Here is a 57,671-nt window from a genome sequence, read left to right as displayed (position 1 = left end):
TACCCGCAACGGGTCGGGTCCTCGGCAGCACGACGGGCGGACAGCCTCTCGAGGAAGGGAAGACATGGCGATCGGTGTCGGCCTCCGGATCGGGCGAGTCGTGTCCACGGCGGTCATCGCATCCAACGAACCCGGCACTCCCGACCCTGTCGTCCTCGCCCGCGACACCGTCCTGCACGTCGACCACGACGGCACCACGTCGCTCGGCAGCGTGGCGCACGGAGACGAAGCACGCACGATCGCGGGGTTCCTCACCCGGGTCGGCGACGCCTCGGGCATCACCGCGAGCGACGGTCGCATGTACCGCGCCGAGGACGCGATGGCCACCGCCATCCACTGCCTGTTGCGGGAGTGCCACCCGTTGCCGACCTTCGGCGGCATGGACCGGGACAGCGATCCCGGCTACGCCGCCACCTACCCGTCGCACTGGGATCCGGACACCATCGCGACCTTGCGTGCCGCCCTGGACTACGCGGATCTGCGGCACGTGGATCTCGTGTCCGACGCGCAGGCGGCCGCCGCCTGGTACGCCTCCGAGATCTCCGAGACCCCAGGCCAACTCGTGGGGGTCTTCCATCTCGACGACGGCGGTTCGACCGTCACCCTCGTACGCTCGGGCGTGCCCGCCGGCAAGGCCTACCGCACTCCCGCTCAGGGCGCTCCGTCCCCGGCGGCCCAACTCGCCACGGCCCTCGGATCGTTCGGCTGGATACCGGACAATCTCGAGGCCGTCGTCGTCATGGGCGACGGTCTCGTCGCACGCGATCGCACCCACATCCAGGAGATCGCGAACAGCCTCGCCACGAAGCTCACGGTGCGCAGCCTCGTCGGGCCGGGCCCGGAACAGACGGCGGCGCTCGGCGCCGCGATCCTCGCGGCCGGATTCACGCCGGCACGCGAGACCACCAAGACCCGGATCGGACTTCCACCCTCCTACGACGAAACCGACGTGCTCACCGGCGGTTTCGCTCGGCTGCGCGAACTCGAGGAGAGACGTCTCGGGGCCGAGAGCACCGCCGAGAACCGCGGAGCAGCGAGGAAGGAGGCCGCGCCCGTTCCGGTACTCACCACGGGCACCGCGGACGAGAACACCGGCAACACGAGAACGGTCGTCATCGGGGTGGTCGCCGTTCTCGTGCTGATCGCGATCCTCGCCGGTATGCTGCTCTGATCGATCTCCTGTCTCCGATCGACCCTGCTCAGTCCGTCGGGGTGCGGTCGGGAGCCGGAACCGCAGCGAGCGCGGCGGCGTCCTCGTCCCCGAAACGATCCTCGAGCACGGCGGGAGCGAAATCGAGATCGATCTCCTCCAGCGGGCGTCCGCGCGCGGATTCTATTGCACCGAGCCGTCTCTGTGCCCGGTCGGCCGCATAGGAGATGAACTCGTCGTTGTCGAGACCGTAGGGCTGTTCGTCGAACTGCTCGTTCTGCCACTGGATCATGCCGGTCGCGAGGGGAAGCAACTCCTCCATCCGCTGCAACACGACGTTCCAGTTCGAGTCGTCCGCTGCCACATGCCGTCGGCAGGTGAAGGTCCCCCACGCCATGTGCCGGCGCTCGTCGGAGCCGATCCGCCGGATGATCTCCTGCATGCCCGGCAGGATCCCGTACTTGGTGCACACCTTCTGCCACGCGTAGTAGCCCGTCAGCGCGAGACTGCCCTCGATGACGTGGTTGTAGGTGACACTCGCGCGGACCTGATTGGCCGGGGACGGATCTCGATCGAGCACGCGCAGGCTGTGCGGCAGCTCCTCGTAGAACAGCCGCCGGTAGTAGGGATTCTCGGCAACGAACGGGTGCAGGTCGGACGTCAGTCCCACGGTGTCCATCCAGCGACGGAACACCTGCACGTGCTTGGCCTCCTCGTAGCAGAACTGGGTCAGGTACATCTCGTCACCCAACCGGCCCTCCGCTTCCATGGCGCGGAGGAACGGAAGGATGTCCTGCGTGACGGCCTCCTCGCCGGCGACGAACAACGCGACCAGATAGGTCGAACTGCGGCGTTGTTCCGAGTTGAGCGACGCCCAGTCCTCGGCGTCGTGGGAGAAGTCGATGTCCATCGGATCCCAGTGCGCTGCGTTGCCCTTCGCGAAGAGCCGGAGCGGGAAGGCGTCCCAGTTCAGGCCGCCTTCCCGCAGCGACGCGAAACCCTGACGTATCTGTGTAATCTCGGTCACACCCTCGAGGCTAGACCTCGATTCCACATACGTCGCGGTCTTGTCTCAGACACCCAGCAAGGTGTCGCCGGGATACCCCTCCGGACCGAATCCCGGAGGGACGAGAAAGACCGCCGACCCGATCGGCGTGATCCACGGATTCAGCGCGTCGTGCTCGGCGAGGCGCTGCTGCACCGGGACGAACTGACGGTCCACATCCACCTGATAGGCGGCGAACAACAGACCGGCGCCGTCCTGATCGTCGTAGTTGTAGCCGCGTCGCAGGAACTGCTCGTCGCCGGTGCGGGGACGTGCCCGCGCGACGTGCGATTCCGGTGGGATCACCGGGATACCGAACCGGTCGGTGGCCTCGAAATCGGCGTCGTCGTGTTCCTCCGAACCCGTCAGCGGAGCGCCGTTCGACAGTCGCCGGCCGAGCGCGAGTTCGCGAGCCGGACGGTCCAGCTCGTCCCACGTGTCGAGTTCCATGCGGATCCGGCGCAGCACGAGCGAGGTGCCACCGGCCATCCACGGCGGGTCGCCGGGATTCCACACCTGCCGGTCGAAGTCCGGGCTGCGCGGGACGGGATTGACGGTGCCGTCGACCTGTCCCATGAGGTTGCGCATCGTCGTCCCGTCGGGCCGCGTACCGGCCGCACGCCGGAATCCGCGCTGGATCCACCGGACCGTCGCCAGCGATCGCACGCTCCTGGTGAGTGTGCGCACCGCGTGGGAGACGGTCACCGGGTCGTCTGCGCAGACCTGCACCAGCAGGTCACCGCCGGACCATCGCTCCTCGAGCCGGTCGATCGGGAAGGCCGGCAGCGGCTTCAGCCACGCCGGTCGCCGGTCGGTCAGGCCCGCGGCGGCGAAGACCGCGGGACCGTAGCCGACCGTGACCGTCAGACGGGCCGGGTCGACGGCGAGTTCGGGCTCGGTGTCGCCCAGCGCCGGCGTCCCGGTGGTGAGTCGCCGCGAATCCTCGGCCCACACCCGCATGATCCCGACGAGCCCGTCACGATCGACACCGTCGGCGAGGTCCAGTGCCACGAACGACACGAACGACTGCGCGGGGGTGTCGATACCCGCCTGATGGGCGCCGTGGATCTCGACGGTCTGCGAGCCCCTCGGTTCGGGCGCACGGGACGCGACCGCTGTGCCACCGCCGACCGCACCGAGTCCGGCCGCACCCAGCGCGGCGACACCACCACCGAGCAGGGTGCGTCGAGTGAACCTAGCCATCGTGGGCTGCCCCGTCGTGGGACGGCACGTACTCCTCCTGCGCCCCGGCGAAGTCGCGGACCTGGGCCGTGAACTCCTCGCTCGATCCGTCCGCGAACTCGAGTGTGAAGGTCACCGTGCTCCCGGGTCGCAGAGGCTCCACGAGGTCCATGAGCATGAGGTGGTCGCCGCCGGGCGCGAGGCTGTGCACGGTGTCCGCGGGGATGACGAGCCCGTCCCCCATCTCCTGCATCACCATCGAGGCGCCGCCGGACGACACCATCTCGTGCAGTTCCGTGGTGGCGGATGCAGGACTGGACGCGCCGACGATGTGCACGTCACTGCTGCCGGTGTTCTCGATCTCGGCGAAGGCGCCGGTCATCCCGGTGTCGGATGCCTTGACCCAGGCCTCGGACACGACGACGGCCTCGGCCGAGTCGGTGGTGCCGGTGTCGGAACCGCAGGCGGCGGCGAGCAGGGACGTTGCGGCGATCGCAGTGCCGAACATGGTCTTCTTCATGATTCTCCGTAAGTGTCGGTGCCTCTGCGGGCACACGGAACGAGCGGTCGCCGGCGGCGGCGACCGAGAAGGTTGACCTAGCGGAGAACAACGGGAGGTGCGCGGCTGCCGGTTCCGCCGACGAGTAGTACGCCGGGACCGATATCGGGGCGGTGGATCGTCGGGACAGGTTCGGCGACGGCCACGGGCAGCGTGCGGTACGTCTCGGGAACGATCCGGCGCAGCGCTGCGAGTGCTGCTTCGCAGCCCTTCTCGGCGCCCCGTACCAGTACTGCGGCGAGGAGGACGGCAACCGCGTGGGCGGACATCATTCCGGATCCCGGTGTGTGCAGGTGACCGTCGTGGAGTCCCAGCACGAGGTGGCCGGCGACCTGCCCGAGGACGAGGACGAGCGGCACCGGAAGCCTGGTTTCGCCGGTGAGGACTCCGATGGCGAAGGCAAGCCCGAGGAGGAACACCAGGGCGTCCTGGTGGGGAATCGCTCCGCCGGCGAAGGCGTGCGCGGCGATGCTCAGTGCGGCCGAGATTCCGCTCACGAAGACCGCGCGCATGCGCATCACGGTGTTCACCTCGGCCATGAAGTCAGAATACTTCCCTCACCTGCGATTACTACCCCATGTAGTAACCATCACCAAATATAACGACAGCGCGTCGGTAAGATATCGACGTGCCGTCGAGAAGATTGGGCACATATCCGGTCCAGCCCACGAAGGACTCCGCATGTTTCTTGCCATGCGCGAACTATGGTTCGCGCGCACCCGCTTCCTGTTGATGGGCGCCGTCGTCGCGCTCATCTCGATCCTCATGGTGATCCTGTCCGGTCTGTCGTCCGGTCTCGTCGTCGACGGCGTCTCCGCACTGCAGCGCACACCGGTGCAGGCATTCGCCTTCGCCGAAGGAACCAAGGCCGACTCCGCATTCTCCCGATCCGTGGTCACGGAGGACCAGGCCGATGCCTGGCGTGCCCGCCCGGACGTCGCTCGGGCCGAACTGTTCGGCAACACCATCGTCAACGCGAAGACCGAGAGCGGGGTCCCCGTGGACCTCACACTCTTCGGCATCCGGCCGGGCTCGTTCCTCGAACCCTCGGTCGCCGAGGGGGCACCGCTCGGTGGTGACACCGATGTCGTCCTCAGCGACAGCGCCCGCGCCACCGGCGTCGAACTCGGCGACACGATCGTCGTCGATCGTCTCGGTACCCGGTTGGACGTCGTCGGGTTCACCTCCGACAAGCGCACCTTCGGTCACGTCGACGTCGCCTACCTTCCCCTGAGCACCTGGCAGGAGATCCACGCCGGTGTCCGGCTCGGTGAACAGGTCCCTCCGAGCGCGTACACCGAAGCCAGTGTGGTCGCGATCGAGGGTGTGGACGGAGCACTGCCCGATCTCACCGCGGGTGACGCAGCGGCCGGTACGACAGCGAAGATCCTGGAGGAATCGTTCGATTCCTCCCCCGGCTACAGCGCCGAGATGATGACGATGTCGATGATCACCGCCTTCCTCTACGCGATCTCAGCCCTCGTCGTAGGAGCGTTCTTCACGATCTGGACCGTGCAGCGCAGCCGTGAGATCGCCGTCCTCCGCGCCATGGGCGCCTCCACCGGATTCCTCCTGCGCGACGCCCTCCTGCAGGCCGTGATCGTGCTCGTCGGCTCGGTCGCCTTCGGTGTGCTCGTCGGTCTCGGACTCGGGTCGGGCCTCGAGGGCAGCGGCATGCCGTTCGTCCTCGAATCCGGCCCCGTCGCTCGAGGTGCCGTTCTGCTCGTCGTCCTCGGTCTGCTCGGCGCCGCCCTCGCCGTGGTCCGCATCGTCCGTGTCGATCCGCTCGCTGCCCTGGGAGAGAACAGATGACCGTCACCACCTCCACCGGCCTCGCACTGTCCGACGTCTGCCTGTCCTTCGGCGACGGCGACAGCACGGTCCACGCCCTCGATCACGTCGACCTGGGCGTCGAGCCGGGTGAACTGGTCGCCGTCGTCGGGCCGTCCGGTGCCGGCAAATCGAGTCTGCTGGCGGTCGCCGGTGGCCTCGGCCGACCCACTTCCGGCACCGTGAGTGTCGACGGTATCGAGGTGACCGCACTCGACCCGCGGGCGACCGCGAAGCTGCGCCGAGAGCGGGTCGGGTTCGTATTCCAGTCCGGCAATCTCCTCCCCGCCCTGACCGCACGCGATCAACTGCTCCTCGTCGAGAAGATCGCCGGACGCCCCGGACGGAACCCTGACGAGCTGCTCGCCTCGGTGGGTATGGAGCACCGCGCCCAGCGGCGACCCGGGCAGCTCTCGGGCGGTGAGCGTCAACGTGTCGGCATCGCGCGGGCCCTGATGGCCGAACCGTCGTTGTTGCTCGTCGACGAACCCACCGCCGCCCTCGATCGGAAACGCAGCCACGAGGTCGTCGAACTGCTGGCACGGGAAACCCACACCAGTGGAGTGGCTACGATCATGGTCACCCACGACCACGAAATCCTGCGGCACTGCGACCGCGTGCTCGAAATGGTCGACGGAAGACTTCGACCACACGACTGAACGGTCGACAGCCGAACGAGGAGGGCCGGCGGTGCCGAAGATTTCCGCAGCGACGGTCGCGGAGCACCGCGCAGCGCAGCGCCGTGCCCTCCTCGACGCGGCGCTCGAACTCCTCGCCGAGAAACCGGAACAGGCACCCTCGCTCGGCGATGTGGCGCGTCGTGCGGGTCTGGCCCGGTCGAGCGTCTACAACTACTTCGATTCGCGCGACGACCTGCTGCACGCGGTCGTCGTCGACATGTTCCCGCGCTGGAACACACGCGTGGTCGAGGCGATGGAGAAGGTGTCCGATCCGACGGAGCGGGTGCTGACGTACATCGACGTCAATCTGCAGCTGGTCGCCGAAGGAGAGCACGCGATCGTCGGTGCTCTCGCCGCTTTCACCCCTCAGGCGTTCAGTGACGAGAGCATGCACGCCATGCATCAGGACCTCGTCCTCCCCCTCGTCGAGTCGCTGCGGGCCCTCGGAGTCGCGGATCCCGAACTCGATGCCGAGCTCGTCACCGCGCTCGTGCACAAGGGAACGGAATTGATCGAGGCCGGTCGCGGGCTCGACGACGTACGTGCCTCGATCCGAAGAATCCTCACCACCGCCCTGTCCTGATGTTTCACGTGAAACGACGCACCGATTAGGGACTCTTCACGATCCTCTCGGGATCGGAAGTTCCCTCAACGGATCACCGCCGTCGATGAACAGTCGCGCATCCGGGCGCGTCGCCGCCGCGATGCGTGCCAGAGCTGCCCTACCGGCTTCGGGGTGCCGTCCGTCGAGGGCGCCGACCCTGATTGCGAAGACGAGGTCGAACGGCTCCTCGTCCACGCCCGGGACGAAGTCCTCGACGGCGACACAGCGCGCCCTCAACCGGCCCGCAGCGATCAGATCTCCGGACGACGAGGTCAGCCGGTCGATCGCCACCGGGGACCGGTCGAGAGCGAGAATGTGTCCGGTGGTCAACCGTTCGGCGACCGCACGCGCTGCGGCCCCGGGCCCACAGCCGATCTCCAGCACCCTCAGGTGCGGCTCCAGAGGCAGGGCCGCGACGATCTCGGCGAGTCGCGGAGAGAGGCGAGGCGTCACCCTTCGAGTGTGGGATGTAGGCACACCAGCCGGGGCAGCAACAGAGAAAGGGCGCTTCCGGAATCCCGGAAACGCCCTCTACCTGAATATTTTCTTGTGGAGCCTAGGAGATTCGAACTCCTGACATCTGCCTTGCAAAGGCAGCGCTCTACCAACTGAGCTAAGGCCCCGTCCGCCGCTTCAGCGACTGGGAACCGCGTGCCATTCGTCTTCGCTCCGAAGCATGCGAGCAATTCCGAGAACGATCAGGAACCCGGTTCCCACGAGTGCGAGAACCTTCATTCCGATCACCCTTCCGGCACGGGAGTGGGCCTAGGAGGACTTGAACCTCCGACCTCTTCGTTATCAGCGAAGCGCTCTAACCGCCTGAGCTATAGGCCCTCGAACCGAGATGGAACACTACCCCACCGAAGCCGCCAGAAACAAATCGCCTCGGCGGGGCAGCGTTCCCGCAGGTCAATCCGGGTCGGCGAGGGTCGCCTGAACACCCCCGACGAGATCGGTGCAGAGGTTGTAGATGAACGCACCGAGAGTCGCGAGAGCCGTCAGCAACACCGTGTTGGCGATGCCGATGATCGTCGCGTAGCCGAACACCTGGCCGGCCGAAACGAGCGCACCACTACCGGAGTCGGAGACGATGTCGGTGAACGCACTGTTGAGGCGTTCCCACACCCCCATACCGGCCAGCACGCCGTAGAGCAGGCCCACCGCGATCATCCACACGAAGAACAGCGACACCGAGATCACCGACGAGATCTTCAGCATCGACCACGGGTCGATACGGCGGATCTGGACGGTGGCTCGCAGCGGTCCCGTGGCAGGGATCGCCGTGGGAACCGCAGTCGTGGCTGCAGCCGCGCTCACCTGAGGGGTCTCCCCCGTGCTCGGCGAACCGGACGACGGATGCTTCACGGCGGACAGATCGGGCAGATCCTTGGCGAGATCCTTGCGCTCGATGTGCCGGGTCGGACCGTCGATGACCGCGGACTTCGCCTTCGCCGCAGCGGCACGGTCCGCTTTCGCCGCAGCGACCCGGTCGGCCGCCGCCCGAGCGGCATCTCCGGAACCGGCGGGGCGAGCCCCTCCGGCGGCCTTGGGAGCGGCCGTACCCGTCACGACGGGACGCGTCGACGGATTCGCACCTCCGGGCGCAGCACCCTTACCCGCGGACGCAGCGGGACGCTGAGGCGATCCGCCCTGTTTGGAGAGACCGGGGCCGACACCGGGAACGTTCGTCTGCGGAGCGTTCTGCTGGGCACCCGACTGCGCCGAGGCCGTTCCCCGCTGCCAGGGAGGGGTCGGGCCGCCGGAGCGAGGCGACTGACCTGTGCGCCCCTGACCGTCGGCCACGGATGCACCACCGGACTTCGGCGCGTCCCCCTGGACCGGTTTCTCCGGGGTCGCCTTCGCCGGTGCCTCGGCGGCCTTCTGCGCGGGTGCCGTATCTGCCGGGGAATCGTCGCGACGCGGCTGCTCCGGCGCCCCCGCTGTCGGACCGGACGAGTCCTGCGCCGGTGCCCCGGCCGCCTGGGACGGCCGGTTCTCCGGCGCCGGTTTCTGCTCCGGTGCCGTGCCCTGCTGCTGACCCGATTTCTCGGGTGTCACCTCATTCTGTGTACGGTCCTCCGGCTTCCGACCGGGTTGCCCGCGATCGGCCCCGTTCGGTCCCTGGGGAGTGCTCACTTACGACTCCTTAGCTCCGGCTGCGTCGGCTTCGTCCGGCTCGTCGGCGTTGCGTGCGATCGCGAGCAATGTATCGCCCTCGGCCAGATTCATGAGCCGCACGCCCTTGGTCTGACGGCCTGCCTTGCGCACCTGCTTCGCCGCAGTGCGGATGACACCGCCGCTCGAGGTGATGGCGTACAACTCGTCGTCGTCCTCGACGATGCGTGCGCCGACAAGGGTGCCACGTTTCCGGTCGTACTGGATCGTCAGGACGCCCTTACCACCGCGACCCTGCACCGGGTAGTCCTCCATGGCGGTGCGCTTCGCGTAACCACCGGACGTTGCGACCAGCAGATAGGTGCCTTCCTTGACGACATTGAGCGAGAGCAGCCTGTCGTCGCCGTTGAAACGCATGCCCTGCACACCGGAGGTCGCGCGGCCCATCGGACGCAGTGCCTCGTCGGTGGCCGAGAAGCGGATGGACTGGCCCTGCTCCGACACGAGCAGCAGGTCGTCGTCGGCGGAGCACAGTACGGCGCCCACCATTTCGTCGTCGCCGCGCAGATTGATCGCGACGATGCCGCCCGAGCGGTTGGAGTCGAAGTCCGACAGGCGCGACTTCTTCACCAGACCGTTGCGGGTCGCGAGCACCAGGTAGGGGGCGTCCTCATAGGTCTTGAGACGGATGACGCCCTGGATGCGCTCGTCGGGCTGGAAGGCCAGCAGGTTCGCGACGTGCTGACCACGCGCAGTGCGGTTCGCCTCGGGCAGCTCGTACGCCTTCGCCCGGTAGACGCGGCCCTTCGTCGTGAAGAACAGCAGCCAGTCGTGCGTGGACGTCACGAAGAAGTGCTTGACGATGTCGTCCTGCTTGAGCTCGGCTCCCTTGACGCCCTTACCGCCACGCTTCTGCGAGCGGTACAGGTCGGTGCGCGTGCGCTTGGCGTAGCCGGTCTCGGTGATGGTGACGACGACGTCCTCGCGTGCGATGAGGTCCTCGTCGTTGACGTCGCCGTCGGCCGCGACCAGCCGAGTGCGACGATCGTCGCCGTACTTGTCGACGATCTCCTTCAGCTCGTCGCGGACGATCGCGCGCTGCCGCTCGGGCTTGTCGAGAATGTCCTTGTAGTCCTCGATCTCGCGCTCGATCTCGGCGAGGTCGTCGATGATCTTCTGCCGTTCGAGAGCGGCGAGGCGACGGAGCTGCATCGCAAGGATCGCGTCGGCCTGGATCTCGTCGACCGTGAGCAGGTCGATCAGGCCGGCACGCGCGATGTCGACGGTCTGCGACGCACGGATGAGCGCGATGACCTGGTCGAGCGCGTCGAGCGCCTTGACCAGGCCGCGCAGGATGTGGGCGCGTTCCTCGGCCTTGCGCAGCAGGTAGCGCGTGCGCCGGACGATGACTTCGACCTGGTGGTTGACGTACAACCGGATCATCTGGTCGAGGCGCAGCGTGCGGGGCACCCCGTCGACGATCGACAGCATGTTGCAGCCGAAGCTGGTCTGCAGCTGCGTGTGCTTGTACAGGTTGTTGAGGACGACCTTTGCGACGGCGTCGCGGCGCACCGTGACGACGATGCGCATTCCCACGCGGTCCGACGACTCGTCGTGGATGTCGGAGATGCCGGCGATCTTGCCGTCCCTGACCTGCTCGGCGATCGAGGTGATCAGGTTGTCCGGGTTGACCATGTACGGCAGCTCGGTGATCACGATGGTGTTGCGACCCTTGGCGTCCTCTTCGATCTCGACGACGCCGCGCATCTTCACCGAGCCGCGACCGGTCGTGTACGCATCGTGGATGCCCTGGGTGCCGGTGATGAGGCCGGCCGTCGGGAAGTCCGGTCCCTTGATCCGCTCCATCACAGCGGCGAGAGTGGTCTCCTCGTCGGCCTCGAAGTTCTCGAGCGCCCAGTAGATGGCCTCGGCGACTTCGCGAAGGTTGTGCGGAGGAATGTTGGTGGCCATACCCACCGCGATGCCACCCGAACCGTTGATCAACAGGTTGGGGATACGGCTGGGGAGAACCGTCGGTTCCTGCGTGCGGCCGTCGTAGTTGGGCTGGAAATCGACCGTCTCGTGGTCGATCTCGCGCAGCATCTCCATCGCGAGCGGCGTGAGCCGGCATTCGGTGTACCGCATGGCGGCCGCGCCGTCGTTGCCGCGGGAACCGAAGTTGCCCTGGCCGTCGACGAGCGGATAGCGCATCGACCACGGCTGGGCCAGACGCACCAGCGTGTCGTAGATCGACGAGTCGCCGTGCGGGTGATAGTTGCCCATGGTCTCGGCGACCGCGCGTGCCGACTTCACGTACCCACGGTCGGGGCGGAAGCCGTTGTCGAACATCGCGTAGAGCACGCGACGATGCACCGGTTTGAGGCCGTCACGCACGTCGGGCAGAGCACGGCCGACGATCACGCTCATCGCGTAATCGATGTAGCTGCTCTGCATCTCCTGCTGGATGTCGACGGGCTCGATGCGGTCGTGCCCCGGCCCCTCGGGAGGCAACGTGGTGTCGGTCATGAGCTCCTTCTTCTACTCGGCTCGCACGCCCCGGCTCCGGCCTTCGGCCGGACGGACGTCTCGCAACCACACGAGTCTATAGGTGCAGGTCAGCTGGTGCCGCGAAGGACAGGCACTTCACATGCCGAGATCTGTCCGGAACGGGGCTCTCACATGTGGGATCCGGTCACGGGGTCGCGGTCGACCTGCCGTTCCACCTCTGCCGCCCACTGCTCGAGCCGGGCGTCGCGCACGGCGTCCTCCGGGTCGGAGGCGAGCAGCAGCGCGGTGATCGGCACGGCCAGGACGATGATGCCGAGAACGAACGCGGGGAAGAGCAGCGACAACACGGTCATGCCTTCCGGCGCGGGCAGGCTCGGGTCGAGGGTGACCCGCACCCCCGCCATACCGGTGTAGTGCAACGCCACGACCGCGCATCCCATGACGACCGCGGCGACGATGCGGATCTCGAGCCGCCGCGCCCGGCGCGCGAGTGCGAGGGCAACCGTGGAGGCGACGACACCGATGATCACCGACGCGATCACGTAGCCCGTCTCGTGTTCGATCGTGCCCCGGATGCGGATGGCGAACATGCCGCTGTAGTGCATCATGCTCACCGCGGCGCCCATCAGCAGACCGCCGACGAGCAGACGCACCGATTCCGCCACCTGGCGCTTGCTGACGGCGTGCACGTCGGCGATCCTCAACCCCACGAGAGTCGCGACGACGGCGAGAACGACCGAGAAGACGGTCGGTGCCAGCTCGTACCGGATGGCTGTGCCCGGCACGGAGAAACCCATCATGCCGATGAAGTGCATGAGCCAGATACCCACGCCACCGATGGACAGCGACGCCATGAGGAGCCACCAGTTGCCGCTGCGCCGGGGCTCGTCGAGCGACCGTCGAACGCAGGACAACCCGACGAACGACCCTATTACCGCAGTGGCATAGGACAGGAAGAATACCCACATCCCCATGGAGAAGTGGTGTACGTCGTGTGACACGTGGGCCCTCACAGTGGCACGCTGTCACCACCGCGCTCGGAGGGCGCGCGCCACGACCTACCCGATGCGAGCTGCACCCCGACTGTCCAGCAGCGTAAGAGACCTTATCGCACTGTGGGCGTTCACATCACATCACCGTTCCACACGTCGTTCGTCGGGACCGGACATAACATCGGAGCGGTCCTCGCCCAGCCAGCTCGCCATTTCTCGTTCCTGCTCGAGGTCCTGGGTGCTCGCCGACGCCATCAGAGCGACGACCGGGACAGCGAGCAGCGCGACGCCGATGATGAATCCGGGGAACAGCAGAGTCATGATGGTCATCCCCTCCGGGTTCGGAGCGGACGGATCGACGGTCACCGCGATCCCGGCCATTCCCGTGTAGTGCAACGCCACGACAGCGCATCCCATGACCGCAGCGGCCGGGATCCGTACGGCGGGCCGTTCCGCGACCCGCGACAACCACAGCGCCACGACCGACGCGACGACACCGATGGCCACGGACGCTGCGACGTACAACCGTCCCTGCTCGAGTTCGCCCTGGACCCGCACCGCGGCCATGCCGCTGTAGTGCATGCCGGCGACGGCGAACCCCATGATCACTCCGCCGATGAGAATCCGCACGTCGGACGGCATCGCGCGGAGCCACTGCACGTCGGTGTCGACGATCCGTAAGCCGAACAGGGTGGCTGCGACGGCGAGCGCGACCGACAGCAGCGTCAGTCCGAGGTCGTAACGGATGGTGGAACCGGGTACGTCGAATCCCATCATCCCGATGAAGTGCATCAACCAGATCCCGACACCCCCGATGGACAGGGCTGCCATGAGCGTCCATCGGGTTCGGGCGACCGATGTCCACGCATTCGCGGCTTTGCGCGCGCAGGACAGACCGGCATAACATCCGACCGCGGAAGTGATGTAGGCGAGGGCGAAAACCCATACACCCATGGAAAAATGGTGAACCTCGTGCGACATGTTGCCCCCAGGAGAGCGGCACGCACGACGCATCGGTTCGTGTCGTGCCGAGTAGACCGACAGCGCCCCCCGACGCTATCCAGCAGCGTACTCCCCTTTTCCGGTTTCAACCAGATGTGCTGGGTGACAATATATTCGGAAAATCTTCAGAAGGTCCGTCCGTCGACCGACTCCACCGGTCCTTCCGCAGCCCACCGCTCGGACTCCGCTTCCAGTTCCGCCGCAACCCGATCCGGCGCCTGAAGCACCAGCACGATGGGTACGGCCAGCAACAACAGACCACCGACGAAGAGCGGGAAGAGAATCGAGAAGACCTCGATCCCACCCGAGACCACCACCGCGGGATCGATCTTCACACGCACCGACGCGGCGGCGAGAAAGTGCACGGCGATCACGGCAGCACCGGCCAGCGCGCTACTGAGCAGACGTTTGGGCCACGTGTCCGCGGTCTTCACCTGCGCCAGGAAACCCACGGCGGTCACGACCGCCAGCACCACCGCCGCGACGACCCAGACGGGATCGAACGTCAGTGAACCCCGGATCCGCACCGCGGCGAGGACTGTGAACGGCACGGCTGCCAGGCCGGCGCCCAGCACCAGAGCCCCCATGACCGTGCGGCCGAGGGTGGCAGGGCTGTCGCCGGAAATCGCGACGAGCAGAGCCACGTACACCGACACCATCGCGACGAGTATCGAGAACACGATGGTGACGGTGTCGTACCGCACCACGCTGTCGTCGACGTTGAAGCCCGCCATGGGCAGGAAGACGGCGAGCCAGACACCCACACCGCCGCTCACCAGCGCCGCGAGAATCATCCAGTACGAACGCAATCGATCACTGGAGGTGGTTCGTACGCGCCGAGCACCGGTGCCCCCGACGAACACCCCGATCGCCGAGGTCAGATAAGCGAGGACCGTAACCCACGACCCCATCGTGAAGAGTTCGAGGCCCTCCCCCATTACTGGGTCACCGGCTGGTGCAACTTGCGCAGGGCATATTCGGTGACGGTGACCAGCGCCTGCTTCGCCGATTCCCGTGCTCGGGCGTCGATGGAGACGATCGGCACATCAGCCGAGATCGCCATCGCCTGCCGGATGTCCTCGAGCGGGTACCGGGGAGCATCGTCGAATTCGTTGATGGCGACGATGAACGGGAGATTGCGCGCCTCGAAGAAGTCGACGGCGGCGAAGCTCTCGTCCAGGCGACGCGTATCGATCAGCACGATGGCACCGATGGCGCCGCGGATGAGGTCGTCCCACATGAACCAGAAGCGATGCTGTCCGGGGGTGCCGAACAGGTAGAGGACGAGGTCGTCGGCCAGACTGATACGACCGAAGTCCATGGCGACCGTAGTAGTGGCCTTCTGCGGTGTCGCAGAGAGGTTGTCGACGCCGTCGCTGGCGTTCGTCACGAGCGCCTCGGTGCGAAGCGGCACGATTTCCGACACCGCCCCGACCAGAGTCGTCTTACCGACGCCGAAGCCTCCGGCAATGACGATCTTGGTCGAGGTCACGCGCTTCGTGGCGTTAGAGTTCGCGAAGTCCACTGAGGACCCTTTCAATCAGCTCACGACGCTCCGCGTCGCTCGAATCGTCTTTCAGCGTGGCCAGGATCTGTACGTGTCCGGCTTCGACGAGATCGGCGACGAGCACGCGTGCCACGCCGATCGGCAACCCCACGCGCGCGGCGATCTCCGCGACGGAGGGTGATTCCTTGCACAGCTCCAGGATCGTGGCGTTGATGTTGTCCAGATCCCGAGACCGATCGTCGGTACCCGGAATGGCCTGGATGAGCGCCTCCAACGCCAATTCGACCGCAGGACTCGTACGTCCCGAAGTCAGGGAGTAGGGCCGGACCAGACTGGGCTGATCCGGCACCGACTCCGGCTTCCGCGATTCCATGGCCACCTCGACGTCAGGACCCTAGACCGACCCGCGGAGTGGCTTCGACCGAAGCACCCACTCGATCGACCAAGAGCGCCATCTCGTAACCGACCTGTCCGATGTCGCACTCGGAGGCCGTCAGAGCCGCAAGGTGGGAGCCGTCGCCGACACTCATCAGCAACAGGTAGCCGTGCTGCATCTCCACGACGGACTGCAGCACACCTCCCCCGTCGAACAGCTGCGACACACCGTTGGACAGACTCGCCAGGCCCGAGGTCACCGCAGCGAGCTGCTCGGCACGATCCACCGGGAGGTGGGCGCTGGCGGCCATGAGAAGGCCGTCGGCGGACACGAGTACGGCATGCGAGACACCCGGGACTTCGCGCGCGAAGTTGGAAACCAACCAGTCCAATGGACGAGCTGCGTCGGATCCATGATCAATATTCATCGAACTCCCTGTTCGTCGTTCTCGCGATTGCTGGTATTCGCCGAGGCGCGTCCGTCGCGGACACCCTGCTGATGGCGGCTCAAGTTGGCCCGGATGGCTTCCGGGTCTCGACGTCGAATGGTCCTCGGCAGTTCACCCGTTGCCGGCGCCCGTACGGCACCCGGCACCAGGCGTTCGCCGGGGGCACGCCGCGGAAGACCCGCGGTGGTGTGCTCCTCCACGGGGGCTTCCGAAGCACGCTGAGCTGCTTCCCAACCCGCGTCCGCGGCGGAGTGCCATTCCCGCTTCCTGCGATCCTCCGGAAGGCTCGTCGGGTCGACGAGCCAATCCGACATCATCGTGGTGAAGATCGGAGTGTTGGCCGGCTGCGGACGGGCCGACGCCAGGTCGGACCGTGGCTGGAAGAACGACGCCGTCTTCGCCGAGTTGGTCCGGTAGCGGTGCCGGGCCGCCTGCTGCGCGTCGCTGCGGTGCGACACGGAACCACCGTCGGCGATACTGGGCCCGGACGCCCCTGCGGCCGAATCGAATCCGGAACCGTTGGTGGCCGCAGCGGGTCGCTGCGGAAGCCCCGGAGTGCTGCCCGGCTGACGGCGCGGCAGACCGGGCGCGCTTCCCGGACGCCGCTGCGGAAGACCCTGGAAGAGTTCCGACTGACGACGGCCCGCATCCGGGGCCGGCGCGCGCTGTGGCAGGTCGGAACGGCTCGGTGTCTCCGTCCGATCCGCGGATTCGCCACCCGCGAGCGGACCCGCCATCGGCTGCTGCGGCCGGTTCTGCGGAACCGAGGGGGACGATCCGGAAGCCCGTCCCGGAAGCCCGGGAGTCGCGCCCGGACGACGCTGCGGAAGACCGGGGGAAGCGGGGCGCTGCTGCGGGGCGGGCGCACGATGTGCCGAGTCCTGCTGCGGCTCGCGGACCGGCAGGGACTGCTGCGAGTCCCATGCCTGCGACTGATCCTGCCGGCTGTCGCGTGCGGGCGCGGAATTCGTCGGCGACAGACCCGGCGTGGCACCGGGGCGACGCTGCGGAAGACCCGAAAGTCCTTCACGACGAGCGGGATCGGCGTCGGGCCGTGGAGTGGAACCGTTGTGTCCCTCACCGTTGCGGCCGTCGGTCGAGTGCCCGTTGGTCTCCTCCGGTCCGCGGCGAGGACCGCGCGGGGGCAGGGACGACGCGAACGCTGCTGCGGCATCCGGTTCGATCCGGCGCGGCTGCGGTGACCTGGGCGGAGTCGGCAGACCCGGAGTCCCACCCGGCTGACGAGTGGGCAGACCCGGAGTTCCGCCGGGGCGACGTTGCGGAAGACCCGACGGCCCGATCTCGCGCGAGGCCGACGGTGTCCGGTCGTCGGGCGAGGGTGCTCGAGAGTCGCGCAGCGAGGGTGCCGGAAGTGACGACGGAGGCGGGGTGAACTCGTTCCGTCCCGATTCGCGTTGCAACTCGTCCCGGCGCTCGTCCTGGTAGGACGGCGCCGTGTCCCGCGCAGCGGAAGGGGTTTCGTCGACATCGCTCGCGTAACTGTCGTTCGCGTAGCCGGCTTTCGCGTACGCGTCGTCGGACTCGCCGGCCCGGACATCGTCGTTCGCGGCCTCGGGAAGACCCTGCCGTGCGACGGGCGCCGAGATCGCCTGCGGTGCCGAGTACTCCTCCGGCTCCAGTTCGAGAGGGGGCTGAGGACCGGTGTGCGACAACGCAAGCGGGGACACCAGCAGCACGTCCGGGATGTGGACGCTCGCGGTGATACCCGGGTTGCGTGCGGTGTCGAAGGTCGGGCGCAGACGCACGGTGAGACCGTGCCGCTCGGCGAGTCGCGACACCACGAACAGACCCATGTGGCGTGCGGTGTCCGGACCGACCTCGCCGCCCTTGGCGAGACGCTGGTTGATGACCTCGAGTTCGTCGGCCGGGATACCGATACCGCGGTCGGCGATCTCGACGAGCAGACCGCCGTCGACGGCACGCGCGAAGCTGAAGGTGACGTTGCTGTCGGGCGGTGACGCACGCAACGAGTTGTCGACCAGCTCGGCCAGGAGGTGCACGATGTCGGTCGCGACCGCGCCACTGAGAGCACCGTCGGGCGTCGAGCCGATCTGCACGCGCTGGTAATCCTCGACCTCCGACATCGCGGCGCGCAGGATGTCGCCGAGCTGAACGGGCGCGGAGTGACCGCGACGCATGCGCGTACCGGAGAGAATCAGCAGGTTGTCGCCGTTACGACGCATACGCGCGGCGAGGTGGTCGAGACGGAACAGGCTCTCGAGTCGAGCGGGGTCCTTCTCCTCGTACTCGAGTCGTTCGATGAGACCGAGTTGCTGCTCCACGAGCGACTTCGACCGACGCGCGAGCGTCTCGAACATGTCGCTGATCTGCAGACGCAGGTGGGCCTGCTCGCCGGCGAGGCGCAGAGCCTGCCCGTGCATGTCGTCGACCGCGCGAGCGAGCTGCCCGATCTCCTCGGTGGTGTGCACCGGGACGCGGGTGAACTCGATGTCCTCGATGTTGTCGCCGACCTTGATTCGGTCGATCGCCTCGGGAAGCTCCTGCCGCGCCACCTTCAGGGTGCCGTAGCGCAGACGACGGATCGGTCCGACGAGCGAACGCGACACGAGCAGTGCGAGCACGAGTGCCGCGAGCAGGGCCGCGAGCACGATCGCGGTATCGCGGAGCGCGGCCGAGCGGGTTTGCGCCGCGCGTTCCTGAATGGTGGTGCTGACCTGGTTCGACGCTTCTTCGATGATGGTGCCGTAGATGTCGACACTGTTGAGCAACGACGCGCGGAGGTTGAGGATCGGGAGCGGATCCGAGCCGGCCGCGTCGACCATGTCGGCACGCTCCTGGACGCCGGCACGGAGTTCGGCGATCTGAGCATCGGCCATCGGGTAGGAGCGGGCGAGCAGATCGAGCATCGCGAGTTCGGCGCCGGACGCCGACACCAGGGCGGTGCCGGGCTGAGTGGGGTCGCCGAGGAGCTGGAGCAGACCGAGTACCTGACCGAAGAGGTAGCGCTGGGAGTACCACGCGTTGATCAGCTGGTCGCCGTAGCCGAGGATCTCGCGATCGTCGACCTCGCCGAGGATGGCCTCGACGATACGGTTGAGGCTGTCGCGCACCTCGCTCGTGACGGCACCGATCTCTTGGATCGGCACCGGACCGGCCTGCATCTTCGTGTAGAGCGACTGGGCCGTGGCGGCGGTGCGGCTGAGGTCGGCGGTCACCGCGGGATCGAGTTCGGGGTTCTCCGTGACCGAGGCGATCGTGCCGAAAGCGTCACCGAGAGCCGCCATTTCCTCGGGGGTCGCCGTTCCGGCCGCGGCACCCGCGGTGGCGGTGGCGAACGCCGTCGAGAAATCCACGATGTCCGGCACGGCTGCGACCTGATCGGCTGCGGACGAGAAGTGGACGGCGTTGCTGAGCTCGTTCTCGACCCGAAGACCACCGAGGACCATTGCCACGGTCACGGGGACAGCGAGAACGGCGGTGACCTTCCTGCGAAGACCCCACCCCTCGATGTTCCACCACCGCTGCTGGGGCGGCGACTTGTCACTCATGGATCACAGCTCTCCTTCCACCCCGTCCGCGCCGGGCGACGAACACCAGTCGGCACTGCACTCCGATGAGCGCGTTTTCGATCGAGTGCAGTCGAACGAGACGTTTCGGGTGAGGGCACCATATCGGGACATACAGCGGATACGGAAGAGTGAGTTCTTCCCGTACCCCCGCGCTGCCCCGGCCCCCTCGTCGGCAGCCACACGTACAGATGGCCGATAGGAGTGTACTCACGAGTAACGAAGAAGGCTAACGGCCCTTCCCACTTCCGGGCGCACGACATGCGAATCCCCGCCGTGATGTACGACACAGCGGGGATTCGCATGCAGTTCTCCGGCGCTGCCGGCCGTGATCAGACGTCGAGGAAGCGGACATCCTTCGCGTTACGGGTGATGAAGCTCCGTCGTGCCGCGACGTCCTCGCCCATGAGGACGCTGAACAACTCGTCGGCCGCGGCGGCGTCGTCGAGGGTCACCTGACGCAGGACGCGGACGCTCGGATCCATCGTGGTCTCCCACAGTTCCTTGGCGTTCATCTCACCGAGACCCTTGTAACGCTGGATACCGTCGTCCTTGTTGATCTTCTTGCCCGCGGCGAGACCCGCCTCGAGCAGGGCGTCGCGCTCACGGTCCGAGTACGCGAACTCCGGCTCGCTGCGCTGCCACTTGAGCTTGTACAGCGGCGGCTGCGCCAGGAAGACGTGACCTTCCTCGACCAGCGGGCGCATGAAACGGAACAGCAGCGTGAGCAACAGCGTCGCGATGTGCTGACCGTCGACGTCGGCGTCGGCCATCAGGACGATCTTGTGATAGCGCAGCTTCGCGATGTCGAACTCTTCGTGGATGCCGGTACCGAACGCCGTGATGATCGACTGGACCTCGGCGTTCTTGAGCACCTTGTCGATACGGGCCTTCTCGACGTTGATGATCTTGCCGCGCAACGGAAGGATCGCCTGGTACATCGAGTCGCGACCCGACTTGGCGGACCCCCCTGCGGAGTCGCCCTCCACGATGTAGATCTCGCACTTGCTCGGATCCTTCGACCGGCAGTCGGCCAGCTTGCCGGGCAGACCACCGATGTCCGTCGCGCTCTTGCGGCGGACGAGCTCGCGGGCCTTTCGGGCGGCGACACGTGCGTGCGCCGACGACACGGCCTTGGTGACGATCGTCTTCGCGTCGGCCGGATTGGCCTCGAACCAGTGCGAGATGTGCTCGTTGCACGCCTTCTGCACGAACGACTTCACCTCGGTGTTGCCGAGCTTGGTCTTGGTCTGGCCCTCGAACTGCGGCTCGGCGACCTTGACGGAGATGATCGCTGCCAGGCCCTCGCGGATGTCGTCGCCCGTGAGGTTGGGGTCCTTCTCCTTGAGGAGCTTCTTGTCCTTCGCGTAGCGGTTGACGACGGTGGTCAGCGCCGCGCGGAAGCCTTCCTCGTGCGTGCCGCCCTCGTGGGTGTTGATGGTGTTGGCGAAAGTGTGGACGGACTCGGAGTAACCCGAGTTCCACTGCATCGCGACCTCGAGTTCGTGGCCGGTGCCCTTGGCCGTGAACCCGACGACCGAGTTGTGGATGGGCGTCTTCGTGCGATTGATGTGCCGCACGTAGTCCTCGAGACCACCGGGGTAGTGGTACGTGCGGACCTTGACCTTGTGGACCTCGGGTTCGGCGGCCTCGACGGCCTGGTCCTCCGCAGTCTTGGGGGCGTCCGCGGTGTCGGGGACGTCTTCCTCGGTGACCTCTTCGGGTGCGACCCGCTCGTCGGTGAGGGTGATGGTCAATCCCTTGTTGAGGAACGCCATCTCCTGCAGGCGACGCGCGACGGTCTCGAAGTTGAACGTCGTGGTCTCGAAGATCTCGGGGTCGGGCCAGAACCGGACGGTGGTACCCGTGCGCTTGGTGGCCTCTCCTCTGACCAGCTCGCCCGGCTTCGAGGCGGTGTACGTCTGCTCCCAGTGGTACCCGTCGTTGTCGATCTCGACCTCGAGGATTGTGGACAGGGCGTTCACCACGGAGATACCGACACCGTGCAGACCGCCGGAGACGGCGTAGGCGTCGGAGTCGAACTTGCCGCCGGCGTGGAGCTGGGTGAGGACGACCTCGACGGTAGGGACACCGGACGCGTGCATACCGACGGGAATACCGCGGCCGTCGTCGACGACCTGGACGCCACCGTCGGCGAGGAGGGTGACCTCCACCTTCGACGCGTAACCGGCCATGGCCTCGTCGACCGAGTTGTCGACGACCTCCCAGATCAGGTGGTGCAGACCACGCTCTCCGGTGGAACCGATGTACATGCCGGGGCGCTTGCGCACCGCCTCGAGACCCTCGAGGACGGTGATGGACGACGCACCGTACTCATTCTTGTTGTTGTTCGACTTCTGGGCAGCCACGGGTGGGTAGCTCTCCTTCTCCGATCGGCCCCGCGCACGCGCGCGACGCATTCCTGTCCATCCTACGTGCCCTGAGGCCCTGCACCGGGGTCGACACGAATGCGGGCATCCGCACCGCTGACGTCCCCGTAGCCGCCCCTTCGCGAGCGGGACGACGTGATTTCCTAGGCACCCGGATTTTCGCCCCGTGTACGGGCCGCGAGCGATCCGGGAATCACCCGTAGGTGTCGCGTGGTCCGCGGCCGCGGATGTGACGTTCGCCCTTCCGCCAGCTCGGAGCCGTCGGGCCGGTGATCCGCAGTTCCTTCACCACTCCGTGCCCCACGGCCGCGGCGATCTTCGCGAGGATCTGCGACTGCATCATCCTCAACTGCGTCGCCCAGGCCGTCGACTCGGCCGAGACGTGCAGGATTCCGTCGCGCAGTGTGGTCGGCTGGGCATGGCTCGCGATGTCGTCACCCACGACCCGGGCCCAGCTCCCCATGACGGTGCCTTCGGACACGTGCGTCGACCACCCCCGCTGCTTGGACAGCGACTGCGCGAGGGCACCGAGCGGCTGGGGGTCGCGGTCGTCCGGTCCGGGCCCCGACCAGCCGCGACGCCGGCGTTTCGGGCGCAGCCGGCCCCGCGACGCGCGTCCCTGTCCCACGGCCTTGCCGCTCGCCTTCGCGGCGGCCCGAGCCTCCTCGAGCGCGCGACGGGCCAGGTCGATGCCCTTCAGCTCCGGCTCGTTCGAACCGCCCTCGGCACCTGTCCGTTCGTCGTTCATCCGACCTCCCCGGTGATCCGGTCCGTCTCCCGTTGCACCGATCCCAGCACAGAGATACGACCTTCTCCGGTGTCCTCGACGTGGACGGGGAACCGGGCACCGTTCAACTCGGCGGGCACGTCCTCCGGCACGGCCGCCGTGATCAGCACCTGCTCGGCCGTCGTGGCGACCTCGGCGAGCGCGGACCGCCGGCGACGATCGAGTTCGGCGAAGACGTCGTCGAGCATGAGAACCGGATCGGTGCCGTCGGTACGTAGCAGGGCGAACGCCCCGAGCCGTAACGCGAGCGCGAACGACCACGATTCGCCGTGGCTCGCATAACCTTTCGCCGGCTCGGCGCCGAGCATCAGCTCGAGATCGTCGCGGTGCGGTCCGACGAGGCAGACTCCGCGTTCGATCTCCCTGGACCGCATCTCCGCGAGCCGGTGGAGGAAGACGGTCTCGAGAAACTCGCGATCGTCCCGTGCAGGCATCCGGGCCGGATCGGAGAACTCCGGTGGCAGCGCGTCACCGAGGCTGCTGCGGTAGCGCAGACTCGCCGGACGCGACTCGGGTGCGATCGATCGGTACGCTTCGGATACATGCGGGGCCAGTTCGTGCAGCAACGCGATGCGCGCCGCGAGCAGTTCGGCCCCGTGGGCCGCGAGGTGGCCGTCCCACACGTCGAGGGTGGCCAGAGCGCTCGCCCCGTCGTCGGAGCGGTTTCCCCGCCGCAGCGCCCCACCCGCCGTCTTGAGCAGCGCGGACCGCTGGCGCAGCACCTTGTCGTAGTCGGCGCGGACCCCACTCATCCGCGGGAATCGCGTGCTGAGCAGTTCGTCGAGGAACCGGCGGCGATCGCCCGGGTCGCCGCGGACGAGGGAGAGATCCTCCGGTGCGAAGAGCACCGTGCGGAGGATGCCGAGGATCTCGCGGGGCCGGCGGGCCGGCGACTGGTTGATCCGCGCCCGGTTCTGCTTGCCCTCGTTGATCTCGATGTCGATGCCGAGTTCACGGCCGTTGTTGACGACCAGAGCCCCGGCGAACGCCCGTGATGCGCCGGCCCGCAGCAACGGACCGTCGGAGGACACCCGGTGCGACGACAGCGTCGACAGATATCCGAGGGCCTCGAGCAGATTGGTCTTCCCGTGTCCGTTGCGCCCGACGAAGACCGTCGCCCCCGGAGTGAGGTCGACGGAAACCGTTCTCCACGAACGGAAGTCGCGCAGCGAGAAGGTGCGAACGTACACGGGGGTCCAGTCTCGGGGCCGGTCAGCCCGGCAGGCGCACCGGCATCAGCAGATAGGTGTAATCGCTGTCCGGAGCGGCGAAGGTGCCCGACGAGTCCGGCACGGGTTCCTCGTCGAGCGCGGGGCGCAGCACGGCGGGCCGACTCGAGGTGGTGAACCCGAACGAGACCTTGTCGGTGTGCAGCGACGTCAGTCCGTCGAGCAGGTAGCCCGGGTTGAACGCGATGATCAGCGGCTCCCCGAAGAACTCGGCGGGATGGGATTCCTCGGCCCGGCCCGCGTCGTCGCCACCGGCCGAGAGCAGCACGCTGCCCTCCGTGAACTCGAGTCGGACCTGCGCGCCGCGCTCGGCGACCAGCGCCACGCGCTTGATCGCGTCGACGAGCGGTGCGATCTCGACGGTCGCCATCGCGGTGTGCTCGTTGGGGAGCAACTGACGGAACTTGGGGAATTCGGCGTCGAGCAGGCGCGTCGTGGTGCGGCGACCTTCGGCGACGATGCCGAGCAGACCCTCTGCACCCACCGACGACCCGCTGCCGAGAGCCAGCTGGACCGGGGAGTTCGAGGATCCGCCAACGGTTTTCGCGGCCTCGGAGAGGGTCTTGGCGGGTACGAGCACGGCCGAACTCGTGGATTCCGCGGTGGGCATCCACTCGAGCTTCCGCACCGCGAGACGGAACCGGTCGGTGGCCGCGAGCACCATGTCGGTGCCCTCGATCTCCACCCGGATGCCCGTGAGCATGGGGAGCGTGTCGTCCTTGCCGGCTGCGACGGCGACCTGGCTGATGGCCTCGGCGAACAGATCGCCGGACAGCGCACCGGTCTGCTGCGGGAGCTCGGGCAGCTGCGGGTAGTCCTCCACAGGCATGGTGGGAAGTGAGAACTTGGCGCTACCGCACGTGATGAGCACGCGGGTGCCGTCGAGCACGACATCCACAGGCTTGTGAGGCAACGCGCGGGTGATGTCGGCGAGCAGTTTGCCGGACACCAGCACCCGGCCCGGAGTGATGACCTCGGCCGAGACGTGGACCTGCGCAGATACCTCGTAATCGAAGCCAGAGACCGTCAGCCCGCGTTCGTCGGCACCGAGCAGGACACCGCCCAGAACCGGAACGGGGGGTCGCGACGGAAGGCTTCGGGCAACCCATGCAACGGAATCGGCGAAGTCCTCGCGAGGCACACGAAACTTCATACTTCCCAGCTCCATCGCCCGGTGGATCCCTTCGATCGTGGTCTCGACAAGTCTACGAAGTCTGTCACAGAACCCCGACACCGATGAGGCGGAGCCGGGGGATGCGGGTCCACGTTATGCCTTCCGTCGCTGCTTGGAAAGCCGGGAGGCTCGAGGCGTGACCCTCACTCGAGGGCCTGTGGACCGAAGCTCTCCACACACCTGTTTTGAAAGAAGATTTCTGAAGAGAACTCACAGAAGTAGTAATAGGGCCTGTGGAATCTGTGGACGAACGACCGTCTAGGCTGGTGGGCGATGTTCTCGAGGGGTACGAACTCGAGGATGAACTCGAGGAGTTCTCGAGGATGAATGTGGATTCCTCGAGACTGTTCATCCTTTGTCCACTGTTCGTCCACAAAGATCCCACGTTCTGCACACCCTTGTCCACAGGTGTGGGAAGCCGAAATTTCTCGAGATACGGGACAGGGAGCGCCCTGTGGACGCTCCCTGTGGATGGATACTCGAGGCTCGAGGATCAGCGCTTGGACCGCTGCTTGATGCGCGCGGTGAGCTCCTGCACCTGGTCGTAGACCTTGCGACGCTCGGTCATCTCCTTGCGAATCTTCTTGTCCGCGTACATGACCGTGGTGTGGTCGCGACCGAAGGTCTGCCCGATCTTCGGCAACGACAGATCGGTGAGCTCGCGGCACAGATACATCGAGATCTGGCGTGCCTGCGCGAGCGGGCGTGCCTTCCCGGGGCCGCACAGGTCGTCGATCGACGTGCCGAAGTACTCCGCGGTCACGGCCATGATCGTGGCTGCGTTGATCTCGAGCGCGGACGAGTCCGGCATCAGATCCCGCAGCACCACCTCGGCGAGGGTGAGATCGAGTGGTTGCCTGTTGAGCGACGCGAAGGCCGTCACGCGGATCAAGGCACCCTCGAGTTCGCGGATGTTGCGTTCGATTCGGCTCGCGATCAGCTCGAGCACGTCGTGCGGCACGTTCAGGCCGTCCATGCGCGCCTTCTTCGACAGGATCGCGATGCGCGTCTCGAGTTCCGGCGGCTGGACGTCGGTGATCAGGCCCCACTCGAACCGGGTCCGCAGTCGTTCCTCGAGCGTCGCGAGCTGCTTGGGCGGGCGATCGGACGAGACGACGATCTGCTTGTTGGCGTTGTGGAGGGTGTTGAAAGTGTGGAAGAACTCCTCCTGGATACCTTCCTTGCCCTCGATGAACTGGATGTCGTCGACGAGCAGGATGTCGGTCTCGCGGTAGCGCCGCTTGAACGCGACCTTGCGGTCGTCGCGGAGGCTGTTGATGAAGTCGTTCGTGAACTCCTCGGTGGAGACGTACTTCACCCGCATCCCCGGGAAGAGCCGCTGGGCATAGTGGCCGGCGGCGTGCAGCAGATGCGTCTTGCCCAGGCCCGACGCACCCCAGATGAAGAGCGGGTTGTAGGCCCGTGCCGGTGCTTCGGCGATCGCCACCGCTGCGGCGTGCGCGAACCTGTTCGACGCACCGATCACGAAGGTGTCGAAGGTGTACTTCGCGTTGAGGCTGCTGCTGCCCATGGGCGGCGTCTCGGGCGGTGGGGGCTGGGTGAAGTAGGACGGCCACGACTCGCGCACGGCGGTCATCGCCTCCCGGTCGTCGTCGACCTCCTCGAGTTCGCCGTGGTCGGCCTCGAGCATGTCGTGCTCACGCGAGGAGATCAGGCGTCGCCGATAGGCGGCACCTTCACCGGGAAGCATGCCGTCGCGCGTGAATTCCCCGTCCCTCGGTCCGACGCCGTCCCTGGACACGGCGCCGTCCCGAGGCATCGCCCCGTCGCGCGGACCGCCGGCATCGCGGGGTATCGGAGCCTCCCGGCGCAGATCACGGCTGCGTGTCTCCGCGGTGCGCGGATTCACAGGCTGTGCATCGACCGGCAGGCCTTCGAGGGGCAGTGTGTCGCGAGGTTCGGCGTAGGGATCCTCGGCAGGATCATCCACACGTTCCCGCGGCTCGACGCGCACACCGAGACCCTCGACCCGGTGGCCGAGGTGCCGGTTGAGGGTGCGGAGGATGGGTTCGCGCAGATCGCGTTCGATCGACTGCTGGGCGAGCGTGGAAGGCACCGAGAGCAGGGCGAATCCCTGTGCGAGCGTGATCGGTTTGACGAGCGCGAGCCATGCCTTCTGGCTCTTCGTCAACAATCCGTCGTCGATGGTCAGCTCGGATACGACGTCCGTCCACACATCGGCCAGCGCGTTCGGCTCGTCGCTCACGCAGCTTCCCTCCCTTTGATCACCGGTTTTCCACACGATTATCCACAGGTGTGGACAACCGGGGGAATCACCCGGTGGATATGTGGATGGGAGGTTGTGTATTCGCTCAGCGGGTTCGTGGGCCCGGGCGGTCTGCGGGGATCAGTGTGACACACGGTGCGATGCGATCCGGGCTCGTACGCCGCGAATGCGCCCGGAGAAGCTGCGCGAGGGCGCCCGTGCAGGCGCGGGGCAGCGGGCCGTCACCGGCCGGCACATCGTCGTCGAACGGAGCGTGACGCGGGACTGCACAGGTAGTCGCGATGCGCCGTCGAAGACATGGCCCACAGCGTACCCGAGCTGTGCCCTGGATCACATACCTTCTCGGGGTGTAGTTTTCGTCGACGCGTCCGGCGTGTCGCGTTGATTGCCGGTGATGGTCGCGGTTTGATTTCGCGCCCGCGTCCGAGTAGCCTCGAACAGTCACTCATACTGAGGTGATGGGTTCGTCCTGCTCTTCCGGGCAATCGGATCCTGCGAATTCACGTACACGTTGGAACGACGGCGCTCACCCGTGCCGTCGCAGAATTATCGAGGAGTGTCGACCGTGGCCAAGGGCAAGCGGACGTTCCAGCCGAACAACCGACGCCGCGCGCGCGTTCACGGCTTCCGTCTCCGGATGCGGACCCGTGCGGGTCGCGCAATCGTTTCGGCGCGTCGCCGTAAGGGCCGCGCTTCTCTCACCGCCTGATTCCCTAACCGGAGCTCGGGGTGTTACCTGAGCCGTATCGACTGCGGCGCCACTCGGACTTCTCGGACACCGTCCGCCGAGGGCGTCGTCAGGGGCGGCGGGATCTGGTCGTTCACGTTCTCGAACGCGATCGCACCGAGTCCTTGGTGAGTGTCGGCGGTCCGCGTTTCGGACTGGTCGTGAGCAAGGCTGTCGGGCCGGCGGTGATTCGACATCGAGTCGCACGCCGGCTTCGTCATATCTGTGCAGGCCTCGTCGAGGCTCTGCCCTCCGAGACCGACATCGTGTTGCGCGCGCTACCCGGCGCCGCCACCGCGGAATCCCGCGAACTCGACAAGCAGGTGCGATCGGGTCTCGCTCGCCTCGGGCTGCTCGACCCCGCTGCTCCGGTCCCGAGTGGGAGTGCCCGCGCATGAACGAGGCGGAGCCGAGGTCGTGGTGGCGATCGCTGCGGTCCGCCCCGGCCCGGGCACTGATCTTCTGCATCGAGCTCTATCGCACCTATGTGTCGCCCACGCGGATGCCGACCTGCCGCTTCACCCCGACCTGTAGCGAGTACGCCGTGGAGGCGCTGCGCACGCGGGGTGTCGTCGTCGGTTCGGTCCTGGCATCGGTGAGACTGCTCAAGTGCGGCCCCTGGCACCCTGGTGGGTGGGATCCGGTACCCGAACGGAAACATCGGTCGTCCCCAGTGGGTACCTGACCGGAGCCGAGACCCGAGACCGACGCCTCTTCGTGGCGATCATGGACGACCAGAGGAGTACATAGAGCCGTGCTCGACTTCATCTACTATCCCGTGTCCTGGATCCTGTGGGTCTGGCACAAAGTCTTCGCCGCGATCCCCTTTCTGGGGCCGGACAGCGGTTGGACCTGGGCGCTGTCGGTGGTGTTCCTCGTGTTCACCCTCCGCGCGATCCTGTACAAGCCGTTCGTCAAGCAGGTGCGTACCACCCGCCAGATGCAGGAACTGCAGCCGCAGATCAAGGCGCTCCAGAAGAAGTACGCCAAGGATCGACAGCGCCAGGCGCTCGAGATGCAGAAGCTCCAGAAGGAGCACGGCTTCAACCCGCTGATGGGATGCCTGCCCGTCCTGCTGCAGGTTCCCGTCTTCATCGGCCTGTTCCACGTGCTGCGTTCGTTCAACCGCACCGGCACCGGTTTCGGCCAGCTCGGGCTGACTCCTGAGCAGAATGCGCAGCTCGGCAACTACGCGTTCAGCCCGGAAGACGTCCAGTCCTTCCTCAGTGCCCGTCTGTTCGGTGCTCCGATCTCGTCGTGGATCACGCAGCCGATGGCGTCGCTCGAAGCCTTCGCGCCGTTCGGCGGCATTCCGACGCGCTGGGAGATCGCCGCCGTCGCAGTGCCGTTGATGGTCGTCGCCGGTATCGCCACGCACTTCAATGCGCGCGCCTCCGTCGCCCGCCAGAGTGCTCAGGCCGCCGCGAATCCGCAGGCCGCGATCATGAACAAGTTGGCCCTGTACGTCTTCCCGCTGGGTGTGCTCGTCGGTGGCCCGTTCCTCCCGATCGCCGTCATCCTCTACTGGGTCAGTAACAACATCTGGACCTACGGACAGCAGCACCTCGTCTTCCGACGTATCGACAAGGAGGAGGAGGAGAAGAAGGCTGCCGCCCTGGCACGCCGAAACGAGAACGCACCGAAGCCGGGTGCCCGACCCGACAAGTCCAAGAAGAAGGGCACGGCCGCAGCGGCAGTGTCCGATGCCGGTGACGCCACGGTCGACGAGACCGGCGAAGTGTCGCTGCAGAAGGACTCCGCGGGTGACGCGGACACGGCAACATCGGCTCCGAAGCCCGGTGCGACCGCTCCCAAGCCGGGCAGCCGCCCCAAGAACTCCAAGCGCAAGCGGCGCTGACCGAAGTAGAAGAGAGCTGAACATGGCCAGTGACCTGGACAAGGTGGAAGAGGACCTCGCGGTGGCACCCGAGGAGAGCAACCCCGCGGCGGACGCCGATCTCGATGACGACGATTACCTCATCGAGGAAGGCGAAATCGCCGGCGACTACCTGGAGCAGTTGCTCGACGTTCTCGATTTCGACGGAGACATCGACCTCGACGTCGAAGGCGACCGCGCGGTCGTGAGTATCGATGGCGGCAAGGATCTCACCAAGCTCGTGGGTCGCAACGGTGAGGTTCTCGACGCTCTGCAGGAACTCACCCGCCTCGCCGTGCAGCAGGCGACGGGCGAGCGCAGCAAGCTCATGCTCGATATTGCGGGGTGGCGCGCGGGTAAGCGTAACGAACTGTCCTCGCTGGGTGCGTCGGCCGCGCAGCGCGTGCTCGAGTCCGGTAAGCGTGAAGAGTTGGAGCCGATGACGCCGTTCGAGCGCAAGATCGTGCACGACGCCGTGGCGAAGATCGACGGTGTGTCCAGCGAGAGCGAGGGGGCGGAACCGAACCGCCGTGTGGTGATCGTCAAAGATTGAGTCGGCCTCGCCGACCGAAGAGGGACTCTGCGTCGCCAGGGTCCCTCTTCGCTTTTCGTATCGATGCCGTGGGCCCCGATGTTGTTTCAGATGGGTCCACAGGAAAGGATGTTTCACGTGGAACAGCACGAGGCGGAACTGTCGGCGATCGCACAGCAGGTGTTCGGGGATCGAATCGACCTTGCCGAGCGATACCACCAGTCGTTGTCGACGGCGGGTGTCGAGCGGGGACTCATCGGGCCGCGCGAGGTACCGCGCCTGTGGGAGCGGCACATTCTCAATTGCGCTGTGGTGGGCGAACTCATCCAGGAGGGTGAGACGGTCGTCGACGTGGGCAGTGGCGCCGGCCTGCCGGGTATTCCTCTCGCGCTCGCCCGTCCCGACCTCCAGGTCACTCTCGTCGAGCCGCTTCTGCGTCGCACCGTCTATCTGGCGGAATTCGTGGAATCCAACGGGATCGAGAATGTCCTCGTGGTCCGCGGCCGAGCCGAGCAGCCGAGCGTGCTCCAGGAAGCCGGCGGTGCGGATGTCGTCACCTCGCGTGCAGTCGCACCCCTCGCCAAACTCGCCAAGTGGTCACTGCCCCTCGTCCATGAGGGAGGACGGATGCTGGCATTGAAGGGATCCTCCGCTCGAGAGGAGATCGAGCGGGATCACGACGAACTCACTCGCTTGGGCGCCGGCAATCTCGAGGTGCTCGAGTGCGGAGGTGATCTTCTTCCCGTTCCTACGCTCGTCGTCAAGGCCGAGCGGATCCCGCGTCCGGCGAGACGTCGCAAGAAGCGCTGACGCAGGATCGAGCGTTCGGCAACCCCTCATCACCCTCCCTCCCCCACCGGGTCGGGAGGGTGTTGTCTTTTCGGGACGACTCGAGGAATCTACTCGAGTGCTTTTCCGGGATGAAAGGGCCATTTCCATCGTTGTCACACCAGACCCATTCACCCCAGGTAGTTTCGTCACTGTGATGTTTGACTCGACTGCGAGCGTAGGATTTTCCGAAAGTGCTTCTACGCAATGAATTTCGAGATGAGTGCCATGACTGTTGTTGCAATGCACAGCAATTCATTTTCCTCCTTCTATCGTCCTCTCCCCTTCGCTGACCGCTGTCGACGTTTCACGTGAAACATGGCGATTCCTTTCGCTGTGTTTCACGTGAAACAACCGCCGCGTCGTTTCACGTGAAACGGCGCCCGGCCATGTCGTCGACGGAACCTGGAATGCGGATGGAATACTGGACCAACCGAGAATGCGTGCGCGTGCTCGGGAAGCCGGGACAGCTCCGGGCCAGGGACTCGCATTCTCTCGTCGGCGCCTCGGCCCGCTTCGAAGCCGGGACCGGGAAGCGACGAAGATGTAGCGTGCGAACCGAGCGGATCTACGTGTAAGGAGTGTTCGATGACGGGTGGATCTGAATCCGCTGTTTCACGTGAAACCGGAGGCGTCGAGGACGACTTCTCCCCTGTGCCCTTCGACGGTTTCTCCGCTATCGACACGCCTATCGGCGCGGCCGCTCATCGCGCCACCCAGGTCCTGCATCCGAGCGAAGCCAACTCCCTACCCAAGCCTCGCGAGCGTCGCGTCTTCACGATCGCCAACCAGAAGGGCGGGGTGGGTAAGACCACCACGGCGGTGAATATCGCCTCCGCTCTCGCCGTCCAGGGTCTGTCCGTTCTCGTCGTCGACCTCGATCCGCAGGGCAATGCGAGCACCGCATTGGGCGTGCCGCACTACTCCGGCATTCCCTCGAGCTACGAGATCCTCCTCGGAGAGATCAGTGCCGCCGAGGCCGTGCAACAGAGCCCTCACAACGAACGCCTCTTCTGCATCCCCGCCACCATCGACCTCGCGGGCGCCGAAATCGAACTCGTCTCGATGGTCGCCCGAGAGAACCGTCTCCGGAACGCCCTCACGAAGGAAGCTCTCGGCGATCGCGACTTCGACTACGTGATCATCGACTGCCCGCCCTCGCTCGGCTTGCTCACGGTCAACGCTCTCGTTGCCGCGAAGGAAGTCCTCATCCCCATCCAGTGCGAGTACTACGCACTCGAGGGCGTCGGGCAGCTCCTGCGCAACATCGAGCTCGTCCAATCCCATCTCAACCCCGAACTGCACGTCTCGACCGTTCTCCTGACGATGTACGACGGGCGAACCAAACTGGCCGATCAGGTCGCTGCAGAGGTACGTGCCCACTTCGGCAGCGCGGTGCTGCGTGCCGTCATCCCCCGTAGCGTAAAAGTCTCCGAAGCTCCCGGTTACGGGATGACAGTTCTCGACTACGATCCTGGATCGCGCGGCGCGATGAGCTACCTCGACGCCGGGCGCGAGTTGGCGGCACGCGGGGCACACGAGAATCAGGGGAACGGATGAGCGCGACACGCAAGGGCGGGCTCGGTCGAGGTCTGGCAGCTCTCATCCCTACCGGACCGCCGGTGGACGCAGAGCAGAAGCCGGCCCCCGCTACCACCACTACGGCCACCGCCCCGGCCGAGCCGGACCCGGTTGCCCCTGCGTCCACCAAGTCCGCAGCGTCCGCACCTGCGAAGCCTGCTGGGGGCGGGCAGCCCACCAAGTCGGCCGCTGCGCGTCGCGCAGCGTCGTCGGTCCTGAACCTGCCGTCGTCCGGTCTGGGCACGGCCGCCGCCGACGTCATCATCGGCGACGGCAAGCCGACGACACCGGTGTTCCGGAACGAGGCGGCCCGGCCGTCCGACGACTCGGCGGAGTCGTCCACAGCGACCATCGAGAGTGAACCCCTCCCCTCCCCCGCCGGAGCGGTGTACCTCGAGATCCCGATCGGCCGGATCGAACCCAATCCGAAGCAGCCGCGTCAGGTCTTCGACGAGGAAGCACTCGCGGAGCTCGTCCACTCCATCCGTGAGTTCGGGCTCATGCAACCGGTCGTGGTCCGCCGTCTCGACGGCGACCGCTTCCAACTCGTGATGGGCGAACGTCGCTGGCGTGCCGTCCAGGAAGCCGGGCTCGACACGATCCCCGCGATCGTTCGCGACACCGAGGACGAGTCGCTGTTGCGCGACGCGCTGCTGGAGAACATCCACCGGGTGCAACTCAACCCCCTCGAAGAGGCAGCGGCATATCAGCAGTTGCTCGAGGAGTTCGAGGTCACCCACGAGGAACTTGCCGGCCGGCTCGGTCGATCGCGACCGGTCATCACGAACATGATCCGCTTGCTCAAGCTGCCGGTCGCGGTGCAACGGCGAGTGGCGGCCGGGGTGCTGTCGGCCGGGCATGCGCGCGCCCTGCTGGCGCTCGAGGCCGGTGCCGACGCCCAGGAAGCACTCGCCGCACGCATTGTCGCCGAGGGTCTGTCCGTGCGTGCGACGGAAGAAGCCGTCGTGCTCGCCAACCGCAACGACACCCCCGATGCTCCGCAGCAGAAGCGCCGGAAACCCATCCAGATGCCCGGACTGCAGGATGTCGCGGAGCGGCTGTCGAACTCCTTCGATACGCGCGTCACCGTGAGTCTCGGCAAGCGCAAGGGCAAGATCGTGGTGGAGTTCGGTTCGGTCGACGACCTCGAACGCATCGTGAAGATGATGGAGTCGCAGACCGACCTTTCTTGACTCCTCGTCGGGGCAGGACAACAGTCTGTAGACGAAAGACGTGGAGGCGAACTATCCCGTGTCGACTCGAGTGTCACCGCTCACGCTGAGTGCGATCGAGCAGTTGCCTGCTCATGCGCGGCGATGCGTGTTCTGGGAGATCGATCCCACCGCGTCACCCGACCTGCAACACTTCGCCGACCCCGAGTTCGAGAAGGAAGCATGGCTGTCCATGGTCCTTCTCGAATGGGGGTCGTGCGGCCAGATCGCGACGATCGGCGACAAGGCCGCGGGGTGCGCGCTCTACGCTCCCCCGGGCATGGTTCCCCGCTCGCAGGCCTTCCCCACCGCACCCGTCAGCGCCGACGCGATCCTGCTGACGTCGATGCGGACCGAGCCGCATGCCGCCGACCTGAACGTCGGTGCCGACCTTGTTCGGGGTGTCGTCGCCGATCTCGTTCGGCGCAATGTTCGTGCCATCGAGGCCTTCGGAATCCGGCACGGCACCGACGCCGAGGCCGGCGATGTGCCGCACGCGACGGCCGCGCTCGGATGCTCCGACACGGAGTGCATGATCGACGCCGACTTCCTCGAAGACATGGGCTTCGAGGTCGTCGCACCGCACCACCGATATCCGCGTCTGCGTCTCGAACTCGACCGCGACCACGAATGGAAGATCGCCGTGGAGGCCGCGCTCGACAGGCTCCTCGAGGAGTCCTCTCTCACCATCGCGGATCTGACCGCAGGGTCGCCGGTGGGCGCCCACTGACGTCCTCCGGGACATCGATCGCCCTTCGGGACACAGAGGAAAAGGACCGCTCCGCAGACGCTGCGGAGCGGTCCTTTTCTCGTGTGTGGTCCGGTCAGCGACTGTCCGAGATGGAGAGCTCTTCGGCGAGCAACTCGGCGAAGGTGTAGGTGCCGGTCGGCTGGTCGTCCTGGCCGAGCAGGTACAGCCGCTTCACCGCGATGAGGATCGCCTCGGCGATGATGTCGCGGCTGCGCGGATCGGCGAGCAACGTGGCGTCGTGCTCGTTGGTGAGGTAACCGAGGTCGATCTGGACCGTGGGCATGTTGGTCAGGCGCAGCAGGTCCCAGGTGCGGCCGTGGCTACGGCAGTCCTGCAGGGTCGTGCGGGCGACGATCTCGCGCTGGATGTAGCCGGAGAGCACCTGGCCGATCATCGATTCGGAACCGTGCGAGTTGCCGTAATGGAAGCTCGCGATTCCGTTCGCGGCGGGGCTGCGACTCGCATCGCAGCGCAGCGAAAGCATGAGGTCGGCGCCGAAGGCGTTGGACGTGCCCGCGCGTTCGACGTCGGTCGGATTCACGTGGTACGGCCGCGACAGGAAGGTCTCCATGCCCGTCGCCGCCATCCGGCCCTCGAGTCGCCGCGCGAGATCCCACAGGATGTCGGCCTCCGAAATGGGGCCGTGAGGGCTCGGCACGATGATGCCGTGGGTGTTGCCTCCGAGACCGGGGTCGATGACGATGCGCTTGCCGCTGAGCTGTGGCCCGGAGCGGCGGACGATTTCTTCCTCGCTGATCGCGTGGGGCGAACCACCCGACACGCGGGTACCGAGCAGTTCGAGCGCGCGCAGGGTCTCGGCACCGCAGATGCCGTCGGAGGCGAGGCCGATCTCGCGCTGGAAGGAACACAGCCCTTCGTGCGTCTTCGGACCGAAGTAACCGTCCACGCGGTCGACGTAGAAGCCGAGATCTTGCAGACGGGTCTGCAGGGCGGCGACATCGTCTCCGTAGAGCGGAGCGGAGAGCTGATACATCAGGGTGCGCGCACCGAGTTTGTACGCCGCTTCCTTCAACGAGCGATAGGTCGCGGGTCCGACGATCCCGTCGACGAGCAGACCGCGCTGCTGCTGGAATGCACGCACAGCTCCGTCGAGTTCACGATCGAACGGGACGTCCGATCCCATCCAGTCGCCCGACTCCTCGGGCTCGTTGTGAAGGAATCCCAGGCCGGCCAAGGTGCTCCGGATCTCGGCGACAGCCGGACCGTGGTCGCCGTGACGAAGAGGGCGCATGTATCGGGCCTTTCCGTGCTGACCGGATCGGTGCCCGGCATGAGGGCTGGGCAGCATCGAACGGGGGTGGATGAAGGATGTGCCCGTGCAAACGGACTCACGGGCACATCCGAGCGTTGATCCTGGGACGGTACTACAGGACGTCCGCGAGGTCCCGAAGCAACGCCGCCTTACCCTTGGCTCCCACGATCGTCTTCGTGGGCTTGCCGCCGGAGAAGAGGATCATCGTAGGGATCGACATGACCTGGTAGTCGCGGGCGGCCGACGGGTTGGCGTCGATGTCGAGCTTGGCGACGGTCAGCTTGTCGCCGTGCTCGGCCGCGATCTCCTCGAGAACCGGAGCGACCATCTTGCACGGACCGCACCAGGTGGCCCAGAAGTCGACAAGGACGGGCTTCTCGGACTGCAGTACGTCCTCGACGAACGACGAGTCGGTGATGGTGACGGTGTTGGCGTTGTTGTCGGCCACGTAGGTCTCCTGAATCTGGGGATGGAATGTGGAACGGGGGTGGATCAGGCTTCGGCGAGCGTGGGGGCGGCGACCTCGCGGTTCGCGACCAGCCAACGCTCTGCGTCGATGGACGCCGAGCATCCGGTGCCGGCGGCGGTGATCGCCTGACGATAGGTGTGGTCGACGAGGTCGCCGGCGGCGAAGACACCCGGCACGGACGTCGCGGTGGACGGCGCCGAGACCTTCACATAGCCCTCGTCGTCGAGGTCGACCTGACCCTTGACGAGCGAGCTGCGCGGGTCGTGGCCGACGGCGACGAACAGGCCGGTGACCGGGAGGTCGCTGCGCTCGCCGGTGACCGTGTCCTCGAGGACGAGGTTCGTGACGCTGTTCTCGCCCTGCACCTCGGCGACCCTCGCGTTGGTGACGAAGCGGATCTTCTCGTTGGCACGGGCGCGCTCGAGCATGATCTTCGACGCGCGGAACTCCTCGCGGCGGTGGATGAGGGTGACGCTGCGGGCGAAGCGCGTCAGGAAGGTCGCTTCCTCCATCGCGGAGTCGCCACCGCCGACGACGGCGATGTCCTGGTCGCGGAAGAAGAAGCCGTCGCAGGTGGCGCAGGCGGAGACGCCGCGGCCGAGCAGCTGCGACTCACCGGGCACGCCGAGATAACGCGGTTCGGCACCCATCGCGAGGATGACGGCGTGGCTGCGGTAGGTCTCGCCGTTGGCAACGACCGTCTTGACCGAGCCCGTCAGGTCCATCTCGTCGACGTCCTCGGTGCGCAGATCGGCGCCGAAACGCAGTGCCTGCTCGCGCATCTGATCCATGAGCTCCGGGCCCATGATCCCGTCCTTGAAACCCGGGAAGTTCTCGACCTCGGTGGTGGTCATGAGCTCCCCACCGAACTGGGTTCCCTCGAAGACGAGCGGGGAGAGTTCGGCGCGGGCCGCGTAGACCGCGGCGGTGTATCCGGCCGGTCCCGAACCGACGATGATGAGGTCGTGAATCGTGGGCGAGGTCGTCATGCGGCGAAGCCTTCCGGTTGGGTGATTCGGGGGCGCAAGAACTGCCGGCGGTCCGGCCGAAACCGGACGGCAGCCTACAGATACTGTCAACACCAGGGTAAACGGTGTTGTTCCCCTCCGACCGTGCGTCCCGCCACAGACGTCCTGTACGGAGCTCGGACGGTCGCGCTCGATGCGACCGCCGCTCGCTCAGACCGCGTCGGGTACGTCCCGCAGCGTCTCGCGGATCACACAGTGCGTACCGGTGTAGATCGTCGGCATGCACTTGTTGCAGTGGATGCACAGACCTTCCCGGGCCGAGTTGTCCTCGAACTTGCGCACGAGATACGGATCACGCAGCAGCGCACGGCCCATGGCGACGAACTCGAATCCCTCGTCGAGTGCCGTCTCGATGGTGTCGAGTCGGTTGATGCCGCCGAGCAGGATCAGTGGCAGGGACAGCTCGGACCGGAACTGGCGTGCCATCGGCAGGAAGAAGGCCTCCTCGAACGGGAGCTTCGGGAAGATCTTCGGTCCGTAGACCCTGAGTCCCCAGCCGACGACCTTCGGCTGCGACTCCTGGAACTCCTTCATCGGCACGTCGCCGCGGAAGAAGTACATCCCGTTGAGCAGCGAGCTGCCGCCCGTGAGCTGCATGGCGTCGATGGTGCCGTCGGACTCGATGAGCTTGGCCATAGGCAGCGACTCGTCGAGCCACAGACCCTGGGGTACGCCGTCGGTCATGTTGAACTTCGCGATGACGGCCACCCTCTCCCCCACTGCCGTGCGGACGGCCTCGAGCACACGACGCGGGAAGGCGGTGCGGTTGGCGATGCTGCCGCCGTACTGGTCGGAGCGCTTGTTGAGATTCGGGCTCATGAAAGAGCTCAGCAGATAGTTGTGGCCGAGGTGGACCTCGACGGCATCGAATCCGGCCTCGACGGCGAAGCGCGCGGCGCGGGCGTAGTTCTCGACCACCCGGTCGAGCTGCTCGAGTGTCGCGCCGCGGACGAGCCCCATGGCGGGGGCACTGATGCGCGTGGACGGTGCGAGCGTCTTCATCTTGTTGGAGATCTGGTTGGCGACGAGTCCGGCGTGGCCGATCTGCGCGGACGCCAGACCGCCGGCGGAGTGCACGGCGCCGGTGAGCCGGGTCAGGCCGGGCACGGCGTCGGCGTCGAGCACGAGGGTGTCGCGGTGGACGCGGCCGTCGTGGGAGACCGAGCAGTACGCCACGGTCGTGAGGGCGGTACCGCCGCGGGCGACCTCGGCGTGGAACTCGACGAGTTCGTCGGTGATGGTTCCGCGGGGCATCACACCTTCGAAGGTCGCTGCCTTCACGATGCGGTTGCGGAGGGTGAGCGGCCCGAGTCGGGCCGGCTCGAACACGGTGGGTCGCGGCGAAGACATGCCCCTACTTTCGATGCCAGTGGTACCGTAATTACGTTTCGACTATAACGCTGGTCACAGTCCGCGCCAGATCGATTCCCACTCAGCCCTGCGACATCACGGATCCCATGCCGACCACCACTCCCGGGCGTCCTCGCGACCCCCGAATAGACAACGACGTTCTCACCGTCACCCGCGACATGCTCCGCAGTCACGGCTGGGACGGACTGAGTCTGCGTGCCATCGCCGCCCGCGCCGGTGTCGGCCGCGCCGCTCTCACCCGCCGATGGCCGACCAAGGCCCACCTGGTGCTCGACGCGCTGCTCGGATCCGCACCCGACCTGACGCCCTACGACGGCATCGATCGCAAGGGCTGGATCGAATGGGTGGTCGCCGGGAGCATCGAGCTGTTCTCACGAGCGGAGGTCCGCGCAGCGCTGCCAGGGCTCCTCGCGGCACTGCGCGACCACGACGACCTCCGCAATACGCTTTGGCGCACGTTCAGCGGGCCCAGTACCGCTCTGTTCGTCGACGGTGAGGATTCGGACGTCGAGATCGATGCCAAGGCAGTGCTCGTGATGGCGGCGGGGTCGGCGCTGTTCGCCGGGCTCATCGCCGCGGAGGACGACACGCCCGCCCTGCGCACCCGGATCCTGGAACTGCTCTCCACGGTGGCGGAACGCTGACCGGAGGCGGTGCGCCGTCAGCCGATCGTCTTCCGGGCCAACGTTGCGGGATTGCCTGCGTCGCAGTCGGTTCCGACCACCAGCGCCGTCAATGCCGGAGCGTCGGCGCCGCTCATCAGGACGAGGACGGCATCGTCGTCCCCGAACCGCACGGTGCGTGAACCGAGAGGTGCCTGCCCGGAAAAACCGTTCGCGTCCAGACATTCCCGGAGACGATCGGGGCCGCCGAGAAGACCGGGCTCGGTCTCACCGATCATCGTCCGCAGAGCGGAGGGCTCGAGCAGGGTCTCGTCCTCCGCGGCCGCGACGGGAATCCGGGCCGGATCATCGTTGCCGAAAACAGTTCCGCGCACGACCATCACGAGCATCACCGCCACCGCGGCAGCCACCCCCACACCGGCCATCGCCCACCCTCGACGCTGCGCGAGCGTCCGGGACGGGGTGGGCCGGTCTTCCGCGAGCGCCGACTCGATCCGCGCGGCGATCTCGGGCGGAATCGCTTCCTTCGACGGAGCGTCGCGCAGGGCCGACAACCGCGCCTGCGTCGCATCGAGCCGCGCCAGATACGCGACGGCCTGGGGATCGCGACGTACGAGCGGCCACAACCGGTCCGCGAACGCCTCCTCGAGGACACCCGCATGCAGATCGGCGAGCAACTCGGCGGAGTACGGCGGACGCATCCCGGCAGAGTACGACGGAGGCACCTCGGCCGAGTACGACGGGCGCATATCGTCCTCGTTCATGCGCGACTCTCCTCCGCGGCTCGGCATCTCTCACCAGAGTAAGACGGAGGCGGGTCACAATCGGTTCCCGTCGGCGCGAAGGTCGTCGAGAAGGACCGCGAGCCGGCTCCGCGCGCGGGCGCACCGGCTCTTCACCGTGCCCTCCGGGATGCCGAGGCGCCGCGCGGCCTCCCGGACCGAGAAACCTTCGACGTCGACCGCGACGACAGCCGCTCGTTGCTCGGGTGGCAGTGCGAACAGGGCGGACTCGATGTCGAGTGCGACCTCGGCGTCGCGGATGGGGTCGCGGGCCGTACGCAGGTCGTGCGAATCGTCCTCGAACAGCGGGACCGTCACGCGTACGCGATTGCGGCGGATGCGATCGAGGCACGCGTTGACGACGATCGAATGCAACCAGCTGCGTACCGCGGCGTCCTCCCGGAAGCTCGACGCCCGCCGATGCGCCGCCAGCAGCGCCTCCTGCAAGGCGTCGGCTGCGTCCTCGTTCGAGTAACTGGTCCTCCGCGCGACCTGCCACAGATGGTCGTGATGTCGTGCCAGCAAGGTGGAGAAGGCGTGCCGGTCGCCCGCGACGTGTGCTGCGAGCAGTTCGACATCCGACACCACACGATCGGACGCCACCCCGTCCGCCGACACCCCGTCCGGCACAGCACAGCCGTCGTTCATACCCCCGTCGGGCACGGCGAGTTTTGCGATCCCCCCGAAAATTCGCACGCGCGGATGGTAGCCGATCCGGACGGTTCCGCCCGGCTGTCCGCGGTCAGCCTGCGGTGGTGAATTCCACTTCGGAGATGGAACTCTTGTTGCTTCCGCCGCTCGAGCTCAGATCGGTGATCCACAGCAGCACGTGCGAGGTCTGCCCGTCCGACTCGACCGGGATGGTGGTCTCACCGGAAGCCAGTGTGCCCGAACCGATCACCTGCGTCTGATCGAGCGACGTCGACTCGGAGGGAGCGCTGCGGACCTCGAGAACGGTGCCCGGCATGTCGGTGGTCACGGTCACCGAGGAGAGTTCCGATGCGTCGGCGAGCGTGAACAGAAGTCCGACACCGTTCTTCAGCGACGGGAACGGATCGAAATAGGCGTCGGTGCTCCACGAGGTGGACGGATCGCCGTCGATCGCCTGCGACGCGGTGGCCGGCGAGTCGGGTGTGCCCTGCGGGGAGAACACCGACACGGAGCGCGCCGAGACCGGAGCGGTCGCGGCGGGCCGCGGCGGCGCAGCCTCGGCCTGCCCGCCACCCGGCCCGTCCTCTGCGGGTGCCTCGGCCGTGGAGGTCAGGCCGAACTCCTGACTCGTCAGCGGAGCGTCGTCGGCGTCGCCGGCGAGCAGGTTCGCGATCCACCATCCGATGAGCGCGAGCAGCAGCACCGTCGTGACACCGAGCGCGGCGAGCGCGATGAGCATCCGCTGGGAGTGCTTCTTCTTCTGTTCCAGCGCCTCGGGATCCGCGAGCGCATGGGACTCGGCGGCGGCAGCGCGCTGCCCGATCCGCAGCGCCGGGATCATCTCGGTCTTCTGGTCGACGACCGAGGCCTGATCGAGGATGTGCTGCACGGTGGCGGCGGTACGGATGCCGCCGTCCTCGGACAGGGCGCGCACCGCGACCGCCGAGATCTCGAACGGGACATCGGGACGCAGGATGCGCGGTTCCACAGGGACACCGTCCGCGTTGCGGTCGGCCTCCGGCATCCCGCCGATGGTGGCACCGCTGTGGTGCGGGGCGGGCGCACCGCCCGGAGCCGTCGGCTCACCCAGCGGCCACCGCCCGGTCATGAGTCCGTAGAGGCTCGCACCGAGGCCGCGGACGTCGGCCATCGCGTCGGCATCGGAGAACGTCGCGGGGAAGGCCAGCACGGCGTCGCCGGCGACGCTGATCCGGATGCGGTCCGGGTGGTCGATCGACAGGGCGCTGCCCGCACGGTGCGTCGCCTCGGCCGCGGCCGCGAGTGCGCGGATCGCGCGGGCCGCACCGATCGGCGACGGCTCGGTGGTGGACATCTCCTTCAACGACCGGCCGGGGGTCCACTCCGAGACGACGATGCCGCCGGAGCTGCCGCGCACCACGTCGAGGACGCGGGCGAGGCCGGGCGAGTTGATTCGACCGAGACGCAGGGTGCGCGAGAGCACGGCCTGCGGGGAATCGGGGCCGGTGCCATCGGCTGCACGCTGTTCGGCGTCGACGAAGGTCAGCGCTACCTCACGGTCGAGCTTGACGTCGAGTGCCTGCCAGAAGCGCAGGCCGCGCGCTCCGCCGTGCGGCGCGAGAAGCCGGTAGCGACCACCGGCGACCGAGGCGCCGGCGATGAGGTCGGGGCCGCGCATCGGGCGGCGCGGCTGGGAGGCCGGACCCGTGACGCGCATCGGCGGGAGCTGCGGGGATCCGACCGGGATGACACCCGTGTCGAGGTTCGGATCGCGCGGCGGACGGCCGCCGTCCTTGCCGGCAGGTTTCTGCCGTGCGGCGGCATCGGCAGGTGTCTGCCGCGTGGCGGCATCGATGGTGGACTTGCCGGCAGCGTGGTCGTCGCTCACCCTCACTCCTTCGTTGTCGACTCGTCCACTTCCGGTGTGCAGACGCGGGTCGCCGCTGGGGGCCGCGAAGAACCGTGGTCGCCGGCTCCCGGACCGTACCTGCTGCTGATCAGGGTACGGGAGTTGTCCGTGTGCATTGCTGCGACCGGGCACGTCCCTGATGACGGGCATGACCTCTGTGATGGCGTCATAAGGTCCGACGCCGTACTCGCCGTAGTCGATACGCGGCAGGACGACGGTCTTCTCGGCATCCGATTCCGCGTAGCGCGGACGCGGGACGCGGGCGGGTGCTTCGCCGGCGGTCGTTCCGGTGTCGGGTTCGGCCGGTGCCTCCTCGGCCGGGGCGGTACCGCGCAGCGCCGCGACCTTCCGGCGCACGGCGGCCTCGATCGCGAGGATCTCCGGCACCTTGAGCAGGTACATCCCGACCAGGGCGACGAGCACCATCAGCACACCGTCGAGCCCGACCCGCACCAGCGAGCCGATGCCCCCGAAGCGGTCGGCGAGTGCGTCGAGCTGTAGGAGACGGTCGGTCGTCAGGACCACGATCGCCGCGGCCAGCGACGCGAGCACGACATGCCAGACCGTCCGGCCGACGTTCGCCATCTGCAGGTCGCCGAGCGTGCGGTGCAGCAGATAGCCGCCGATGAACGCTCCGACGGTGAACGCGATGCCGGTGGCCGCGCCGAGGAGCAGCACCACCTGCTCGTCGTTCGCCGCCACGACGGGTGCCAGTGCGGACAGACCGATCTTGACGGCGGTGATGCCGAGGATGATCCAGGTGGGGGTCCAGGCCTGTTCACGGGCGTAGAACACGCGCAGGTGGATGAGGACCAGGGCGTACGGGATGAGGGTGAACGCCGACCAGCTCACCGCCTGGCCGAGACGTTCGGCGTTGCTGTCGCCGAAGTTGCCGTAGCCGTACAGCGCGGCGCCGACCTGCGAGCCCGCGATCGTCAGGAAGGTGACGATCGGGATGAGCGAGATCATGGTGAGGCGGGTCGCGACGGACAGGTCGTCGACGACGGCCGGGGTGTCGTCCGCGGCGGCATTGCGGCTCAGCCGCGGCATGATCGCGGTGAGCACGGTGACACCGAGGACGCCGTAGGGCAGCTGCAGCAGCAGCCACGCGTTGTTGTAGATCGCGGGACCGGCTTCGTCGGCGCCCGACGACACGCGGGTCGCGAAGACCATGCCGGCCTGGCTGATCAGCACGTACAGCACGATCGCGGCGGCCATGCCACCGAACTGCCGGAGCCGGTCGTCGAGACCCCACAGCGGCCTGAGATCGATGCCCTCGCGGCGGAGCGCGGGTACCAGGCACATCGCCTGCGTGATCACGCCGAGCAGCACACCGACACCGAGGACGAGCAGTTTCGGATCGCTCATCCGGACCGGATCGAGGGTGATCTCACCCGGCATCAGGTAGTAGATCACCAGCACGGTGAGCACCACGAGGTTGTTGCACACCGGGGCCCACGCGCCCGGCTTGAACACCTGCCGGGTGTTGAGGATGCCCGTGAACAGGCCCGACAACCCGTAGAACATGATCGCGGGCAGGAGCAGGTACGACAGCGCCGTGGTCAGCGACGTCGACACCTTGCCGGACTCGTCGAGGAAGACGTGGGTGGTGAGGACCGGTGCCGCGGCCACGGCGAGAACCGTGGCGGTACCGAGCAGCACGAGCGCCGCGGTGAACAACCGGCGGACGAAGGCCTCACCGCCGTCGGGGTCCTCCCTCTCGGCCCGCACCAGCACCGGAACGACGATCGAGGTCAGGACGGCACCGAGTACCAGCTCGGAGATCATGTTGGGGATCTGGTGCGCCACGGTGAAGGACGACGCGACGCTCGCACCGAGCAGGGTGAGGACGAGCAGCTGCTTGAGGAAGCCGGTGATACGGCTGACCAGGGTCGCGACGGCGATGGAGCCGGTCGCCGCCAGCAGACTCTGCGGCTTGCGGCGACCCGCACCGGCACCCGTGACGTCCGGTGACGTGGTGGGCGAGTCGGGTGGCCCCGGGTTCGGGTGTGTCTCCACGTCGTCCCGTGTGGAGTTCCCGGTCATTTCTCATACCCTTCGTCGGCTGGGTCCGGCTCTCCCCGGAACCGGTGCAGAAGTCGCCTGCCCGCCAGGAACAGCAGAAGCGCTCCTGCACACCCCGTGACGACGGCGAGGATCCGGCCGTACGCATTGGAACGTACCGTCACCGTCGTCGGGCTGCCGAGCGGCAGGCCGGACTCGGTGGTGAGCGCGAACTCCAGTTCGAGTTTCCGCGAGTCGCTGATCTGCGCCGGCACGGTGAGGGTGCGGCTGCCGCGCGGCGGGAGCTGGGTGGGCCCGATATCGGTGACGTCCACCGCGGCGGGCACGTCCACCTGCAGGCGCACGGTGATGCCCACGGGCAGGTCGTTGCGGGCCGTCAGCAGCAGCGGACTCTGTTCGGACGTGAGGGTGTAGACACCGCCGGTGGAGATCACCGTCACGGCGTCGTAGATGTCGTCGACGGCCTCGCGCACCTCGGCGGCGCGGTGCTCGCCGGTCGCATAGGCGCCGTCGGCGTCGTCGCCGCGACGACCGGCCAGGGTCATCGCGCGCAGCAGGTCCTCGCGCAGCGGGGCGGTGAACTGCTGCGGGGTGAGCTGGGCCTGCGGGTCCTCGACCAGCGCGGTCTGGATCGCGTCGAGGCGGTGGATCTGTTCCTCGGCCTCGGACACGACGGCAGCCGAGGCACCGTCGGTGATCGCCTGCTCGGGATAGACGAGCAGCGAGGCGGTCGGATCGTTCGCGGTGCTCGCGGCCGCGTCGAGGAGCACGGCGAAGGGGCGGGGCGTGGTCAGACCCGACCGGACGAGCGTGGAGAGCATGGACAGCACGGCGGCGGCGTCGTCCGGTGACGCCGACCAGTTCTGCGGCGGCGCGAACAGCACCGATCGGCCCGCGGCCGGCGGTGCCTCCCCGGTGGCCTCGCTGACCGTCGGCACCAGTGCGGGCCAGGCCAGCGCCCCGAGGGAATCCTGCAGGCGGGCCGTGGAGGAGTCGCGGGTCAGGTCGTAGCGCGCCGCGGTGGGGACGAAGGAGGGTGTCTGCGGGTCGGTGCCCATTCCCGCCAGCGCCGCGGAACCGGACGAGTCGAACAGGGCGGCGGTGAGGCCGGAGACACCGGAGATCCGGAAGCCGTTGCCACCCGGCGCGGTGGACGCCGATGTGGTGCCGGCGAGCAGGGCGCGACCGCCTTCGACGGCGTTGTCGGACAGCAGGGCGGTCACCGGGCCGTCGGCGGTGAGCATCGATCCGGTCTTCTCGGTGAGGACACCGGCGTCGGGCCACACCACGCCCGGGGTGGAGGTGATGCCGAGGATCGAATCGACGATCGCTGCCGGTGACCCGAGCGCCGATTCGGTGAGCGACGAGTCGGCGAGGTCGGCGAGGGCGGTGAGATCGGCCTGGGCGAACGGCACCGCCATCGTGCAGGTCGTCGCAGCGAGGGCGCGCAACCGCCCGAGCCAGGCGACCGCGGCGTCCGTGCCCGTTCCCGGCCGTGCGTCGCCGGTCGGTTCGCTCGGGTCGTCGACCACCAGATAGTCGCGTGTCATGTTCGCCACGGTCACGAGGAGATCCGGATCGACGGCCAGGCACAGTCCCTCGAGGACGCGGGGCTCGGTGCGAGCGGTGTCTTCGACGGCGCGCAGCAGGCCGTCCAGCCGCCCGCCCTCGGCGAGCGAGACCGCGAGGTCGTCGTCGATCAGCCGTACGGGTTCGGCGCCGGAACCGGCCACGCCGGCGGCGAGCCGGGGCCGGTCGGCCAACGGCCACAGCATCGTGACCGCGGCGGGGCGGGACACATCGGGAGGCACGGCGGGGAACGACTTCTCGTCGCTGTCGAGCAGACCGCCGTCGGACGAGCGGGTCGTGCCCCGCGACCCGCCGTTCCCTGTTCCGGTCTCCTCGGCGATCTCGTCGCTCGCGGGAACCGCGAGGACGGGCAGCAGGAAGCGTGCATCGTCGAGCCGGGCCGCGCCGCCGTACTCGGGGACCCCGTTGACGTTCACCAGCAGCGGGTAGACGCCGGGAGTGTCGATGTCGAGCGAGGGAACCAGGTCGGAGCGCAGCGGCAGTTCGAGTTCGAAGTCGGTGCGCTCACCTTGTTCCAGCCGGTCGGCGACCTCCTCGAACTCGCCGACGGTGTCGAATCCGGCCTGGTCGAGGGACAGCGAGGTGCGCAGGGCCGCAGAATCCGAGATCACCGGTGCGCGCTGCAGCCGCACCCAGACGTCCTCGACGTCCCGGTCGCCGATGTTCGTCACCGTGCCGCGGACCCTGACGACGGACCCACTCGTGAGCGTGACGGTCTGCGGCGTCACCTCGTCGATGCTCAGCTCGAGGAAACGCGGCTGGTCGGGGTCGGTCTGCGTCGCCGCCGGATCCGCCGTCGCCGTCGGGAGAAGAGCCGCCGGCAGGAAAGGCGTCACGCCTGCCGTTGTGAGGACGAGTACGAGCACGGCGAGCACCGCGGCGCCCGCCCGGGACACCACCACCGTCATCCGCGTGGGGCCCCCGGTTCGTCGACGTCGGGAAGTCGCTTCTGATCCATCTCGGCGATGAGCCGATCGGCGATGTCCGCGAGTTTGCGCTCGTCGGCGTATGCCAGACGGTTCCGCAGTTCCCGCAGCGGCACCCACGCCACCTCGGTGACCTCGACGTCCGCGTCGGAGAGTTCTCCGCCCAGATAGCGCAGCAGGTAGTGGTGCACGGTCTTGTGGACCCGGCGCCCCTCGGTGACGAACCAGTAGTCGATGCTGCCCAGCTCGGCCAGGACCGTACTGCGCACCCCGGTCTCCTCGTGGACCTCGCGCATCGCGGTTTCCTCGGCGGTCTCACCCTGCTCGATGTGACCCTTCGGCAACGACCACAGCAGGCGGCCCCGGCGGTCGGTGCGGCCGATCAGCGCGGCACAGAGTTTCTCGGGCGGACCGCCGAGTCCGTCGACCACCAGACCTCCCGCGGAGGTCTCGCGGACGGTCCGCATGCGGGGTCCGGGCGAAGCGGACGAACCGGGTGAAGCGCCGTGAGCGGTCTTCTTGGTGCCCGCGCCACGCCGCCGCGAGCTGCGGCGGTTACGGTTGGCACGTTCGGCGGGCGACACCTCATAGATAGTAGATGGACCGACGTCGGTCCCGGCTCAACCACACGAACGTGCTGCTCGGTAAGGTGCAAAGACGTGAACTCCCCCACCGCGGACACCGACCGTCGTACCCGGCTGCTCGCCGGAGCCGAGGCCACTCTGCGTGATTTGTCCGACATCCTCGCCCCGCTGGGTGCGCGGTTCGCCGACGCCGGACACGAGCTGTATCTCGTCGGTGGCAGCGTGCGCGACGCGCTGCTCGGTCGCCTCGGCACCGATCTCGACTTCACCACCGACGCGCGTCCGGAGGTCGTGCAGGAGCTGCTGCGCGGATTCGTCGACCATCAGTGGGACACCGGCATCGACTTCGGCACGATCAGTGCGGTGAAGGGACTCGAGCAACTCGAGATCACCACCTTCCGCAGCGACGCCTACGACCGTGTCACGCGCCACCCCATCGTGAAGTACGGCACGAGTCTCGAGGACGATCTCGTGCGCCGCGACTTCACCGTCAACGCGATGGCCGTGCGCATCGGAGCGGACGGCGCGGGCGAGTTCGTCGACCCCCTCGGCGGCATGGACGCCTTGCTCGCCGGCGTGCTCGACACCCCCGCGAAGCCCGAGGACTCCTTCCACGACGACCCGTTGCGCATGCTCCGTGCGGCGCGCTTCGTCTCCCAGCTCGGATTCGCCCTCACCGAGCGCGTGCACACCGCGATCGTCGCCATGGCCGACGAGATCCTGCGGATCAGCGCGGAACGGGTGCAGGCCGAGCTCGACAAGCTGATCCTCGGCGACTACCCGATCGAAGGCATCGACACGATGGTCGAGACGGGGCTCGCGCAGCGGGTGATCCCCGAGATCCCCGCGATGAAACTCGAGATCGACGAGCACCACCAGCACAAGGACGTCTACTGGCATTCGCTGACCGTGCTGAAGCAGGCCATCGACCTCGAGGACGGCGACCCCGATCTCGTCCTACGGTGGGCCGCGCTGCTGCACGACATCGGCAAGCCCGGCACCAAGCGCAACGAGCCGCACGGCGGCGTCAGCTTCCATCATCACGAGGTGGTCGGCGCGAAACTCGTGCGCAAGCGCATGCGCGCGCTCAAGTACTCGAAGCAGATGATCGAGGACGTGAGCCGCCTGGTGTTCCTGCACCTGCGCTTCCACGGATACGGCAAGGGTCAGTGGACGGATTCGGCGGTCCGCCGATACGTGCACGATGCCGGGCCGCTGCTGCCGAAGCTCCACAAGCTCGTGCGCGCCGACTGCACGACCCGCAACAAGCGTCGTGCCGCTGCCCTGCGGTCCACCTACGACGGACTCGAGGAACGGATCGAGCGGATCGCCGCCGAAGAGGATCTCGCCAAGGTGCGGCCCGATCTCGACGGCAACGCGATCATGGAGCTTCTCGGGATCCCCGCAGGCCCGACGGTCGGCAAGGCGTGGACCTATCTCAAGGAGCTCCGGCTCGATCGCGGTCCGCTCGAGCGCGACGAGGCCGAGGCCGCGCTGCTCGAGTGGTGGGCGCACCAGCAGAAGGCCTGACCTCACACCGCCGTGACGGCGTCATCTCACACCGCCGTGACGGCGTCATCTCACACCGCCGTGACGGCGAGGTGAGCCAGATGTCACCGTGTGCTCACCGCGGGTGACGCCACGGCAACACCTGTTCTCCAGCATGGACACCGGCGTAGTCGAGACGGTGTCGAGGAGTTGCGGGATGCAGGACGAGATCACCACGGTGAAATCCACCTGCTCCTACTGCGGTGTGGGATGCGGGATGCTCCTCGACGTCGCCGTCGATCCGGTGACGGGCGATCGACGAGTGGTGAGGGCATACGGAGACAAGGATCATCCGGCCAACAGGGGACGGTTGTGCACGAAGGGCGCGACGAGCGCCGAGATGCTCGCCGCCGGGGGCCGGCTCGAGACGGCGTGGCTGCGCAGCGAGCGGTCCGACGCCCTACCTTCCGAGCACGCAGCCGACCTCGCACCGTTTCCTCTCGACGATGCGATCGCCGAAACCGCGCGGCGCCTGAGCGGCATCGTCGCGTCCCACGGCCCCGATGCGGTGTCCCTCTACGTCTCGGGACAGATGTCGCTCGAGGCCCAGTACCTCGCGACCAAGCTCGCGAAGGGATACCTGCGCACCTCGTACATGGAGTCGAACTCGAGACTGTGCATGGCCGGCGCCGCGACCGGCTACAAGCAGTCGCTCGGATCCGACGGCCCGCCCGGCTCGTACGAGGACTTCGACCATGCCGACGTCTTCTTCGTGTCGGGTTCCAACATGGCCGACTGCCATCCCATCCTCTTCCTCCGCATGATGGATCGGGTCAAGGCGGGAGCGCGACTGATCGTCGTCGATCCGCGACGCAGCGCGACCGCCGACAAGGCCGACCTGTTCCTGCAGATCACGCCGGGCACCGACCTGGCGTTGCTCAACGGACTGCTGCACCTGATCGTCGAGAACGGGCACGTCGACCGCGCCTTCGTCGAGGAGTTCACCGACGGCTGGGACGCCATGGAGTCCTTCCTCGTCGACTACCCACCGCACCTCGTCGCCGAGGTCACCGGTCTGGCCGAGGCCGACATCCGCACGGCGGCGCAGTGGATCGGCGAGGCCGGCGAGTGGATGAGTTGCTGGACGATGGGTCTGAACCAGAGCACCCACGGCACGTGGAACACCAACGCGATCTGCAATCTGCACCTCGCGACCGGGGCGATCTGCCGCACCGGCAGTGGGCCGTTCTCCCTCACCGGCCAGCCCAACGCCATGGGTGGCCGCGAGATGGGATACATGGGGCCGGGCCTGCCGGGGCAGCGCAGTGTCCTCTCCGTCGACGACCGCGCGTTCGTCGAGGACCGCTGGTCGCTGCCGCGCGGCACGCTGCGCACCGAGGGCGGCGGCGGCACCGTCGACATGTTCGAGCGGATGGCGGCCGGAGAGATCAAGGCGTGCTGGATCATCTGCACCAATCCCGTGGCGTCGATAGCGAATCGGTCCACCGTTCTCGAGGCGCTCGGGAAGGCCGACCTGGTGATCGTGCAGGACGTCTATCGTGAGACCGAAACGGCTTCGTACGCAGATGTTCTCCTCCCTGCTGCTCTGTGGGCCGAATCCGAGTACGTCACCGTGGGATCCGACCGCACCGTCAATCTCCTGCAGCAGGCCGTCGAACCCGTCGGCGAGTCGCTGCCCGACTGGAAGATCATCGCGCGGGTCGCGCAGGAGATGGGTTTCGGCGATGCCTTCGACTATTCGAGTGCCGAGGAGATCTTCGAGGAGATCACCGGATTCGCGAACCCGCAGACCGGATACGACCTGCGCGGCATGACCTACGACCGCCTGCGGGAAGGGCCGGTGCAGTGGCCGTGCCCGCCGCAGTCGACCGAGACCCGGCACCCCGTCCGCTATCTCAACGACGGGGCGAGCCGGACGCCGGTGGTGCGCGAGGACGGTTCCGGACCGCGCCTGGCGTTCGCGACCCCCGGCGGCCGTGCCCGTTTCTTCCCGCGCCCGCACATGCCCGCCGCGGAGATGCCGGACGACGAGCACCCGTTCGTCCTGAATACCGGGCGGGTCCAGCACCAGTGGCACACCCTCACCAAGACGGGGAAGGTCGAGAAACTCACCAAGCTGAATTCCGGGCCGTTCGTCGAGATCAATCCCGAGGACGCCCGACGCCTGTCGATCGTCGAGGATGATCGCGTCGAGATCGTGTCGCGTCGCGGCCGGGCCGTGCTGCCGGCCGTCGTCACCGATCGGGTGCTGCCCGGGAACTGTTTCGCGCCCTTCCACTGGAACGACCTGTTCGGCGACGAGCTCGCCGTCAACGCCGTGACGAACGACGCCGTCGACCCGGCCTCGCTGCAACCCGAGTTCAAGGTCTGCGCCGTATCGGTGCGGAAGGGCGCGGGCGGAATCGAACCGGTACTCGAGGGCGGCTCGGTGATCGATCGCCTCGAGACGGTGCTGGGGCTCGAGAGCATTCCCGCGCCGACCTTCGACGACGCCGAACGCGGTTATCTCGCCGGGTTGCTCGCCGGACTCAGAACTACGGATGTCACTGCGACACCGGTACTTCCCACGACCGCGCCGTTCCCGGCCGACAAGCGCGCCTGGGTCGACGGGTTGCTCGCCGGAATGTACGTGCACTCGGTTCCGGTTCCCGGCGCGGCCCCCGGCGAGACGGTGCCGGACGGGCCGGCCGTCGTGGTGGCCTGGGCGTCGCAGACCGGCAACGCCGAATCCTTCGCGGCGAGTTGCGCACAGCGGCTCGGCGATGCCGGTCGAGCGGTGCGCTCGGCGGGACTGAACGAACTCGACATCGCGACGCTGGCGGACATCGAGGAATTCGTGGTCGTCACGAGCACCTTCGGCGACGGCGACCCGCCCGACAACGGCGGTTCGTTCTGGCGGGCACTCGACGCCGACACCGCGCCCGTTCTGTCCGGAATGCGCTACGCGGTACTGGCTTTCGGTGACTCGAGTTACGACGATTTCTGCGGATTCGGACGTCGCGTCGACGACCGTCTGAGTGTTCTCGGCGCGACCCGCCTGACCGGGCGTGTCGACTGCGAACCCGGAGAGGACGAGCGCGCACAGAACTGGCTCGAGTCGCTCGTACCGATGCTGGGAGGCTCGACGGCCCCGGTTGCCTCGGCCGCGCCGGCTCCGGTCTCTCCCGTCTACACCCGCAACTCGCCGCTCGTCACGCGGATCACCCGCAATATCGCACTCAGCGGCGCGGGTTCGGCGAAGGACGTGCGCCAGTTCGGATTCGAGATCTTCGATCCCGCATTCGAATACGAGGCCGGCGACGCCCTCGGGGTGATGCCGACGAACGGCCCGGAAGCCGTCGACGAATGGCTCCAGGTCACGGCCCTCGACGCGGAGACCGCCGTCGAACTCGGCGACCGTCCCACCGTGCCGCTGCGGGAGGCCGCGACGCGTCACCTCGACATCACCCGGGTGACACCGGAACTGCTCCGGTTCGTGCAGAAGCAGAGCGGCAGTGCCGAACTCGCGAAGCTATTGCGACCGGGCAACAAGATCGAGCTGCAGCAGTGGCTGTACGGGCGGCAGGCGATGGACGTCATCGCCGAGTACCCGTTCAAGGCACCCTGGGTCGAATGGAAGGAGCTGCTCGGTCGTCTTCGCCCGCGCCTGTACTCGATCTCGTCGAGCCCCAGGACGAATCCCCGCGAGGTGCAGCTGACGGTGTCGGTGGTGCGCTACGAGTTCGAGGGTCGCTCCCGGGCGGGCGTGTGCTCGTCCTTTCTCGCCGATCACAGCAAGGGCATGGACATTCCGATCTTCGTGCAGCGTAACGAACACTTCCGGCCGCCGGCGGCGGAGACCGACATGATCATGGTCGGTCCGGGCACGGGCATCGCGCCGTTCCGTGGTTTCCTCCACGATCGTCGCGAGGCCGGGCACACGGGCCGCAACTGGCTGTTCTTCGGTGACCAGCGAGCCGAGACCGACTATCTCTACCGCGAGGAGATCGAGTCGATGCACGAGGGCGGCTTCCTCACCGAACTGGCCCTGGCGTTCTCCCGCGACCAGCGGCAGAAGATCTACGTGCAGGACCGGATGCGCGAGCACGGCGCGCAGGTGTGGAAGTGGCTGCAGGACGGCGCTCACTTCTACGTGTGCGGCGATGCCGGACGTATGGCGAAGGACGTCGACGCGGCCCTGCGCGAGGTGGTGCAGACCCACGGACGGCTCGACCGGGACGCCGCCGCGGCGTACGTCGAGCAGATGGCCGCCGACAAGCGGTACGTCCGCGACGTCTACTGATTCCCTTGTTTGTCCGCAGACGCGGATATAACGTGTCGTTCATGACGTATATGCGGAGTCGAGAGTGACTGCGATCCGGATCCGCGAGGCCGCGTCGCTGCTGGGAGTCAGCGACGACACGGTCCGCCGCTGGATCGACCAAGGGCTGCTGCAGGCCGGCAAGGACTCCGCCGGACGCAAGACCGTCGACGGCGGCGAACTGGCCGAGTTCGCGCGCACCCAGGCGGCCTCCGGCCCCGACCTGCTCGGGGTGGGCAGCTCCGCCCGCAACCGCTTCGTCGGACTCGTCACGCGCGTCGTGTCCGACACCGTCATGTCGCAGGTGGAGATGCAGTGCGGTCCGCACCGGGTCGTCTCGCTCATGAGCACCGAGGCCGTGACCGAACTCGGTCTCGAGCCGGGCAGCATCGGTGTGGCCGTCGTGAAGGCGACCACCGTCATCGTCGAGACACCCGGAGGGTCCGAATGAGGCGCCGGGCGCTCGCCGTGCTCGCTGCCGCTGCGGCGCTGACGTCGTGCGGCAGCGGTGGAGGGGACTCGGAGGTCCTCACGGTCTACGCGGCGGCCTCGCTTCGGGCTCCGTTCACCGAGATCGCAGAACGATTCGAGCAGACGAACCCCGGAGTGACGGTGGAGTTCTCCTTCGCCGGCTCGTCCGATCTCGAGACCCAACTCGAGCAGGGCGCACCGGCCGACGTCTTCGCCTCCGCCGACACCCGCACGATGGATTCCGCCGTCGAGGCCGGACTCGTTACCGGTGAACCGATCCCGTTCGCGACCAACACGCTCACGATCGTCACCGAACCCGGGAACCCCGAGAACATCACGTCGTTCGCCGATCTCACCGGAAAGGGTGTCTCGGTGGTCGTGTGTGCGCCTCAGGTGCCGTGCGGTGCGGCCACCACGCGACTCGAGGAGGCTGCCGGTACCGACCTCGAGCCGGTGTCCGAGGAGTCGTCGGTGACCGACGTGCTCGGCAAGGTCACCTCGGGTCAAGCCGATGCCGGTCTGGTCTACGTCACCGACGCGACGAGAGCCGGCGAGACCGTCTCCGTCGTCTCCGTTCCGGAGGCTGCGGAGATCGTCAACGTCTATCCCATCGCAAGGCTGTCGGATTCCGGCAACGCCACTCGCGCCGATGATTTCGTGCTCTTCGTCACCGGTGCGGACGGCCGGGCAGTCCTCGCCGATGCGGGCTTCGGTATACCGTGACCGCGACGGGACTGCCCCGGTGGTTGTTCGTCCCCGCCGCGCTCGGGTTGCTGTTCGTCGTCGTGCCCCTGGTGGCGATGCTGCTCACCGTCGACTGGACGACGTTCCCGTCGCTCGTGACGTCTCCGGCGTCCCTCGACGCGCTCGCATTGAGCCTGCGCACCTCCGCGGCCGCTACGGCATTGTGCCTCGTGCTCGGCGTGCCTCTCGCGGTGGTGCTCGCGCGCAGCCCCTTCCGCTGGATATCCGTGATCCGCGGGTTCGTCCTGCTGCCGCTCGTGCTGCCACCGGTCGTGGGTGGCATCGCCCTGCTCTACACCTTCGGACGCCGGGGGCTGATCGGTGAGCATCTCCACGCGCTCGGCGTGCAGATCGCCTTCACCACCACGGCGGTCGTGCTCGCGCAGACCTTCGTCGCGCTGCCCTTCCTCGTCACGAGTCTCGAAGGGGCGCTGCGCAGCGCCGGTTCGCGCTACGAGGACGTCGCGGCCACGCTCGGGGCGCGCCCCACGACGGTCTTCCGGCGCATCACCCTGCCTCTCGTGCTACCCGGTCTCGTCTCGGGTTCGGTGCTCGCATTCGCCCGTGCCCTGGGTGAATTCGGCGCGACCCTCACCTTCGCCGGCAGCCTGCAGGGCGTGACCCGCACGCTCCCGCTCGAGATCTATCTGCAGCGGGAAACCGACCCGGACGCCGCCGTCGCCCTGTCGCTGGTACTGATCCTGGTGGCCGTCGTGATCGTCGTGGCCGTGTACTCGCGGCGGAAGGAGCGGCCGCTGTGAGCCTCACGGTGCGGGCCCGGGTCGCCGCACGCGATGTCGACGTCGAACTGGAGGTCGCGCAGGGTGAGATCGTCGCGGTGCTCGGCCCGAACGGTGCCGGAAAGTCGACCCTCCTGGGTGTGGTGTCCGGGCTGCTGCGTCCCGATGGCGGTCGCGTCGAACTGGACGGCCGCGTCCTCACCGACACCGCGACCGGTGTCGCTGTGGCTCCGCACGACCGGTCGGTGGTGCTGCTCGCCCAGCAGGCCCTGCTCTTCCCGCACCTGACCGTCGCGGGCAACGTGGAGTTCGCGCCGCGCAGTGCGGGTGTGGGCCGGCGTGAAGCCTGTGCCCGCGCCGAGAGATGGCTCCGGGAGGTCGATGCGGCGGATCTCGCCGATCGCCGCCCGCACGAACTGTCGGGTGGACAGGCACAGCGGGTCGCGCTCGCGCGTGCCCTGGCGGCCGAGCCGCACCTGTTGTTGCTCGACGAGCCGATGGCCGCGCTCGACGTCACCGCGACGCCGGTGCTGCGGTCGTTGCTGCGGCGCGTCCTGCGCGACAGCGGCCGCACGGCCCTGCTCGTCACCCACGACCCGCTGGACGTGCTCGCACTCGCCGATCGGGTGATCGTGATCGAGGCCGGCCGCATCGTCGAGGACGGACCGGTACGCCGGGTGCTGACGCGACCGCGCAGCGCCTTCGCCGCCCGCATCGCGGGGACCAATCTCGTGACCGGAACCGTACGACAGGACGCGCTGGAATCCGCGGACGGTGTCGTCCACGGTCGCGTCCACGACGACTGCGTTCCGGGCACGGCAGCCGTCGCCGTCTTCGCGCCGTCGGCGGTGGCCGTCTACACCGATGCCCCGCACGGGAGCCCTCGCAACGCCCTGCGCGTGAGGATCGCGGAACTCGAGGCGCAGGGATCGACGGTGCTCGTGCGGTCGGGTACGGGTATCGCCGCGGAGATCACGACGGCGGCACTCGCCGACCTGGACGTCCACCCGGGCGACGTCGTGTGGTTCGTCGTGAAGGCCACGGAGGTGGGGATCCATCCGGCCGCGCTGCGCTCGTGAGCGATACCACGCTGCACGCGTGATCAGCACCGCGCGCGGCGCACCGCGAGCACGGCGGCGAGGCCGATCAGGTACACGACCCCGCCTGCGACGGCCAGTGCGGGCGTGCGTCCGTCGGGATCGATCATGAAGGCCGTCACGACGATCGCGCCGAGGAAGGCGATGTTGAAGACGGTGTCCTGCAATGCGAAGACGCGTCCTCTGCGGGCGTCGTCGATGTCGATCTGCATCGCCGCATCGCCGGTGAGTTTGATGGTCTGACCGGCGAGACCGAGCAGGAATGCCGCGGCGAGCAGTGGTCCGGCCGCCACGGTGGTGACGAGCGTGAACTGGACGATCGCGGCGGCGATCAAGCCGAGCGTGACGGTGCGTGGACGGCCCAGCCTGGGGATCAGGATCGGTGCGAGTACCGCTGCGAGGAGCATGCCGGCGGCGGTGCAGGCGACCGCGACACCGAATCCGGAGAAGCCCGTCAGCAGATCGGAGCCGCTGTCCCCGGCCGGAGCACCGGAGTTGCCGCCCGCGGCGCGCAGTACGAGCACCATGATGAGTGTGTCGATGCCGAACACGATGCGGTGCGCGCCGATTCCGAGCATCGCGACGGTGACACCCGGCGCGTCGAGCACGGCACGCGCACCGGTCCGCTGACCCGACCGGACGCTTCGGAGCACCGTCCGGGGTCTGTTTCCCTCTGCGCCCAGCGCAGTCGCGCCGCATCCGGTGCCGGCGCGCGTCCCG

49 protein-coding genes and 2 tRNA genes are annotated in these 57,671 nt (G+C 67.5%); 20 read left to right on the top strand and 31 right to left on the bottom strand.

The window, feature by feature from the left end:
- Positions 1-64 precede the first annotated feature (64 nt).
- Complete coding sequence (locus A8G18_RS13420; RefSeq protein ID WP_064064262.1) at positions 65-1,171, top strand: DUF7159 family protein; 1,107 nt, start codon at positions 65-67, stop codon at positions 1,169-1,171.
- 28 nt (positions 1,172-1,199) lie between these two features.
- On the opposite strand, the gene A8G18_RS13415 is transcribed toward A8G18_RS13420, so the two are convergent.
- The 4 genes from A8G18_RS13415 to A8G18_RS13400 all read right to left on the bottom strand — a co-directional run bounded on the left by A8G18_RS13415 (position 1,200) and on the right by A8G18_RS13400 (position 4,475).
- A complete protein-coding gene (locus A8G18_RS13415) occupies positions 1,200-2,177 on the bottom strand; it encodes a R2-like ligand-binding oxidase (RefSeq protein WP_064064261.1) in 978 nt (325 codons plus the stop codon).
- A gap of 45 nt (positions 2,178-2,222) precedes the next feature.
- The gene (locus tag A8G18_RS13410; protein ID WP_064064260.1) at positions 2,223-3,398 is read right to left on the bottom strand and encodes a Dyp-type peroxidase; all 1,176 of its coding nucleotides are present in this window, start codon (positions 3,396-3,398) and stop codon (positions 2,223-2,225) included.
- Complete coding sequence (locus A8G18_RS13405; protein WP_064064259.1) at positions 3,391-3,897, bottom strand: copper chaperone PCu(A)C; 507 nt, start codon at positions 3,895-3,897, stop codon at positions 3,391-3,393. Before A8G18_RS13405 ends, A8G18_RS13410 begins: the two co-directional genes overlap by 8 nt.
- Positions 3,898-3,974: 77 nt before the next feature.
- Entirely contained in the window at positions 3,975-4,475 is a 501-nt protein-coding gene (locus A8G18_RS13400) for a hypothetical protein (protein WP_064064258.1), read from the bottom strand.
- Positions 4,476-4,617: 142 nt separating this feature from the next.
- Between A8G18_RS13400 and A8G18_RS13395 the strand changes: the two genes are divergently transcribed.
- From A8G18_RS13395 to A8G18_RS13385, 3 genes are read left to right on the top strand one after another with little or no spacing between them, the layout of a single operon-like run.
- Positions 4,618-5,748 (top strand): FtsX-like permease family protein, encoded by a 1,131-nt coding sequence (locus A8G18_RS13395; protein ID WP_064064257.1) that lies wholly within the window; start codon positions 4,618-4,620, stop codon positions 5,746-5,748.
- On the top strand, positions 5,745-6,425 hold the full coding sequence (locus A8G18_RS13390) for an ABC transporter ATP-binding protein (RefSeq protein ID WP_006550926.1): 681 nt from the start codon (positions 5,745-5,747) through the stop codon (positions 6,423-6,425). The genes A8G18_RS13395 and A8G18_RS13390 overlap by 4 nt, the downstream gene beginning before the upstream one ends.
- Before the next feature lie 31 nt (positions 6,426-6,456).
- A complete protein-coding gene (locus tag A8G18_RS13385; protein WP_064064256.1) occupies positions 6,457-7,029 on the top strand; it encodes a TetR/AcrR family transcriptional regulator in 573 nt (190 codons plus the stop codon).
- A 36-nt stretch (positions 7,030-7,065) separates the two neighbouring features.
- Here A8G18_RS13385 and A8G18_RS13380 read toward each other — a convergent pair whose 3' ends face one another.
- The 17 genes from A8G18_RS13380 to dnaA all read right to left on the bottom strand — a co-directional run bounded on the left by A8G18_RS13380 (position 7,066) and on the right by dnaA (position 27,299).
- Positions 7,066-7,503, bottom strand: a complete 438-nt coding sequence (locus A8G18_RS13380; protein WP_064064255.1) for a class I SAM-dependent methyltransferase — start codon at positions 7,501-7,503, stop codon at positions 7,066-7,068.
- Positions 7,504-7,600: 97 nt separating this feature from the next.
- Positions 7,601-7,673 (bottom strand) — tRNA-Ala (locus tag A8G18_RS13375).
- A gap of 137 nt (positions 7,674-7,810) precedes the next feature.
- Positions 7,811-7,884: transfer RNA gene (locus A8G18_RS13370), tRNA-Ile, on the bottom strand.
- Between the two features lie 75 nt (positions 7,885-7,959).
- Positions 7,960-9,186: a DUF3566 domain-containing protein gene (locus A8G18_RS13365; protein ID WP_064064254.1), complete on the bottom strand. Its 1,227-nt coding sequence runs from the start codon at positions 9,184-9,186 to the stop codon at positions 7,960-7,962.
- On the bottom strand, positions 9,187-11,691 hold the full coding sequence (gene gyrA / locus A8G18_RS13360) for a DNA gyrase subunit A (RefSeq protein WP_016931515.1): 2,505 nt from the start codon (positions 11,689-11,691) through the stop codon (positions 9,187-9,189).
- A 149-nt stretch (positions 11,692-11,840) separates the two neighbouring features.
- On the bottom strand, positions 11,841-12,641 hold the full coding sequence (locus A8G18_RS13355) for an MHYT domain-containing protein (protein WP_064064253.1): 801 nt from the start codon (positions 12,639-12,641) through the stop codon (positions 11,841-11,843).
- Positions 12,642-12,806: 165 nt separating this feature from the next.
- Positions 12,807-13,646, bottom strand: a complete 840-nt coding sequence (locus A8G18_RS13350; RefSeq protein WP_084421785.1) for an MHYT domain-containing protein — start codon at positions 13,644-13,646, stop codon at positions 12,807-12,809.
- A 146-nt stretch (positions 13,647-13,792) separates the two neighbouring features.
- On the bottom strand, positions 13,793-14,605 hold the full coding sequence (locus A8G18_RS13345) for an MHYT domain-containing protein (RefSeq protein WP_064064251.1): 813 nt from the start codon (positions 14,603-14,605) through the stop codon (positions 13,793-13,795).
- A complete protein-coding gene (locus A8G18_RS13340; RefSeq protein WP_016691076.1) occupies positions 14,605-15,159 on the bottom strand; it encodes a GTP-binding protein in 555 nt (184 codons plus the stop codon). Before A8G18_RS13340 ends, A8G18_RS13345 begins: the two co-directional genes overlap by 1 nt.
- A 13-nt stretch (positions 15,160-15,172) precedes the next feature.
- Positions 15,173-15,547 (bottom strand): DUF742 domain-containing protein, encoded by a 375-nt coding sequence (locus tag A8G18_RS13335; protein ID WP_016931519.1) that lies wholly within the window; start codon positions 15,545-15,547, stop codon positions 15,173-15,175.
- A gap of 13 nt (positions 15,548-15,560) precedes the next feature.
- Entirely contained in the window at positions 15,561-15,977 is a 417-nt protein-coding gene (locus tag A8G18_RS13330) for a roadblock/LC7 domain-containing protein (RefSeq protein ID WP_006550917.1), read from the bottom strand.
- A complete protein-coding gene (locus A8G18_RS13325; protein ID WP_064064250.1) occupies positions 15,974-19,528 on the bottom strand; it encodes a sensor histidine kinase in 3,555 nt (1,184 codons plus the stop codon). The genes A8G18_RS13330 and A8G18_RS13325 overlap by 4 nt, the downstream gene beginning before the upstream one ends.
- A gap of 350 nt (positions 19,529-19,878) precedes the next feature.
- Positions 19,879-21,915, bottom strand: a complete 2,037-nt coding sequence (gyrB, locus tag A8G18_RS13320; RefSeq protein ID WP_016931521.1) for a DNA topoisomerase (ATP-hydrolyzing) subunit B — start codon at positions 21,913-21,915, stop codon at positions 19,879-19,881.
- 214 nt (positions 21,916-22,129) lie between these two features.
- Positions 22,130-22,684, bottom strand: a complete 555-nt coding sequence (locus A8G18_RS13315) for a DUF721 family protein (RefSeq protein ID WP_064064249.1) — start codon at positions 22,682-22,684, stop codon at positions 22,130-22,132.
- On the bottom strand, positions 22,681-23,913 hold the full coding sequence (gene recF / locus A8G18_RS13310; RefSeq protein ID WP_064064248.1) for a DNA replication/repair protein RecF: 1,233 nt from the start codon (positions 23,911-23,913) through the stop codon (positions 22,681-22,683). Before recF ends, A8G18_RS13315 begins: the two co-directional genes overlap by 4 nt.
- A 22-nt stretch (positions 23,914-23,935) precedes the next feature.
- Entirely contained in the window at positions 23,936-25,120 is a 1,185-nt protein-coding gene (gene dnaN / locus A8G18_RS13305; RefSeq protein ID WP_026002735.1) for a DNA polymerase III subunit beta, read from the bottom strand.
- Between the two features lie 499 nt (positions 25,121-25,619).
- Positions 25,620-27,299, bottom strand: a complete 1,680-nt coding sequence (gene dnaA, locus A8G18_RS13300; RefSeq protein WP_421097285.1) for a chromosomal replication initiator protein DnaA — start codon at positions 27,297-27,299, stop codon at positions 25,620-25,622.
- 640 nt (positions 27,300-27,939) lie between these two features.
- Here dnaA and rpmH point away from each other — a divergent pair.
- The 9 genes from rpmH (at position 27,940) to A8G18_RS13260 (ending at position 34,859) form a co-directional block, all read left to right on the top strand.
- A complete protein-coding gene (rpmH, locus tag A8G18_RS22490) occupies positions 27,940-28,083 on the top strand; it encodes a 50S ribosomal protein L34 (protein ID WP_006550910.1) in 144 nt (47 codons plus the stop codon).
- Positions 28,084-28,103: 20 nt separating this feature from the next.
- Positions 28,104-28,499, top strand: a complete 396-nt coding sequence (gene rnpA / locus A8G18_RS13295) for a ribonuclease P protein component (RefSeq protein WP_084421784.1) — start codon at positions 28,104-28,106, stop codon at positions 28,497-28,499.
- Complete coding sequence (yidD, locus tag A8G18_RS13290; protein WP_064064245.1) at positions 28,496-28,786, top strand: membrane protein insertion efficiency factor YidD; 291 nt, start codon at positions 28,496-28,498, stop codon at positions 28,784-28,786. The genes rnpA and yidD overlap by 4 nt, the downstream gene beginning before the upstream one ends.
- A gap of 69 nt (positions 28,787-28,855) precedes the next feature.
- On the top strand, positions 28,856-29,959 hold the full coding sequence (gene yidC, locus A8G18_RS13285) for a membrane protein insertase YidC (protein ID WP_064064244.1): 1,104 nt from the start codon (positions 28,856-28,858) through the stop codon (positions 29,957-29,959).
- Positions 29,960-29,981: 22 nt separating this feature from the next.
- On the top strand, positions 29,982-30,530 hold the full coding sequence (locus A8G18_RS13280) for a Jag family protein (protein WP_064064243.1): 549 nt from the start codon (positions 29,982-29,984) through the stop codon (positions 30,528-30,530).
- A gap of 108 nt (positions 30,531-30,638) precedes the next feature.
- Positions 30,639-31,319: a 16S rRNA (guanine(527)-N(7))-methyltransferase RsmG gene (gene rsmG / locus A8G18_RS13275; RefSeq protein WP_037221823.1), complete on the top strand. Its 681-nt coding sequence runs from the start codon at positions 30,639-30,641 to the stop codon at positions 31,317-31,319.
- Between the two features lie 606 nt (positions 31,320-31,925).
- Positions 31,926-32,897 carry a ParA family protein gene (locus A8G18_RS13270; protein WP_064064242.1) on the top strand — a complete coding sequence of 324 codons (972 nt, stop codon included), beginning with the start codon at positions 31,926-31,928 and terminating at the stop codon, positions 32,895-32,897.
- Positions 32,894-34,111, top strand: coding sequence for a ParB/RepB/Spo0J family partition protein (locus A8G18_RS13265; protein WP_209447026.1), 1,218 nt, complete (start codon positions 32,894-32,896; stop codon positions 34,109-34,111). Before A8G18_RS13270 ends, A8G18_RS13265 begins: the two co-directional genes overlap by 4 nt.
- 58 nt (positions 34,112-34,169) lie before the next feature.
- The gene (locus tag A8G18_RS13260) at positions 34,170-34,859 is read left to right on the top strand and encodes a hypothetical protein (RefSeq protein ID WP_064064271.1); all 690 of its coding nucleotides are present in this window, start codon (positions 34,170-34,172) and stop codon (positions 34,857-34,859) included.
- 94 nt (positions 34,860-34,953) lie between these two features.
- On the opposite strand, the gene A8G18_RS13255 is transcribed toward A8G18_RS13260, so the two are convergent.
- The 4 genes from A8G18_RS13255 to A8G18_RS13240 all read right to left on the bottom strand — a co-directional run bounded on the left by A8G18_RS13255 (position 34,954) and on the right by A8G18_RS13240 (position 39,000).
- Positions 34,954-36,132: an N-acetylmuramoyl-L-alanine amidase gene (locus tag A8G18_RS13255; protein WP_016931534.1), complete on the bottom strand. Its 1,179-nt coding sequence runs from the start codon at positions 36,130-36,132 to the stop codon at positions 34,954-34,956.
- A 133-nt stretch (positions 36,133-36,265) separates the two neighbouring features.
- Positions 36,266-36,601, bottom strand: coding sequence for a thioredoxin (gene trxA, locus A8G18_RS13250; protein ID WP_016931535.1), 336 nt, complete (start codon positions 36,599-36,601; stop codon positions 36,266-36,268).
- Positions 36,602-36,645: 44 nt separating this feature from the next.
- Positions 36,646-37,611 (bottom strand): thioredoxin-disulfide reductase, encoded by a 966-nt coding sequence (trxB, locus tag A8G18_RS13245; RefSeq protein WP_016931536.1) that lies wholly within the window; start codon positions 37,609-37,611, stop codon positions 36,646-36,648.
- Positions 37,612-37,800: 189 nt separating this feature from the next.
- Positions 37,801-39,000, bottom strand: coding sequence for an NADH:flavin oxidoreductase (locus A8G18_RS13240; RefSeq protein WP_064064241.1), 1,200 nt, complete (start codon positions 38,998-39,000; stop codon positions 37,801-37,803).
- A 107-nt stretch (positions 39,001-39,107) separates the two neighbouring features.
- Between A8G18_RS13240 and A8G18_RS13235 the strand changes: the two genes are divergently transcribed.
- Positions 39,108-39,665 carry a TetR family transcriptional regulator gene (locus tag A8G18_RS13235; RefSeq protein WP_016931538.1) on the top strand — a complete coding sequence of 186 codons (558 nt, stop codon included), beginning with the start codon at positions 39,108-39,110 and terminating at the stop codon, positions 39,663-39,665.
- Positions 39,666-39,682: 17 nt separating this feature from the next.
- Here A8G18_RS13235 and A8G18_RS13230 read toward each other — a convergent pair whose 3' ends face one another.
- From A8G18_RS13230 to A8G18_RS13210, 5 genes are all read right to left on the bottom strand, one after another.
- Positions 39,683-40,408, bottom strand: a complete 726-nt coding sequence (locus tag A8G18_RS13230) for a hypothetical protein (RefSeq protein ID WP_245207873.1) — start codon at positions 40,406-40,408, stop codon at positions 39,683-39,685.
- Between the two features lie 54 nt (positions 40,409-40,462).
- Positions 40,463-41,011, bottom strand: a complete 549-nt coding sequence (gene sigM, locus A8G18_RS13225; RefSeq protein ID WP_064064269.1) for an RNA polymerase sigma factor SigM — start codon at positions 41,009-41,011, stop codon at positions 40,463-40,465.
- Positions 41,012-41,168: 157 nt separating this feature from the next.
- The gene (gene murJ, locus A8G18_RS13220; protein WP_064064240.1) at positions 41,169-45,011 is read right to left on the bottom strand and encodes a murein biosynthesis integral membrane protein MurJ; all 3,843 of its coding nucleotides are present in this window, start codon (positions 45,009-45,011) and stop codon (positions 41,169-41,171) included.
- Positions 45,008-47,488 (bottom strand): DUF6049 family protein, encoded by a 2,481-nt coding sequence (locus A8G18_RS13215; protein WP_064064239.1) that lies wholly within the window; start codon positions 47,486-47,488, stop codon positions 45,008-45,010. Before A8G18_RS13215 ends, murJ begins: the two co-directional genes overlap by 4 nt.
- Positions 47,485-48,090, bottom strand: a complete 606-nt coding sequence (locus A8G18_RS13210) for an NUDIX hydrolase (RefSeq protein ID WP_064064238.1) — start codon at positions 48,088-48,090, stop codon at positions 47,485-47,487. Before A8G18_RS13210 ends, A8G18_RS13215 begins: the two co-directional genes overlap by 4 nt.
- Positions 48,091-48,165: 75 nt before the next feature.
- On the opposite strand from A8G18_RS13210, the gene A8G18_RS13205 reads away from it, so the two are divergent.
- From A8G18_RS13205 to A8G18_RS13180, 6 genes are all read left to right on the top strand, one after another.
- Positions 48,166-49,620 (top strand): CCA tRNA nucleotidyltransferase, encoded by a 1,455-nt coding sequence (locus A8G18_RS13205; protein WP_064064237.1) that lies wholly within the window; start codon positions 48,166-48,168, stop codon positions 49,618-49,620.
- Positions 49,621-49,795: 175 nt separating this feature from the next.
- On the top strand, positions 49,796-53,881 hold the full coding sequence (locus tag A8G18_RS13200) for a bifunctional nitrate reductase/sulfite reductase flavoprotein subunit alpha (RefSeq protein WP_064064236.1): 4,086 nt from the start codon (positions 49,796-49,798) through the stop codon (positions 53,879-53,881).
- A gap of 64 nt (positions 53,882-53,945) precedes the next feature.
- Positions 53,946-54,350: a TOBE domain-containing protein gene (locus A8G18_RS13195; RefSeq protein WP_064064235.1), complete on the top strand. Its 405-nt coding sequence runs from the start codon at positions 53,946-53,948 to the stop codon at positions 54,348-54,350.
- Positions 54,347-55,093: a molybdate ABC transporter substrate-binding protein gene (gene modA / locus A8G18_RS13190; protein WP_064064234.1), complete on the top strand. Its 747-nt coding sequence runs from the start codon at positions 54,347-54,349 to the stop codon at positions 55,091-55,093. The genes A8G18_RS13195 and modA overlap by 4 nt, the downstream gene beginning before the upstream one ends.
- Positions 55,090-55,875: an ABC transporter permease gene (locus A8G18_RS13185; RefSeq protein ID WP_064064233.1), complete on the top strand. Its 786-nt coding sequence runs from the start codon at positions 55,090-55,092 to the stop codon at positions 55,873-55,875. The genes modA and A8G18_RS13185 overlap by 4 nt, the downstream gene beginning before the upstream one ends.
- Positions 55,872-56,933, top strand: a complete 1,062-nt coding sequence (locus tag A8G18_RS13180) for a sulfate/molybdate ABC transporter ATP-binding protein (RefSeq protein WP_064064232.1) — start codon at positions 55,872-55,874, stop codon at positions 56,931-56,933. The genes A8G18_RS13185 and A8G18_RS13180 overlap by 4 nt, the downstream gene beginning before the upstream one ends.
- A gap of 23 nt (positions 56,934-56,956) precedes the next feature.
- On the opposite strand, the gene A8G18_RS13175 is transcribed toward A8G18_RS13180, so the two are convergent.
- On the bottom strand, positions 56,957-57,671 hold a 715-nt coding region (locus A8G18_RS13175), incomplete at its 5' end, for an MFS transporter (protein WP_167352096.1).

Origin of the sequence: Rhodococcus gordoniae (genome assembly GCF_001646655.1) — a bacterium.
In the GTDB taxonomy this organism is placed as follows: domain Bacteria; phylum Actinomycetota; class Actinomycetes; order Mycobacteriales; family Mycobacteriaceae; genus Rhodococcus; species Rhodococcus gordoniae.
Note: the sequence above shows the minus strand (reverse complement) of the source record. Positions and strands in the feature narration are given on the sequence as shown.

Bases quoted from the DNA above. Each gene is read 5' to 3' on its own strand.
- modA (WP_064064234.1), top strand. From the start codon at position 54,347: ATGAGGCGCCGGGCGCTCGCCGTGCTCGCTGCCGCTGCGGCGCTGACG.
- A8G18_RS13405 (WP_064064259.1), bottom strand. From the start codon at position 3,897: ATGAAGAAGACCATGTTCGGCACTGCGATCGCCGCAACGTCCCTGCTC.
- A8G18_RS13400 (WP_064064258.1), bottom strand. From the start codon at position 4,475: ATGGCCGAGGTGAACACCGTGATGCGCATGCGCGCGGTCTTCGTGAGC.
- A8G18_RS13235 (WP_016931538.1), top strand. From the start codon at position 39,108: ATGCCGACCACCACTCCCGGGCGTCCTCGCGACCCCCGAATAGACAAC.
- A8G18_RS13270 (WP_064064242.1), top strand. From the start codon at position 31,926: ATGACGGGTGGATCTGAATCCGCTGTTTCACGTGAAACCGGAGGCGTC.
- A8G18_RS13350 (WP_084421785.1), bottom strand. From the start codon at position 13,646: ATGTCGCACGAGGTTCACCATTTTTCCATGGGTGTATGGGTTTTCGCC.
- A8G18_RS13265 (WP_209447026.1), top strand. From the start codon at position 32,894: ATGAGCGCGACACGCAAGGGCGGGCTCGGTCGAGGTCTGGCAGCTCTC.
- rsmG (WP_037221823.1), top strand. From the start codon at position 30,639: ATGTTTCACGTGGAACAGCACGAGGCGGAACTGTCGGCGATCGCACAG.
- A8G18_RS13200 (WP_064064236.1), top strand. From the start codon at position 49,796: ATGCAGGACGAGATCACCACGGTGAAATCCACCTGCTCCTACTGCGGT.
- A8G18_RS13390 (WP_006550926.1), top strand. From the start codon at position 5,745: ATGACCGTCACCACCTCCACCGGCCTCGCACTGTCCGACGTCTGCCTG.
- trxB (WP_016931536.1), bottom strand. From the start codon at position 37,611: ATGACGACCTCGCCCACGATTCACGACCTCATCATCGTCGGTTCGGGA.
- yidD (WP_064064245.1), top strand. From the start codon at position 28,496: ATGAACGAGGCGGAGCCGAGGTCGTGGTGGCGATCGCTGCGGTCCGCC.
- A8G18_RS13240 (WP_064064241.1), bottom strand. From the start codon at position 39,000: ATGTCTTCGCCGCGACCCACCGTGTTCGAGCCGGCCCGACTCGGGCCG.
- A8G18_RS13230 (WP_245207873.1), bottom strand. From the start codon at position 40,408: ATGAACGAGGACGATATGCGCCCGTCGTACTCGGCCGAGGTGCCTCCG.
- murJ (WP_064064240.1), bottom strand. From the start codon at position 45,011: ATGACCGGGAACTCCACACGGGACGACGTGGAGACACACCCGAACCCG.
- gyrA (WP_016931515.1), bottom strand. From the start codon at position 11,691: ATGACCGACACCACGTTGCCTCCCGAGGGGCCGGGGCACGACCGCATC.
- A8G18_RS13325 (WP_064064250.1), bottom strand. From the start codon at position 19,528: ATGAGTGACAAGTCGCCGCCCCAGCAGCGGTGGTGGAACATCGAGGGG.
- A8G18_RS13420 (WP_064064262.1), top strand. From the start codon at position 65: ATGGCGATCGGTGTCGGCCTCCGGATCGGGCGAGTCGTGTCCACGGCG.
- A8G18_RS13335 (WP_016931519.1), bottom strand. From the start codon at position 15,547: ATGGAATCGCGGAAGCCGGAGTCGGTGCCGGATCAGCCCAGTCTGGTC.
- A8G18_RS13255 (WP_016931534.1), bottom strand. From the start codon at position 36,132: ATGCGCCCTCTTCGTCACGGCGACCACGGTCCGGCTGTCGCCGAGATC.
- A8G18_RS13355 (WP_064064253.1), bottom strand. From the start codon at position 12,641: ATGTGGGTATTCTTCCTGTCCTATGCCACTGCGGTAATAGGGTCGTTC.
- A8G18_RS13410 (WP_064064260.1), bottom strand. From the start codon at position 3,398: ATGGCTAGGTTCACTCGACGCACCCTGCTCGGTGGTGGTGTCGCCGCG.
- dnaN (WP_026002735.1), bottom strand. From the start codon at position 25,120: ATGGAGCTGGGAAGTATGAAGTTTCGTGTGCCTCGCGAGGACTTCGCC.
- A8G18_RS13345 (WP_064064251.1), bottom strand. From the start codon at position 14,605: ATGGGGGAGGGCCTCGAACTCTTCACGATGGGGTCGTGGGTTACGGTC.
- A8G18_RS13395 (WP_064064257.1), top strand. From the start codon at position 4,618: ATGTTTCTTGCCATGCGCGAACTATGGTTCGCGCGCACCCGCTTCCTG.
- A8G18_RS13315 (WP_064064249.1), bottom strand. From the start codon at position 22,684: ATGAACGACGAACGGACAGGTGCCGAGGGCGGTTCGAACGAGCCGGAG.
- A8G18_RS13280 (WP_064064243.1), top strand. From the start codon at position 29,982: ATGGCCAGTGACCTGGACAAGGTGGAAGAGGACCTCGCGGTGGCACCC.
- A8G18_RS13215 (WP_064064239.1), bottom strand. From the start codon at position 47,488: ATGACGGTGGTGGTGTCCCGGGCGGGCGCCGCGGTGCTCGCCGTGCTC.
- A8G18_RS13330 (WP_006550917.1), bottom strand. From the start codon at position 15,977: ATGAATATTGATCATGGATCCGACGCAGCTCGTCCATTGGACTGGTTG.